This is a genomic window from Glutamicibacter sp. MNS18 (assembly GCF_026107515.2).
Taxonomy (GTDB): Bacteria; Actinomycetota; Actinomycetes; order Actinomycetales; family Micrococcaceae; genus Glutamicibacter.
Genome location: NZ_JAPCHW010000003.1, coordinates 402,180 through 458,496, shown reverse-complemented (window position 1 = coordinate 458,496; position 56,317 = coordinate 402,180). Strand labels below are relative to the sequence as shown.

The window sequence follows — 56,317 nt, the reverse complement described above, 5'->3', positions numbered from 1 at the left end:
GGCCCGGGTCTGGCGGATCCGGTAGAAATCCTCGGACGGGCTGCTGCCGGGCTGCGCGTTCCTCTTCGCCGCGGTCCGCTCCAGCCGTCGGTCCATGGCACCGAGCAGCTGCCTGGCATTGTGGAAGTCGCCCAGCCACAGCATTGCCACACCCTGGGCAGCGTATTTCATTGCCTGGCTTGCGGTCAGCCGGTCATCGACCACCACCAGGTTCTTCGGTGCGGGCCGGTCGTTGGCCGACCACCAGCGCCCGGATTTCGTGCTTCCGGCATGCTCCCAGGAAAGGAAATGGTCTGCGGTATGCGTGTGCGGACGGATAGGACATGACCTCGATCGGTAAACGGCGCTCACCCTGCAAGCAACCGTGCACGAGGAGCAGTCCGGCGCGGCATCTGGATACCCCCAGTCTACCGAACCGGGCAGGCCGTTCCGCCGGAAAAAGGGCCGGTGTACCCTTGGGACTAGGTGCACGGCTCCCGTGCCGTACCACCCAGAGAGAGTAGACCATGGTTGTTTCCAGTCCATTGACGCTCGGCGTCATCGCCACATCCCAGAAGAAGAACGAACGCCGTCTGCCCATCCACCCCGAGCATCTTGAGCGGATCGACGAGCGCTTCAGGAGCCGGATCATCATCGAATCGGGTTACGGTGAATCCTGCGGGCTGGATGATGACCAGCTGGCACCGTATGTCGGGGCCATCGCCTCACGGGATGAGATCATGGAGGCGGCCGACATCATCCTGCTACCCAAGCCGCAGGCCGCGGACCTTCAGCAGATGCGCGAGGGCCAGGTGCTCTGGGGGTGGCCGCACTGCGTGCAGGATGCGACGATCACCCAACTGGCCATCGACAAGAAGCTGACGCTGATCGCGTTCGAGGCCATGAACCACTGGGGCAGCGACGGGAGTTTCGGATTGCACGTCTTCCACAAGAACAACGAACTGGCCGGATACGCCTCGGTGATCCACGCCCTGCAACTGCACGGCTCCACCGGCGACTATGGCAAGCGGTTGAGCGCGGTGGTCATCGGTTTCGGCGCCACCGCCCGTGGTGCGGTCACCGCCCTGCACGGGCACGGCATCCACGAGGTCAAGGTGCTGACCAACCGGTCGGTGGCGGCCGTCGCCTCGCCGATCCACTCGGTGCAGATGGTCCAGTTCGAGCACGAAGGCGGTCCGCACCTGAGCGAGGTCATCACCGATGCCGGCCGGCTTCCCCTGGCGCCGTTCCTGGCCGAGAGCGACATCGTGGTCAACTGCACCCTGCAGGATCCCAACGACCCGCTGATGTACCTGCGTACCGGGGAGCTGGCGGCCTTCACCCCCGGCAGCATCATCGTGGATGTGTCCTGCGACGAGGGCATGGGCTTCGAATGGGCGGTGCCCACCACCTTTGATGAGCCGATGTTCACCGTCGGGCCGAATATCAACTACTACGCGGTGGACCACAGCCCCTCCTACCTGTGGAACTCGGCCAGCTGGGAAATCAGCGAGGCGCTGCTACCGTTCCTGGACGTGGTGCTGGATGGGCCCGAAGCCTGGAAATCCAACACCACCATCAACCGGGCCATCGAGATCCATGAGGGCGTGGTCCGGAACCCGGCGATCCTGCAATTCCAGCAACGTGCGCAACGCTACCCGCATCCGGCCCTCGGATAGTCCCTCCGACAGCCGAAGGTCCAGCCTGGGTGCCATGAGGTTGCCCAGGCGGGCCCTTGCCGGTTCCGCGCTGCTATTGATCTGCGCCTGCTCGGCCGAACCGGCACCCTGCACCGAGATCGGCGTGCCGAGCGGGATTGGTCTGGAAATCCCCGCGGCACAGGCCCGGGAGGTGGCCGGAGCCGGCCTGCGGGTGTGCTGGGACAGTACCTGCCAGGACACGGAACCGGACTTGGTGCCTTCCACCCGGGCCGGGGACGAAACCTGTGCCGGGACCATGCCCGGGGATAGCTGCTCGGTGCGGATGGTGCCCACCGGTGCATTGCACGGTTTCGCCGATCTTCCCGGGCTGCCCGAGGCCCCGGTCCAGGTGCGCGTGAGCCTGCATGATGCCACTGGTGCGACACTGTTCGACCGGGAGATCAGCGTGGTTCCGCAGCGGGTCCACCCCAATGGGCCGCACTGCCCGGGGGACGGATTGCAGACCACGGTGATCGCCGAGGGCAACCAACTGCAGCTGCCCGCCCGGTAGCTGCCCGGGCCGTTCAGCCTGCCGCATCGCTGCGGGCGAGCCCCACCAGACGCCGCGCCCGGATCGGATTCGCGCGGTCGGCCTTGGGCTGGGTGCTCCAACCGGCGGTTTCATCCATGCGGTGGCCGCCGACCAGCCGCGTGGCCAGCTGCGCCCCGGCCAGCAGGGAGGACATCTTAAGGGTGGAGCCATGACGCGAAAGCCTCCCGGGAGATGGCCAGGTTGTGCGCCCCGATGGACGCCTCGTCGGTAGCACCGATATCCAACAGGTCCGCCCAGGGGCCGCAGTTCCCGGCGCAACGGCACTCCGGGCAGCCCGATGGCCCACTGGTGGTGTTTGATGGCCGCTGCCCGATCACCCTCGCATTCATGCAATAGCCCCCGCAAGTTCTCCGGTTCACCGGCCTGGCGGGGACGGAATTGGTCCGCCGCGGCCAAAGGCGTGTCAAATGCCTCCGGCTGTGCCCGGGCGATTTCCGGACCCCGCCCGGGTTTGCCCGTGCCGGCGCTGAGCAGGATCCAGGCGCCCGGATCCGGTTCCACGTAGCGGTTGAGCAGCCAGCCGGATTCTGCCTGATCCCAATCCTGTTGCCGGCGCTGCCGAACCGCCCCGAGAGTCCGGGGCCCACCAATTCGCCGATCCGTTTCAGGACTCGGCTCCACGCCCCGCCGCCAATTAACCCCGGAGAAAAGTGCTCCGCGCTCATGCTCCTTGCCCACGCCCGGCCCGGCAGGACGCAATGGCCTCGACGGTCAATGTCGTGGAACAGTGTGCAACGTTGGTGGATGTTCCTGGCGGCCCGGATAATCTGCCTGTGAGCAGGGCACGGCCGGGCGGCTCGTCGGCACCCCGGTAGCAGCGTTGTGGGGTGTGGCATCCCGCGGGAACCTTCCGGTTCGTGCGGTGGAACCAGGCACAGCCCGGTGGCCCGCAGTCCATTTCCGTCCTGCCGGGTCGAGAGGACACACCGATGAGCAATATCGCCGCAGCCCATGCCGAGTCCGGCCTGATGCGTACCACGGTGCTGTGCAGCGAACGGAGCACCGAGCACATGACACGGGTGACCTTTGCCGGCGAGGACCTGCACAACTTCCGCTTCCGCGGATTTGACCAATGGTTCAGGCTTGCGATCCCGGTGGGTGTCGACGCCCGGTTCGATAACCTTCCGGCCCGTGGGCAGCGAGCGTGGAACCGGGCACCCCGGTGGCGCTGATTGACCAGGGCTGCGGCTGGAATCCCGCGGAAGCCACGCACTCGCTGATCGTTGCCGATGAGTCTGCAATACCCGCAGCCCTGGGCATCCTGCGCGACCTGCCGCGCGATGCGTCAGGGCATGCACTGATCGAGGTCTTCGACGGGCGTGACCGGCAACCCCGATGAGGCGCCCGACGGGGTGCAGGTGCACTGGATGGTGCGTGAACCCGGGCAGCAGCCGGGAGCCGAGGCGCTAGCGGCCCTGAGCCGGCTGCAACTGCCCGGTAGCCTCTACGCCTTTGCGGTGGGGGAGTCGGCCCTGGCCACCGGGGCGCGACGACACCTGGTCGGCGAGCGCGGATTGCCCAAGGCCAACGTCACCTTCTCCGGGTACTGGAAACGGGGCAAGGCCTCGCCAGGCTAGGAGACGGGCTGCGCCTGGGCGGCCACCGTTGCGGCTTGACGTGGGGCGCCGGTGATATGCCCCGGTGCGGGTCTATCCCACGTGCTGCCAGGAATCGCCTTGTTCGCGCCATTCGGAGAGCAGAGTCTGGTGGTGGCATGATTCCTGGCCGCAAGTCACCGGTTGGATGTTTTCCATCGGATGGTGCGTGGCCTCGGAGACCTCGTGCACGCCGCTCACACCGCACTTGGGACACTGGCCGATCAAACTGGAAGTATTTGACATGGCCCGAGCCTAGCGCCTGGCAGTGACCGGATCCATGGATAGGGGTAATTCCCAGCAGGAACTCGGAAACGGCCGGTGCCGGAGCCCGCACCCCGGCGTGCCCTGCTGGTGACCGTGACCGGGGTAGCGAAGAATATGTCCATGTGCAATTTCGTGCTGTGGGCAGTGAACGCCCACGCCTTCGACCAGGAATTCATTGATGCCACCACCGGGCAGCTCGGGGTCGCTCCCGAACCCAGCGACATCAGCCTCAAGTCATCACGGGTCCGTGCTGGCGCCCGCTATTTCACTCTGACACCGAATATGTGCAACTGCGGAACCCTGATGGGGTTGGGGGATAGCGGGCAGCCCAGTGACGGGATCGAGACCCAGGCGCTGCTCGGCTGGATTGCCCGGATGCCCGAATTCGCGCCCAGGATCTCCCGGCTGGCCCTCTACAACGCATGGAGCCCCGAGGATGACCAGATCACCCCGGGTCGGGCCAAGGGCATCCAGGTTGCCCAGCTGGACGAGCTGCTACTGCGCCGGCTGCCGGAGGATATGCTGCTGACCATCGATTATCCCGCCCGGTACTGAAGACCGTGGTGACTCGTGGCTTCTGGGTGCACCGGTTGTCCCTGCTGAACCTGTTGTGGTGAACGCGAACCACAAAATCACCAAGTCACCGGGGGTCTTCGAAGCTTCACAAGGCCCTGGGCATGTGAAAACATGGGCAGGTCAACACACCTTCGAAGCCCGGGAGCCAGAGTGGATGCACTGCCGACGGAAAATACCCTGTCCCAGATCAACGAACTGATCCGGTTGGACACCACCAGTCGGGACAGCAACCTGGGGTTGATCGACCTGGTGGCCACCCGGCTGAAGGCGGTGGGACTGGATTACACGCTGATCCACAATGCCGAGGGAACCAAGGCCAACCTGTTGGCCACCATCCCGGCGCTTGACGGCGGTACCACCGGCGGCATCGTGCTGTCCGGGCATACCGATGTGGTGCCGGTGGACGGGCAGGACTGGACTAGCGACCCCTTCGAACCGCAGATCCGTGACGGCAGACTTTACGGCCGCGGCACCTGCGATATGAAGGCCTTCATCGGTGTCATCCTGGCCAGGCTGCCGGAACTGGTCGCTGCCAAGTTGGACGAACCGATCCACCTGGCGTTCTCCTACGACGAGGAGATCGGCTGCGTGGGTGCGGTCAGCCTGGTGGAGAGGATCACCGAACTCGGCCTGTCGCCGCGCGGTGCCGTGGTGGGCGAACCGTCGAGCATGCGGGCCATCCGCGGGCACAAATCGATGAACGTGTTCAAGGTCGACTTCCACGGGGTGGCCGCCCACTCCTCATTGCCCGGGGATGGGCTGAACGCGATCAGCTACGCCACCGGCTTCGCCCGGTTCGTCGACGAGGTTTCCGCCGAGCTGCGCCAGGGTCCGCGGGACGAGGCGTTTGTCGAGCCGACCACCACCATGAATGTGAACCGTATTGATGGCGGGATCGCGGTGAATACGATCCCTTCGCTGTGCACGGTGTTCTTCGAGTACCGTTCGCTGGCCAGTGTGGACCGCGAGGCGCTGACCGGCCGGTTGCGTGCCGAGGCGCGGCGGCTGGAGGCGCAGATGCAACAGGTCCATCCGGCCGGGCGGGTCGAGTTCACTCCCATGGCCGGTGCCCCGGGGCTGGATACCGCGGCCGATGAGCAGATCGTTGGTCTGAGCGCCTCATGGGGCGCGATCGCGGTGGATGAGAAAGTCACCTACGGCACCGAGGCCGGGCTGTTCGCCGCAGCGGGCATCCCCGCTGTGGTCTGCGGTCCGGGCGATATCGCCCAGGCCCACGCACCGGATGAATTCATCGAACTGTCCCAGATCGCCGCCTGTGAGCGGTTCATTGACCGGATGATCCGTTCGCTGTCCCGGTAATTCCGGGTGCAGTCGCTCCATGCTCCGGCTGGCCGGGGGTTACCCGACTACCAGCAGGACCGCCCACCAATGGCAGAGGTAGGCGATGATGGTGCAGGCGTGGAAGATCTCGTGGAACCCGAAGACCCCGGGTAGCGGGTTGGGTCGTTTGGTGGCGTAGAAGACCGCACCCACTGTGTAGAACAACCCGCCCAGCACGATCAGGATCATCATGGCCGGGCTCGCGGCGTAGAAGGCCGGCAGGTACATGACCGCGCCCCAACCCAGCAGGATATACAGTCCGACCGACAGCCACCGCGGGGCCGCTGGCCACAGGATGCGCAGCAGGGCACCGCACAGCGCACCGGCCCAGATGATCGAGAGCACCAGCACCGCCTGGTTCCGGGGCAGCACCATGGCGGCCGCCGGGGTGTAGGTGCCGGCGATGAGCAGGAAGATGTTCGCATGGTCTGCCCGCCGCAACAAGGTGCCGCGTAGCGGGCCCCAGTGCCCGCGGTGGTAGAGTGCGGAGGTGCCGAAGAGCAGGATGGAGCTCAGCGCAAAAACCGCCGCAGTCCATTCCCCGGTGGTGCCCTCGGCCAGCAGTACCAGCAGGATCCCGAGCACGATCGCCGCCGGGGTCGTCCAGGCGTGCAACAGGCCGCGCCAGCGGGTGCGTTCGGTGCCCGGGGTGACGGCCCGGCGCGGCTTCGGGGTGGAGGGGTCGGCCGGTGAGTTCAAGCCAGTCATCATCAGTCCTTGAGCGTGAATTCCGCCCGTTGTCCGGGCTACCCCCAGTCTAATTGACTGTCCAGTAACAAGCCGATGCCGTGTTGCCGGGAATAACCCCTCGACATCGGGCACCCGGGGTGCTAACTTTAACTTTGTAATGCAAAGTACTTCGCAATATAAACTACTTTGCGCCAGGTTCGAAGTGAACTACCGAGGAGATGGTCCACCATGGACGCCGAAGGAAAGAATCTGGATCCGGCACGGATCCTGGCACGGATCGACGCCGAATCAACCAAGGCGCGTACCGCCATGAGCCCCGATATCCGCCTGCTCTACTCCCTGTGGGGTGCCATGTGGGTCATCGGCTTCCTGTCCTTCTATGCCGCATTCATCCCGGCGGGCAACCCGCTGATCTCCGCCTGGTGGGCGCTGGCCATCACGGTGGCCGCTCTGGCAGCCGCCATCACGATCTCCACCATCCACTCGGTCAAACGCGGTTCGGGAACCCGTGGCCCCTCGTTGGTGCAGGGCGCCATCTTCGGCAACTGCTTCTTCCTGAGTTTCGTGCTGGTGGGCCTGCTGGGCTGGAGGCTCGCGGCCGCGGGGCTGGATGGCCCGGGGCTGCTCTCCTACGCCGTGGCCGCCTGCGCCCTGGTGGTCGGGGCGCTGACCGTGGTCGGTTCGCTACTCTGGAACGACCGCTCGCAGCTCATCTTCGGTGGCTGGATCCTGGTGGTCGGGCTGATCTCGCTGGCCCTCCCGGCGCCGCACAACCTGCTGGCCGGTGCCCTGGGTGGTCTGGGGTTGGTGGTCCTGGGCATGGTGCACGGTCGTCATCCGAAGCTGGTATCCGGAGTGGTGGTGCCTTCCCATGGTTGAGCTCGACCCGGTGATCCATGCCCAGGCCCGGCTGCGCACGGTCACCATCCTCAATACGCTGGGCCCGGGGGATACGCTGGCGTTCCCCAGATTGCAGGAACTGCTGGACATGACCTCGGGCAATCTGGCCACACACCTGAGAAAACTCGAGGACAGCGGATACGTGCAGGTGCGAAAGGTCCTCGAGGGACGCACCCCGGTCACCTATGTCGGACTGACCGAGACCGGACGGTCGGCCTTCAGCAACTACAAGCAGGTGCTCCGGCAACTGCTGGAAACCACCGGATAGGTCCAGGCGGCGGAGCACGGGACCCGGATGCGGGCAGGCGTTCAGCGTCCCGGTTCGCCGCGCCTGGGCAGGATCCTGTCAAGTAGCTCGTAGAAGGCGTCATTGGTGAAGTAGGCCCCGTGGTTGCGGGGGAACGGTGCCCGGTTGTCGATCCGGTGATCGGTGATCCCGGGGCCGAAGAGTCCCCCGGACTTGTAAGCCAGCAGGTCCCTCGGGTCGTAGACGAAATGTGTGGCGGGAAAGTCCTGCGGCAACTGATACCCCTTGGCGAAGCGCTGGGATGGCAGCGCGTCCAGTTCGAACAGCAGACCGCTCTGGGTGGCCACCGCCACCAGCATGCCCACCTTGGGGTGCCGGTTGTCGATCAGCAGGTCCAGGCACGCCACGGCACCGAGACTGTGGGCCACCACGATGACCTCATCATCCTCGATGGCATCCAGATCCTGGCCGATCAGCTGTCGCAGCGCCCTGCCGCGGCTGAGGTACTTGAGCGTATCGCCGATCCCGGTGGCCGCTTCCTGGGTGAGGCGCACCCTGTTGCGGGCCGCCCAATTCGTGACCAAAGACAGCACCCGGTCCAGGATGATTCCCTTCAGCTGCGGCTGGATGGCGCCGGGCGGGACATCGGGGTGGGCCACGGCCTGCGCGGCGGCCAGTTCAACCGCTTCGCGGTGCTGGCCGTCCACGGGGGCCAGGCAGCCGAGTTCGGCATCGCGCAGGCCCAGCGCCAAGGCGGTAAAGGCCCGGGCCAGGCATGCGGCCTTCTGCTCGATGCCCAGCTGCGGGTTTTCAACGATGTCGGTGAACTGGTCACTGGCCACCAGCTGGGTGGCCGCGGCCATGGCCGTGGGGCCCAGACCCGCATTGGCCAGTTTCCCATGGAGGTCGGTGCCCGGTTCCAGTGCCCGGCCCAGCCGGTCGACCACGGTCCGGGCGGTCTGTTCATCGCGGGCCGGGTGCGCCACCCGGGATGCGGATGACAAGGCGTCAAGTTCAACCAGCGGGGCGGTGTCCATGATCTCCCAGAGGGCCAGCTGGGAGTCCTCGGGTCCGGGCTCCACCAGGGTGCGCAGGGCAGCGACCTCGGAACGCTGCCGGAGCAGGTCCGCCGGGATGCTTGCCCCGCCCGCCAGCAGGCTGGCTCCGACGATATCGCCCCAGCGGGTGGCGTGTACCGTGACCTCGCCACGGATGCGCTGCACCCCGCGGCGCAGCTGCTCCAGGTACTCGTTGATTCCGGCATCGCGGACGCCGGTGCCATGGATGAAAAGAATCGTCGTCATGACAGGCCTTCCTTGGCTGTGCTGCGGTGTGCCCAGTGTATGCGCTGGGTTTGCCGCGGCGGTAGCATCCTGCAGGTTCTCAGAAGGGCAGGGTGGGGTGCCTCAAGGGTGCCGGGACAGGCGAAACCCGCCTGCACGCGGTGGCAAGCGCCGGTGCAGACGGGTTCGGTAGGGGAGCGGGACCCGCATCCTGTGCGGATCCCGCTGCCGGGGTTAGGACTTCTTGCGTGTCAGGAACCCCCAGACAACCAGCACAATCAGCGAGCCGCCGATGGCCAGCAACCACGTCTGGATCGACCAGAATTCCGTGATCTCCACGTTGAAGATCAATGATCCGAGCCAGCCGCCGACAACGGCGCCAACGACACCCAGCAACAAGGTGGCCAGCCATCCGCCGCCTTGCTCACCTGGCTTGATTGCCTTCGCGATCGCGCCGGCAACCAAACCCAAAACTATCCATCCTAGAAAACCCATTGGTTCACCTCACTGGTTGCAAAGTTCCTAGTGCCCGGGTTGAGCTACTGATCCCGACGATACCCTCAACTGGTGCTTGAACCTATGGATTGTTGGTAAATATTCAGCTACAGCTGTAGGCCAGTGGCTCGGATGCCAGGGATTCCTGCTGCCGGCCGGGGCCCGACGGTCTCCGTGATGTTCCGTAAAATCAGTGGTCAATCAATGTTTTTCCGGTTTCTTGCGGGTGGCGTGTGGTGCAGGCAGGTGAAGAAGGCGTGATGCCGGGGGTCTTTGCTATTGACTCGGACGGCCCGGAAGTTTAGTCTGAATAAATCAGATTTAAAGTAGCAATCAAAATCATAAGTCTGACAATAAGGTTCGGCACAACGGAGTGAGCAGATGACAGGACAGGTTGTACCCATGGTGGTCATGGGTGTTTCCGGCAGTGGCAAATCCACCATTGGAGAACTCTTGGCCCGGGAACTGGGTGTCGAATTCATCGATGGTGACCATCTGCACCCCAAGGCCAATAAGGACAAGATGGGTCTTGGCATCCCGTTGGACGACGCCGACCGGGAGCCCTGGCTGAAGATCATCGGACAGCGCCTGGCGCAACGTGGCCCGGCAGGCCAACCAGTCATCATCGCCTGTTCGGCACTGAAACGTTCCTACCGTGAACTGATCCGTGCCCACGAGCCCGCCACCCGGTTCATCCACCTGGTCGGCGGCAAGGAACTGATCCAGGATCGCATGGATTCCAGGGATCACGAGTTCATGCCCACCTCCCTGCTCACCAGCCAGCTGGACACCCTGGAAGAACCCGCGGCCGAAGAACGGGCCATCAGCGTGGAGATCAACCAGAGCCCGCAAGCGATCGTCGATGCGGTCCTGGCCCGGCTGGCCATCGATTCACCCGCCCCGGGCAACTAACCCCCTCCCCATTGATCAAGGACGACAATGAATACTGACCTTGCCCTGAACTGGACGCTGGGCACACCGGCGTTGCTGGGCCTGGCCGTTGCGGCCATTGCGCTTTTGCTGGTTCTCATTATCCGTTTCCGAGTCCACGCGTTTATCGCCCTGGTGCTCACCAGCCTACTCACGGCAATCGCCGCCGGCATTCCCGCCGGGGAGATCATCGGCACGCTGACCAGTGGGTTCGGTGGAACCCTGGCCAGCGTGGCCCTGCTGGTGGGTCTGGGTGCGATGCTCGGCCGGATGCTGGAAACCAGTGGTGGCGCCCAGGTGATGACCCAATGGCTGATCGACAAGTTCGGTGAAAAGCGTGCCCCGCTGGCCCTGTCCATGGCCTCGCTGCTCTTCGGCTTCCCGATCTTCTTTGATGCCGGCCTGGTCGTCATGCTGCCGATCATCTTCACCGTGGCCCGCCGTTTGGGCGGCTCCCTGCTCTTCTACGCGATTCCCGCAGCCACCGCGTTCTCGGTGATGCACATCTTCGTCCCACCGCACCCCGGTCCGGTGGCCGCCTCCGGGTTGCTGAACGCCAATGTCGGGCTGGTGCTGGTTCTTGGCCTGATCGTGGCGATCCCCACCTGGTACTTCGCCGGTCATCTCTACGGCAAGTTCGTGGGCAAGCGCTTCGACATCCCGGTGCCGCACATCCTGGACGCCGCGCTGGGCAACGGCAATGGCAACGACAAGGATGCCTTCAAGTCCTCCCCGTCGGTGGCCACCGTCTTCGGCCTGCTGCTGATGCCGCTGCTGCTGATCTTCCTGAACACCGGACTGAACATGCTCGGTACCGCCGGTGTGGTTGATGCCGAGGCGACCTGGGTCCAGTGGTTGCGCCTGCTGGGTGAAACCCCGGTGGCCCTGATGCTCACCGTGCTGCTGGGCATGTACCTGCTGGGCTTCCGGAAGAAGAAGGAAAAGACCCTGATCGAAACCGTCGTCGACTCGGCGCTGGGCCCGGTGTGCTCGATCATCCTCATCACCGGTGCCGGCGGCATGTTCGGTGGGGTGCTGCGTGCCAGCGGTATCGGCAATGCGATCGCCAATTCGCTGGAATCCGTGGGCCTGCCGCTGATCGTGGCCGGGTTCCTGATCGCCGCCGTGGTCCGGGTGGCCCAGGGGTCGGCCACGGTGGCCCTGACCACCGCGGCGGCCATCGTCCAGCCGGCCGTGCTCGACGACCCTTCGCTGTCGGCCCTGCAGGTGGCCACGATGGTGCTCGCCCTGGCTGCCGGCTCGGTCTTCGCCGGTCACGTCAACGATTCGGGGTTCTGGCTGATCTCGCGGTTCTTCCAGATGGACGTGCCCACCACCTTGAAGGTGTGGACCGTGGGCCAGGCCCTGGTCTCGGTGATCGGCTTCACCTTCGTCATGGTGCTCTACTCGCTGGCCACCCTGATCGCCTGATCGCCTGAACCTGGTACGGGATATCTTGCCCGTGCAACGCACCGTGCCCCTGCCCACCGAGCATTCGGTGGACAGGGGCACGGTGCGTTGCATATCAGTGGGTGAAGGTAGCGGTCCGGTAGCCGGGCATTCCGGGAATGACATCCACCACCGCCTGGGTCGCATCGGTCATGATGAAGGCCATCTCGAATCGGATACTGTGGCCGTTGGGCACGGTGGTCAACGGGGCCCGGAACCGGCCGCGTGCTCCGATGTCGAAATGGGATGCCTCCTCTCCACCCGAGGCAGCTGACAGGAACAGGTGCAGGGGGTTGTAGTTGCTGCCGGTATGGTTGCGTACCTCGACGGCTACCGCCACCGGTATGCCGGCGTTCTCATCCGGAAGCGGTTCGGTGGGTTCGTACGGTTCCGGGGCGCCGACCACGACTTCCAGCCCGTTCTCCCACCTCGCGCTGTGGCCGAATGTGGTGGTCTGGCCCGGGATGTCCAACTGGATCAGTTCGACGCCTGTGCCATACCGGTCCGTGGGCTCCTGGCGAGCCGGCGCCAGGACGTGGCAACCGGATACGCTCAGGGAAATCATCAGACATAAGACGCAGGCCCGGTTTGGCATTGCCCTCATGGCGCACTCCTTGTTGGCAGGTAGGACTCGGCCATCCTAGGCCTGCGGTGCGTTGTCGATGGCGTGGAGCGACGAAATGTGGAAAAGGTGTCTAGGGTGCTGCCGGGGGATCGACGAACAGGCGATCCTGGTCCTGCCAGATCCCGCAGATTTCGCTGTGCGTGCGGCGCATGATGTTCTCCATATTCGCCCGGGCCGCCAGCGGGTCGCGGTTGGAGACCGCATCGGCCACGGCCTGGTGCCAGGTGAGGGCCTCCTCATGGGGGCGCTCGGGCATCAGACCCAATTCGGTGCGACCGCGCAGCGTCTCGCCGATCGGGATCGACAGGTTCGCGAACATCTCATTGCCCGAGGCGGCCAGCAGGACCGCATGGAAGCGGATGTCCAGATCCAGGAAGCGGTGCAGGTCCCCGGTTCGTCCGTAGTGGTTCATCTGCGCCGAGAGCGTCATCAACTCCTCGCGAAAGTGATCCGGCGCGTACTGCGCCGCCAGCTCGGCGGCCATCGGTTCCACGGAGATGCGCAGCTCGGTCAATGAGCGCAATTGCTTGCCCTGATGTCCGCTGGCCAGACGCCAGCGGATGACAAGCGAGTCGAAGGGGTTCCACTTCTCCACACCCTGGACCCTGATGCCCACCCGCTTGGTGCTGGTAACCAGGCCGCATTGGGCCAGGACCCGCACGGCCTCGCGCACCACCGAGCGTGAGACCTTCAGCTCGTCCTCGAGTTCGGAAGCCAGCAGGACACTTCCGGCGGCGATGCTTCCGTTCACGATGCGAGAACCGAGGACCTCGACCACATGCGAGTGCAGACTTGTTGCCATTGCATCATCCTATCCAATCCGGGTACTGCAATACCCCAACTCACCGTGAGTGGAAGCAAATAAATCTGCTTTGTTTTTGGTGTGGATCTGGGTATCGGCACGGTCGGGCGGTAGGATGGAAGACGTCACGAAGCCGTGCGGGTGCGGGGAACGTGCCCGGTTTTCACGGCATAGCTTTCCGGTCAAAAAATGGAGTAATGAATTTATGCCTGCACAGATTGGCGTCACAGGTCTTGCCGTGATGGGCGCGAACCTCGCCCGCAACTTCGCCCGCAACGGGTACACCGTTGCCCTGCACAACCGCTCGGTGGGCAAGACCGACGCATTGCTCGATGCCCACGGGACTGAAGGCGATTTCATCCGCACCGAGACCCTTGAAGAGCTGGTTGCCAATCTGGAAACCCCGCGCCGGGTGCTGATCATGGTCAAGGCCGGTGCTCCGGTCGATTCGGTCATCGAACAGCTGGTTCCGCTGCTGGAAAAAGACGACATCATCATCGATGCAGGCAACTCCCACTACACCGACACCCGCCGCCGTGAGGCGGCGCTGGCCGAAAAGGGCCTGCACTTCGTTGGTGTGGGGGTCTCCGGCGGCGAGGAAGGTGCCCTGCTCGGCCCCTCGATCATGCCCGGCGGCTCGGCCCAGTCCTACCAGGCACTTGGCCCGATGCTGGAGAAGATCTCCGCCAAGGCCGAGGACGGCACCCCGTGCTGCGCCTGGGTCTCCACCGACGGTGCCGGCCACTTCGTGAAGATGGTGCACAACGGTATCGAGTACGCCGACATGCAGGTCATCGGGGAAGCCTACGACCTGCTGCGCCACGCCGCGGGCATCGGGCCCGCCGAACAGGCCGGGATCTTCGCCAACTGGAACCAGGGCGAACTCTCCAGCTTCCTGATCGAGATCACCGCCGAAGTGCTGGGCCACACCGATGCCGCCACCGGCCAGCCGCTGGTCGATGTCATCCTCGACTCCGCAGGACAGAAGGGCACCGGCCGTTGGACCGTGCAGTCCGGGCTGGACATGGGCTCACCGGTCTCGGCCATCGCCGAATCGGTCTTCGCCCGCTCGCTGTCCTCGCAGCGCGAGATCCGTGCGGTGGGCCAGCAGGTGCTGGCCGCGAACACCTCCGAGGTGCAGGTGCCGGAGAACTTCGTCGAGGATGTGCGCCAGGCGCTGTTCGCCTCCAAGCTGGTCTCCTACGCCCAGGGCCTGGACATGCTCACCTCCGCTGCCGGGGAATACAACTGGGAGCTGAAGCTGGACGAGATCGCCGGGCTGTGGCGCGAGGGCTGCATCATCCGCGCCGCCCTGCTCAAGGACATCACCGCGGCCTATGCCGCCGATCAGAAGCCGGCGAACCTGCTGTTCGCCCCGGCCTTCGCCGAGGCCATCGCCCAGGCCGTGCCGGCCTGGCGCCGCGTGGTGTCGATCGCCGTGCAGCTGGGCATCCCGGCACCGGTCTTCTCCTCCTCGTTGGCCTACTACGACGGACTGCGCCGTGACCGCCTGCCGGCCGCGCTGACCCAGGGACTGCGCGACTACTTCGGTGCGCACACCTACCGCCGCACCGACAAGGAAGGCACCTACCACACCCTGTGGAGCGGTGACCGTTCCGAGGTGGCGGCGGAAGACACCCACTAGCCACGAAGCCAGAACCGGCCAGGTACCGATCTCCTCGGGACCTGGCCGGTTTTTTCTTTGGCAGGATCGGTGGCAAACGCACCACCGGAGGGCACGGATTACCGGATGCGTGGAGCAGGGGGTCACCCGCAGCCGGACGCACGTCACACCGGTTTCCGGGAATTCACAAGGTGGGCAATTACCGGATACAGGCTGGACACAGTGGAGAACCAAAGAATGGGTACAACCCCTCCCGGACGACCCGACTGCCGCCTTTGCCGCGGCGGACCCAACACAAGGACCCGACCCATGAAGCTTCCCGTCCCCACCAAGATCGTGACATCGATGGCCGCACTGTCCCTGGCGCTGACCCTGGCCGGATGCGCCGCGGGAGGCCAGGGCACGGTCGCCGAGGCCGGTAACACCTCAGCTGCCGAGGCCACCCCCGGCGCTCACGCCGCGGCGTCCGGCAGCGGAACCACCTCCGTCGACGCCGACCAGGTCACCGAGGACACCCATTTCGACGCCGACGACCTGCAATGGGATGACACACAGGAGACCAGCATTGCCCTGTCCGATGGCGGCTCCACGGTCCAGGGACAGGACGCGTCGGGCGTCTCGGTGGATGGCGGCACTGTGACCCTATCCGCGGCCGGCACCTACCGGCTCTCCGGCGGGTTGAGCGACGGGCGGATCGTGGTCAGCGCGACCAAGGAGGAGGTGGTGCGGATCATCCTCGACGGGGTGAGCATCTCGAACTCCAGCGGCCCGGCCGTGCAGGTCGACGAGGCCAACGAGGTGCTGCTGTACCTGCAGGATGGCACCACCAATACCCTGAACGACGCGACCAGCTACGCGGACACGGCGGATGAAGCAGCGAATGCCGCCGTGTACTCGAAGGCAGATCTGACCATTGCCGGCGAGGGGTCGCTGGCGGTGCAGGGCAATTACCGGGACGGCATAGTCAGCAAGGACGGGCTGGTCCTGGTTTCAGGTTCGGTCACGGTGACCGCCGCCGATGACGGCATCAAGGGCAAGGACTATCTCGCCATCCTCGGCGGCACATACACGGTCAACGCGGCGGGCGACGGCATCAAGTCCACCAACGACCAGGACGAGGGGCGCGGCTGGCTGCACCAGTACGCCGGAGCGCTCGCCGTCGCCGCCGGGGATGATGGCATCAAGGCGGAAAACGAGCTGACACTCAGCGGCGGGACCGCGACCGTGACCGAGTCCACCGAGGGAATCGAGGCCGCCGCCATCAACCTGTCCGGGGCCACCGTGAACGTGACCGCGGCGGATGACGGCATCAATGCCTCGGCCGACTCCTCCCGGGAGGTCCTGCTGAACATTTCCGCCGGCTCCGTCACCGTCACCGCGGATGGGGACGGCCTGGACTCGAACGGCGAGATCACCATCAGTGGCGGCACCACCGTGGTCAACGGGCCTACCGGCGGCGGCAATGGTGCACTGGACGCCGATGGCGGGATCACCGTGACCGGCGGCCTCCTGCTGGCCACCGGCAGCGACGGGATGGCCCAGGGGCTGGGATCGGGTTCCGAACAGTCCGGCGTGCAGGCCGCGCTGGGCACCACGGTTCCCGCCGGTACCCCGATCCACGTGGTGGATTCGGATGGCAGCATCGTGGTCAGTTTCGTACCCACCCGGGATACGGCCAATGTGCTGTATTCCGCCGGGGAGATCACCGACGGTCAGGGCTACGGCTTCTGGGTGGGCGGCAGCGCCGACGTGGAATCAGGTCTTGGTACCGGTAGCCTCGACGGGGCAACGGAACAGGCCACCGCCACCGCCGGCCAGTTCACCTCCGGCATGGGTGCGGGGATGGGGCGCGGCCAGGGTGGTCCCGGCTCCGGATCGGCCCCGGGCAACTAGCTCCATGCCAACCACCGGCGTCGGCGGTACCCGAACTTCGCGGACGGTACCGCCGGTGCCCGCGGATTACCGGTCAACCAGCTCCGCGGCGCACCGCACCAGCCGAACGGCTTCGGTCCGGCTCACGCGCACCAGGGCGAAAGCCGCGATGACCAGCCCGGTGACGGTATCGGTGAGCAGCGCGTGTCGCGCGGCATCCAGATCGGGCCGTGCTGCCCCAAGACCGCGGCCCAGGGCATCGTGCATTTCCTGGCGGTAGGCCCCGACCACCGCGGACACGGCCTCATCCGCGGAGATGGGGGAGTTGGCACTGTTCACCAGCAGGCAGCCGTTGGCCGCAGGCAGGGAACCCGGGTGCCCAAGGGCCACCGCCAGCGAGTCAAGGTACCGGCCCAGGGCTGAGGGCTCCACGTCCGCGGCCAGCAGCGGACGCAAGCGCGGGCGGACGATCTCCTCCAGGTAGCTGTGAACCGCGGCGTCGAACAGGCCGCGTTTGGAACCGAAGGAATTGTAGATGCTGGAGCGGCTCAGCCCGGTCGCCTCTTCCAGTTCGGGAATCGAGGAGGCCTCGAACCCCTTGGACCAGAACACGGTTCGGGCGCCTTGGACTGCCACCTTGCGGTCAAAGGCCAATGTCCGGGCCATCACAGGACCTCCCTCTTTTCGAAACGTCCATTCCAGTATATATTGAAATGGTCGTTACAGAATTGGTTCCCGGCGGCCGCGCCCGCCGCCCTCCGAAAGGCGCCCCATGCTTATCGCATCGCAGATCCTGGCACTGCTGGCCGCACTGCTCCATGTGTACATCTTCCTGCTCGAATCCCTCTGGTGGACCAGGCCGGGCACCCGCAAGGTCTTCGGCACCACCGCCGAGGAAGCGCAGATGACCAGGACCCTGGCCTTCAACCAGGGGTTCTACAACCTGTTCCTGGCCATCGCCGTGTTCAGCGGGCTGGGGTTCCAACTCGCCGGACAGCCGGTCATCGGTTCAACGCTGCTGATCACCGGACTGGCCTCCATGGCCTTGGCCGCGACGGTGCTCATCATTTCCAGTCCGGACAAGGCGCCGGCCGCCGTGAAACAGGGCGCGCTACCGCTGCTGGGGTTGGCGGCCCTGGTGCTACACCTGGCCGCCTAGCAGCCGGACCCGACGACAACAAGAGCCCCGCACCGCCCCGGGGCCGGACCACCACAGATAAGGAACACCCACCCATGAGCGATAACCTCAGCACCCGGATCCTGCTCGCCTCCCGCCCCAGCGGCTGGCCCGTCCCCGGGAACTTCGAGGTGCGCACCGAGACGCTGCCCGAACTGGAGCCGGGGCAGGTGCGGGTACGCAACGAATTCCTCTCCGTCGACCCGTACATGCGCGGGCGGATGAATGACACCCGCTCCTACGTCGCGCCCTACCCGATCGGCGGGCAGATCACCGGCGGTGCCATCGGCCAGGTCATCGCCTCGGCCGACGAATCGATGCCTGCCGGCACCCTGGTACTGCACCAGCACGGCTGGTCCGACACCGTGCAGGCGCCCGCCGACAGCTTCCGTGCGGTCCCGCAGCTCGACGGGGTGCCCAATTCGCTGCGCCTGCACATGATGGGCATGACCGGCCTGACCGCCTACGTCGGCCTGACGGTAATCGCCCAGCTGGCCGAGGGGGACACGGTCTTCATCTCCGGGGCTGCCGGGGCCGTGGGAACCGCCGCCGGGCAGATCGCCAGGCTGCTGGGCGCCAGGCGCGTCATCGGATCGGCCGGCAGCGCGGAAAAGGTCGCGTTGCTGACCGACAAGTACGGCTACGACGCCGCCTTGAACTACCGCGACGGGGATGTGGCCGGTCAACTGGCGGCGCTGGCCCCGGAAGGCATCGACGTGTTCTTCGACAACGTGGGTGGGGAACACCTGGAAGCGGCACTGGAGAATTTCAACGACGGCGGCCGCGCCGCCCTGTGCGGGGCGATCTCCGGATACAACACCACCCAGGCGCAGGCAGGGCCGGGGAACATGGCGAATCTGATCACCCGCTCACTGAAACTGCAGGGATTCACCGTGGGCGGCTACCTGCGGTACTCCGCCGAGTTCTCCGAGCGCATGGCCGGCTGGTTCGCCGCCGGGCAGATCGCCTACGACGAAACCATCGTGGAGGGGATCGGCAACACCGTCGGGGCCTTCATCCGGATGATGCAGGGGGCGAACACCGGAAAGATGCTGGTACGGATCTGAGTCCGGCCGTGCCCCGTGATCAGCGGCGCACCATCAGGGCGTCGGTGATCTCCGGGGCCAGGGGGTCGATTCTGGTCAGCCCGTCGAACCCGAATCCGTTACGCCGGTAGAACGCCACCGCCCGGGCATTGGACTGTTCGACCCAGAGGAAGGCCGGATCGGCCTGCAGCACCCTGTCCAGCAGGCCCTGCCCGATGCCGGTGCCGTGGTCGCTGGCCAGCACATAGAGGTTGTACAGCTGCAGTTCCGGCAGATCCGCGGGCCGTGCCCCGTCCACCGGTGGCGCGGCCAGCGCGAACCCGCGAAGCCGCCCGTCCGCCTCGGCCACGGCCAGCCGGTGGGCCGGGTTCTGCTCGGCCAGCAGGCGCTGCCATTGCCCGGTGCGCTGTTCACGGTGCGCGTTATCGAAGAATCCCTCGGGCAACAGGTGCGCATAGGTTTGTTCCCAGCAGCGGATATGCAGGGCAACAAGTTCCGCCTCGTCCTCGCGGTCCGGTTCGTGCAGGATAATCCCCATATTTCACCTACTGACGTGTTCATCGACGGAAATTTTCAAATCAGCCTAGCAGGCCGGTGAACCCTATGGTGAACAGGGGTGCCGAAGCAACGAATTTCGGTCAGCGGCCCGTGAGGTTTACCATTGTGACTCGTGCGTTACGCCACACCTGCCACAACGCACGCACACTCATCCAAACCCCGTTGAGAAAAGGTCCCGTGTGAAGACGCTTCAAAGAATCCCCCTGCTGGGGTGGATCATCATTGCCATTGTCCTTGGTATCGTCCTGGGCCCGGTCATGCCGATCTGGCTCGGGGGTGTATTCCTGACCTACAACTCGATCTTCTCCGGGTTCCTCGGGTTCGTGGTGCCGCTGATCATTTTCGGCCTGGTGGCCCCGGCCATCGCCGAACTGGGCAAGGGAGCCGGCAAATGGCTGGGCATCACCGCCGCGCTGGCCTACGGCTCAACCATCTTCGCAGGCCTGCTGGCCTACTTCGTCAGCCGCTGGCTCTTCACCGCCTCGCTCTCCGGCGGCGGGCTGGCTGAACTGGGGGATGAGGGAGGTTCCGGATTCGAACCGTACTTCTCCGTGGTGAACAGCTCCTCGGGCGGAGCCACCGAGGTCGTGCTGGCGCCGTTGCTGGGCGTGATGACCGCACTGGTGCTGGCCTTCATCATCGGGATCGGCATTACCGCCTTCAAGAGCACGGTCATCTTCCGCGGGACCGTGGAGTTCCGCACCATCATCGAGGCGGTCATCCGCCGGCTCGTGGTTCCCGCGCTGCCGCTGTTCATCTTCGGCATCTTCCTTGACCTCTCGGCCAGCGGAGCGGCGGTGACCGTGATCTCCAAGTTCCTGCTGGTGGCCGTGGTTTCCTTTGCGCTGTGCCTGGTGGTGCTGTTGATCCAGTACACCGTGGCCGGTGCCATGAACAAGGAAAACCCGCTCAAGTCGCTGTGGAATATGCGCGACGCCTACTTCACCGCCCTGGGTACCTCCTCCTCGGCGGCCACCATCCCGGTCACCCTGGCCTCGGCGAAGAAGAACAAGGTCACCGACGCGATCGCCGGGTTCGTGGTTCCGCTGTGCGCGACCATCCACCTGTCCGGTTCGATGGTCAAGATCATCTGCTTCTCCATCGCCGTGGTGCTGCTGTCCGGTGGGGATGTCTCCCTGGCAGCCTACCTGCCGTTCATCCTGATGCTCGGGGTGATGATGGTCGCCGCACCGGGTGTCCCCGGTGGCGCCATCGCCGCGGCCGCCGGCCTGCTGGTGCAGATGCTCGGTTTCGGCGAGGTCGAGATCGGCCTGATGTTCGCCGCCTACATCGCGCTGGACAGCTTCGGTACCGCCACCAACGTCACCGGTGACGGCGCGCTGGCCATGATCATGAACAAGCTCACCCGCGGCAACCTGGGAACCCAGGTGCAGGATCCCTCCGATGAGCGGATCATCACCGCCGAGGGCAGCAAGATCGAGCCCCACACCCTGGGCGACTAGCACCGCCAGGGCGCACACACCAAAGGTGCCGCAGACCGGGAAACCGGTGTGCGGCACCTTTGGTGTTCCGGGGGATGCTAGGCGTTGGGGTCCACATAGGCGGCCAGGTGCCGCCCGGTGAGCGTGTCGGTGCGGGAGAGCTGCTGCGCGGTCCCCTCGAAGATGACCCGGCCGCCATCGTGCCCGGCTCCCGGTCCCAGGTCGATGACCCAGTCGGCGTGCGCGATCACCGCCAGGTGGTGCTCGATGACGATCACCGTATTGCCCTCGTCGACCATCTGGTCCAGCAGCGCCAGCAGCTTATCCACATCGGCCATGTGCAGGCCGGTGGTCGGTTCGTCCAGCACATAGGTGCCGGCCCCCTTGCCCAGGTTGATGGCCAGCTTCAGGCGCTGGCGTTCGCCGCCGGAGAGCGTGTTCAGCGGCTGGCCCAGTTTCAGGTAGTCCAGGCCCACCTGGTTCAGCCGGGTCAGGATGGTCTTGGCCCGCGGGATCTTCAGCTGTGCCAACGCCTCCTCGATGCTCAGGTCCAGCACTTCGGCGATATTCAACCCGTCCAACCGGTAGTCCAGCACCTCGGCGGTATAGCGTTTGCCCTCGCACAGTTCGCACAACAGCGCCACCCCGGCCATCGACACCAGGTCGGTGTAGGTGAACCCCACCCCGTTGCAGTTCGGGCAGGCCCCGGCGGAATTCGCGCTGAACAGGGCCGGCTTGACCCCGTTGGCCTTGGCGAAGGCGGTACGGATGGGATCCAGCAACCCGGTGTAGGTGGCCGGGTTGCTGCGCCGCGAACCGCGGATCGCCGACTGGTCCACCACCGCCACATCCTCGCGTTTGGAAATGGTGGTATGGATCAGCGTGGACTTGCCCGACCCGGCCACCCCGGTGATCGCACACAGCACCCCGCGCGGGATATCCACCTCCACGTCCTTCAGGTTGTGCGTGTTCGCCCCGCGGATCTGCAACGGGTCGTGGCCCGGGCGCGGATCGGTCTTCAGCGGGACGGTGGCGGAGAAGTGCCGGCCGGTCAGGGTATCGCTGGCCAGCAGCCCTGGCACATCCCCGGCGTAGGTCACCTGCCCGCCATGGATGCCGGCGCCCGGCCCCAGATCGATCACGTGGTCCGCGATCCGGATGACCTCGGGTTTGTGCTCCACCACCAGCACCGTATTGCCCTTGTCCCGCAACTCGCCCAGCAGCGTGTTCATCCGCTGGATGTCGTGCGGGTGCAGGCCCACGGTGGGTTCGTCGAAGACATAGGTGACATCCGAGAGCGCACTGCCCAGGTGGCGCACCATCTTCACACGCTGCGCCTCCCCGCCCGAGAGCGTCCCGGCCGGGCGGTCCAGGGAAATGTAGCCCAACCCGATCTGCACCATCGCCTCGAGCACCGCCCGCAGGTTGCCCAGTAGCGGGGCAGCGTCCGGGATATCCAGCGTATCCAGCACCGCGATCAGGTCGCTGACCTGCAGGGCGCTGAGTTGCGCGATACCGTGCCCGGCGATCCGCGAGGCGCGTGCCTTCTCGGCCAGCCGGGTGCCCTCGCAGACACTGCACGGGGCGGTGGTGGAAATCCGTTCGATCCAGTCCCGGATATGCGCCTGCTTGATCTCCCGGCCGGAGTGGATGTAGTTGGACTTGATCCGGGTGACCAACCCGGAATAGCTCATATTCGCTCCGTTGAGCTTGACCTTCCCGGCCTCGGCGTACAGCAGCCGGTGCAGCATCTCCGCCGGCATCTCACGCAGGGCCACATCCAGATCCGGTGCGGTGCCGGCGGTCAGCGTCTGCCAGAGCCAGGAGTCCGGGGCGAAATTCGGGGCCTTGATCGCCCCCTCGTTCAACGTCTTGTCCCAGTCCAGCAGTTCGTCCAGGTCGATGCTCGCCTCGGTACCGAAGCCTTCGCAGGCGCTGCAAGCCCCCTCGCCCAAGTTAAAGGAGTAGGCCCCGGCCCCGCCGGCGCTGGGGGTGGAATACCGCGAGTAGAGCACCCGCAGCAGCGAGTACGCATCGGTCGCGGTGCCCACGGTGGAACGCGAGTTCGCCCCCATGCGTTCCTGGTCCACCACGATCGCGGCCGACAGGTTTTCCAGCACCTCGACATCCGGGCGCGGCATCGAGGGCATGAAGGACTGGATGAAGGAGGTGTAGGTTTCGTTGATCAGCCGCTGCGACTCGGCGGCAATCGTGCCGAACACCAGCGAGGACTTGCCCGACCCGGAGACCCCGGTGAAGGCGGTGATCCGGCGCTTGGGAATATCGGCATCGATACCGGTCAGGTTGTTCTCCCGCGCCTGGCGCACGCGGATCATGTCATGGGTGTCTGCAGGATGCTGGCTCATGGGTTCAAGACTACTTAATGCCCGACGGCCCCCGCACCCGGCACCGCTATCCGGCGCCACCGGGACAATCCGGGCCGTGCTCTTGCCGCCGGGCACCGGAGGTGAAAACATACAGCATGAACCCGATGCAACGATCCAGCCGGCTCAGCGAGGTCCGCTACGACCTGCGCGGCCCGGTACAGCAGGTGGCCAAGCAGTTGGAGGCCGAAGGCCACAGCATCCTGCGCATGAACCTCGGGGACCCGGCACCCTTCGGGTTGGAGGCCCCCGAATCGATTGTGGTGGACATGGTCCACCACCTGCGTGAGGCCCAGGCCTACAGCGATTCCAAGGGGATCTTCTCGGCCCGTACGGCCATCGTGCAGTTCTACCAGACCCGGGGGCTGATGCAATTCGGGGTGGAAGACATCTTCATCGGCAACGGGGTGAGCGAACTGATCTCGATGACGCTGCAGGCCTTCCTGGAGCCCGGGGACCAGGTGCTGATCCCCTCCCCGGACTACCCGCTGTGGACCGCCTCGGTGCTGCTCAGCGGCGGGGAAGCGGTGCACTACGCGTGCAACGACCAGGAGAACTGGTGGCCGGACATGGCCGATGTCGAGGCGAAGATCAGCGCACGCACCCGCGCCATCGTGATCATCAACCCGAACAACCCGACCGGCGCCGTCTACCCCAGGCACATCCTGGAACAATTTGCCGAGCTGGCCCGGAAACACGAGCTGGTGCTCTTCTCCGATGAGATCTACGAGAAGATCCTCTACGAGGACGCCGTGCACATCCACACCGCCGCGGTGGCACCCGACCTGCCGGTGCTCACCTTCTCGGGGTTGTCCAAGGCCTACCGGATGCCGGGCTACCGTGCCGGCTGGGTTGCCGTCTCGGGGAACCGTACCGCGACAGCCGGGTACCGTGAGGCGCTGGAGCTGCTGGCCTCACTGAGATTGTGCCCCAATGTCCCGGCCCAGCACGCGATCCAGACCGCGCTGGGCGGCTACCAGAGCATCGAGGACCTGGTGAAACCCGGCGGCAGGCTACGGGTGCAACGTGACCTGGCCTGCCGGTTGCTCAACGACATTCCCGGGGTCAGCTGTATTCCCGCCGCCGGGGCCATGTACCTGTTCCCCCGGCTTGACCCGGCGATCTACCCGATCACCGACGACGAGCAACTGGTCATCGACCTGCTGCGCAGCCAGAAGATCATGATCTCGCACGGCACCGCCTTCCACTGGCCCGCGCCCGACCACTTCAGGTTCGTCATCCTTCCGCGCGAAGCGGAAATCCGCGACGCCGTGGACCGGATCGCGACCTTCCTCGGGCAACTGCGCGCCCAGGCACCCGCCTAACCGCGGCCCGGGCCAAGCCCCTGCGGACAATGGACCTCCGGCCCGGAACCCTGTGACAGGGTTCCGGGCCGGAGGTCAACGCGTCTCTGGGCAGCTGCCGGGACTCAGATCCACATGGCCGGGTCGATGTACTCGGCCGGATCCACCGCGGGCTTGCGTTCCTCCGGGGAGCGCGGACGGTTACGGGCCGGGATCCCGGTCACGATCGAACCGGCCGGGGCGTCCTTGACCACCACCGCGTTGGCGCCAACCGCCGAATCGTCGCCGATCAGGATCGGGCCCAGGATCTTCGCCCCGGCACCGACCACCACACGGTTTCCCAGGGTCGGGTGGCGCTTGACCTTGGCCAGCGAACGCCCGCCGAGGGTCACCCCGTGGTACAGCATCACGTCGTCACCCACCTCGGCGGTTTCCCCGATCACCACCCCCATCCCGTGGTCGATGAAGAACCGGCGCCCGATGCGGGCCCCGGGATGGATCTCGATCCCGGTCAGCGCACGGTTGAGCTGGGAGAGCAAACGGGCCGGAAAACGCAGGTTGGGGTTCTGCCACATCCTGTGGGCCACCCGGTGCATCCAGATCGCATGCAATCCCGAGGCCGCGAAAAAGTTCTCCATGTCATTTCGCGTGGCCGGGTCGTGGGTGCGGGCAGTGGCCAGGTCTTCACGAAGCCGGGAGAAAAAGCTCATATATCCACCTTATGGGTCATACGCGGGTGCAACGGCATTCGTGAACGCCGCGGCACAAGAAACGGTGCGCCGGATGATTGGATCTCTTTACCCCAACCCACCGACGCACCGTTTTATTCACTCAAGTGCGAACAAGTTGTCAGTTAGCCGCGAATATCGTCGAACAGCAGGGTCGAGATGTAGCGCTCGCCGAAGTCCGGCACCACGGCCACGATCAGCTTGCCGGCGTTCTCCTCGCGGGCAGCGACCTGCAGTGCGCCCCAGACGGCGGCGCCGGCGGAGATACCGCCCAGGATGCCTTCCTGGACACCCAGGGCACGCGCGACCGACACCGAGTCGTCAACCGGCGCATCGAGCACCTCATCGTACAGCTCGGTATCCAGCACCTCGGGAATGAAGTTGGCGCCCAGGCCCTGGATCTTGTGCGGGCCGGGCTTGCCGCCGTTGAGGATCGGGGAGTCCTTGGGCTCCACGGCCACGATCTTCACGTTCGGGTTCTTGGACTTCAGGTAGCGTCCGGCGCCGGTGATGGTGCCGCCGGTGCCGATACCCGAGACCAGCACGTCGATCTTTCCGTCGGTGTCTTCCCAGATCTCCGGGCCGGTGGTGGTCTCGTGGATCAGCGGGTTGGCCTCGTTGGCGAACTGCTGGGCCCAGATGGCGTTTTCGGTGGTGGCCACGATCTCCTTGGCCTTCTCCACCGCACCGCGCATGCCGTCGGCACCCGGGGTCAGCACGATCTCCGCGCCGAAGGCACGCAGCATCACTCGGCGCTCGGTGCTCATGGTCTCGGGCATGGTCAGCACCACCTTGTAGCCGCGGGCCGCGCCGACCATGGCCAGGGCGATACCGGTGTTGCCGCTGGTGCCCTCGACGATGGTGCCTCCCGGCTGCAACGCGCCGGACTTCTCCGCGGCATCAACAATCGCCACACCGATACGGTCCTTGACCGAATTGGCAGGGTTGTAGAACTCGAGCTTGACCGCGACGTTGCCCGGCAGGCCCTCGTCCAGGCGGTTCAGCTTGACCAGTGGGGTGCCGCCGATGACCTCGGTGACGTTGTTGTAGATTTTGCCCATGGTGTCTCTTTCCTTTGCGCTCTAGGTAGATGTGAGCCCTGCGGCTACGAGTTGGTCACTGGCCTGTGAACGCCAGTGAAGAGGTCCACTGTCTAGGTTAGTGTTCTGGCTATTTACTAGGATTCTTTAAGCCATAAGCCGTAATATTTCTTTACCTTGGCCAGTTTCGGGTCGATGATGACCCGGCAATAGCCGGATGTTGCGTAATTGTTGTAATAATCCTGGTGGACATCCTCGGCCAACCAGAAGTCGGTGACCGGTTCAAAGGTGGTCACGATCGGGTCGTCGTAGACTTGCGCGTACTTCTCCACGGCGGCCTGGAATTCACGACGCTGGGTCTCATCCAGCGGGAACATCGCGCTACGGTACTGGGTTCCCACGTCGTAGCCCTGCCGGTTCAGGGTGGTTGGATCGTGCAGGGTGAAGAACATGTCCAGGATGATCTCGGCCGGGACCTCGGTTTCATCGAAGATGACGGCCACCGCCTCGGCATGGCCGGTCAAACCCGAACACACCTGTTCATAGGTCGGCGCGGGGTTCCGTCCACCGAGATAACCGGAGATCACCGCATGCACCCCGCGGGTGCGCTGGTAGACCGCGTCCAGGCACCAGAAGCAGCCACCGGCCAGCACGAAGGTGCGCAGCTGGCGGCCTTGGTGTTCAAATGACGCGTTGAATGTCAGGGCCTGGGTACTGGTTTGAGAGCTCACACCCATCCTCAACGCCACGGCGTTGCATTCTGTTCCCTCCCCGCCCCGGACGCGTAGGCTAGGGGTATGCACAGCAAGGCGAATGACCCGGCCGGCAAAGCCCAGCCGGATGAAGCAGCACAGCAGAACCAGGGCGCCGAGGGCGCGGGCCCACAGGACACGCAGTCCCGGACCCCCGGGCGGCCCGCTGCACCCACCACGCCGACGCTGGGCGATGTACTGGAGGCCGTGGAGGAGCTGTGGCCGCAGTCGCTGGCCGAGGACTGGGATGCGGTGGGTTTGGTGGCCGGACGCACCACCGCGAAGGTCTCCAAGGTGGTGCTCGCGGTGGATCCCACCCTGGAGGTCATCGAGGACGCCATCGAGCGTGGCGCCGACCTGTTGATCACCCACCACCCGTTGCTGCTCAAACCGGTGAACCAGGTCGCCGGCACTTCGTTCAAGGGCGAGGCCATCCACCGCCTGATCGAATCCGGCTGCGCCCTGCTGACCGCGCACACCAATGCCGACAGCGCCATCGGCGGCGTGAATGACGCCCTGGCCGATGCCTTCGGCCTGACCGAGTGCGTCCCTCTGGTGGGCACCAAGGACGGGCTGCCCGAGGAAGGGCTGGGACGCGTCGGTGTGCTGGAGAAGCCGATGAAGCTGCAGGATTTCGCCGAACGCGTGTACTCGGTGTTGCCGGCCGTGGCCGGCGGGGTACGGGTGGCCGGTGAACGTCACGCGATCGTACGCAAGATCGCGGTGTGCGGCGGGGCGGGGGATTCGCTGTTCGACGCGGTCCGCGCCCATGACGCCGATGTCTACGTCACCGCCGATCTGCGGCACCATCCGGCCAGCGAGGCCCGCGAGGCCGCGGGGGAGTCCCACCCCTACCTGATCGACGTGTCCCACTTCGCCTCGGAATGGGTGTGGCTCTCGGCCGCGGCCCGGGCGCTGCAGAACGTGGTCCGGGACCTCGGTTTCGAACTCGAGGTCGAGGTTTCGCAGATTAATACCGATCCGTGGGACTTCATCCTCACGCCCTAGCCGGCCCGGTGCCCGACCCAGGCCGGGAACCTGCAACGCCCTCGGGCGCGGAACCAGCTGGTTCCGCGCCCGAGGCGATGACTGGCAGCATGTCGCGCTGCGCCATGCCCGCTGCTCCCCGCGGGGCCGGCACCCATGCGGCCATCCGGCAGACCAACCCCGCTGTCTGCCAGGCCCTAATGCCGCTCACGTCGGTGCCGGGAATACCTGGACACGACGGTCCCGAGGGCAAGCACTGCCAAGGCCGCCAGCAACATCCATGGCTCGGAACCGGTGTCGGCCAATCCCTCGGGCCACCGGTCGGGGTTCGGTTCGATGGTCCCCGGCCCGGGTAGCTCGCTGATCTCGACATGCAGGTCGATACCGCTACCCGGGTCGGTAGCCGTGCTCATCGGCCGGCCCCCTGGGACTGCAACCGCACCTGGGCGGCACCATCCTGCCTGGCCTGGTCCAGCAGCTGTGCCAACCGGGCATCCTGTCTGCTCTTGCGCCGCCGCAGACCGGTAAGGCATAGGAACACCCCGGCGGCCACCAACAGTTGCGGAAGTGGCAGCGCCCAGACCCAGATGCGCTCGGTGAGCAGTACCTGCCGGCTTCCGGCGGTGTCCGTGCCCGTTACCTCGATGGTCGCCGGAACCAGGAACAGCGGCCACACATTGGGCAGAGCTGCGGAGACCTGCGCACTGTCGCCGGGCAGCAGCGAGCCCGTTTCCAGGGTGTCCGAGCCCGCAGCCAGGGGAGCGGCAAGGCTGGTGGCCGGATCCAATTGCAGGTTCCCGTCATTGCCTACCGACAGGTCCGCGGTGATGTGACCGGGTGCGAAGGGATTCCATGACTGGTTGTATGCGGCTTCGATCGACCCCACGGCCAAGGAGGGTTGCAACGGTCCCTCCACACGGGTCATCACCCGGAACCCGATCCTGGATTCGAGCCCGATACTGGCTCCGTCCCCGGATTGCCCGAGACTGCTGACCACCGAGGCGACCCCGGCCGCATGGTCGCCCGGGGTGGCGTTGGACGGCACCGTGACGGTAAAGGGGACCGTTTCGGCGGACTTCGCGTCCACGCTGACCTCGTCCTGGATACTGATCCAGGTGCCGGCGGCATGTGAGGGCTGGTCGGAGGAGAGCATGTTGAAGCGGCCGCTGTCGGTGAAGTAGCCATCGGCAGCCTGCAGGCCAAAGGTCGCGGGCTGCTCACTGTGGTTCTTGAGCACCAGCTGTTCGGTCCGGGTTTCGCCCGGGCTGAGCTCCATCTCGATCCAGTGTCCGTGACCGCTGTCCGCGGCCGGGTTCATGGACCAGGTGATCGACGGTTCGCGGTCCGCTGGGGCAGCCGCGGCCAGTGCGGGAGCCGATGCCAGGCTGGCCGTGAGAAGCGCCGCGGCTGCGACGCGGGAGATGAGATTCTGGGGTTTGTGCGGCATGTCCATCCAATGGTGGGAATGATTCGGGCGGCCAGCGGCCGCCCGAATCACGTATGTCCTTGCTGGTTACTCGAACAGTGACAGGGTCAGTTTCGAGCTGTACGATCCAGGCTCGACAGACACCGGGGTGCGCAGGAACAGCTCGGCGTTGGCCGTCCAGGTACCCTCGTCAAGTACTTCCGCCGAGTCCCAGGCCATCGCCAGCAGTTCCTGGTCCACCAGTCCGACATTGTCCGGGCCCGGGTCGACGGCTGTGTCCACTTGTTCGCCCTCGGTGACCGCGCCGGATTCGCCCCCGTCCACCAGATTCGGTGTCCAACCCAGGTGCTCGGCTCCGATGGTGTCTCCACCGGTGCTGGTAAAGGAACTGGCACTGCCCAGCACATGCCAGTAGGCGCCGTCGGCGATGTCCTGGGCAGAGCGCGTGTCGGTGACGGTCACAGTGGGCAGGGTGCCGGTGAACTGGCGGATCATCTCGTCGGAGCCGTTTTCCTCCAGCGTCATCGATCCCGCGCCGGCGACGGTCATGGCCAGCACACCCGGCTCATCCAGTTCGACGATATCGACGTTGACCTCGATCTCGTTGGTGCCGTGTTCCACGGTATCGGCTATTGCCGCCGCACCGACGCCCAGGAGCACCGAGCAGCCCGCCGTGAGGGCCAGAGCGCGGGGAAGGAAGTTCTTCTTGATCATGATGTGCACGTTGTCTTTCTGTGTGGAATTCTCGGAAGGAGTTAGCACGAGGCTGCCGCGAAGTCGACCTGCTGGCTGCTGGTGCTCTCGCCGCTGACGGCTTCAACCGTGACGGTGCCGCCGGCCACGTCGGCCTGCCGGGTTGCGAAGGCCGCGGTGCCCTTCTTGCCGCTGTGGACCTCCGGGAACTGCTTGCTGCCGTATTCGCTGATGATCTCCAGTGAGATGGGTCCGGATTCCCCGTTGGTTGCGGCGACGGTCAGGGTGGCCTTGCCGGCCAGGCAGCGTACCGAGGTGGCCACGTCCACTGCCAGTTCGGGGTCGGAGATCCCGGGCACGTCGATGCCGGCTTCGGTGACCCACTTGGTGCCCGCATCGTCCTTGGTGATGGTGAATTCATCCCACACCTGGCCGACCTCCAGGTCGGTGGTGGCGGTGTCGGTCTTCTCGGCCAGGTAGGACTTGTAGGTCAGGGCATTATCGGTGACATCGATGATCTGGTAGGTGCTGAAGCCACGGCCTCGCTGCACCTGGGTGGCATTGTTCTGGGTCCAGACATTGTTATCCACCGGGGCCAGCTGGTAGTGCTTGGCTCCGGAGTTCGACACGATGTACACCGGACCGTCGGTGACACCCTCGTGTTCGGTGGTGTTCTCGTTGTTGTATCCGCGGGCGTAGACGTGGTCGTGGCCCATCTGCACCAGATCGATGTTGTGCTTCTGGAATACCGGAACCCAGTGCTCACGAAGCACCGGTTCATTACGGCCGGAGGACGCCGAGTAGACCGGCTGGTGGAAGGTCACCACGTTCCACTTGGAATCGCTGTTCTCCAGGATGTGATCCAACCAGGCGGCCTGGAACTGGATCCACAGGGCGGACTTGTTCCCGTTCGGGCAGCTCGCACCCTGACAGGCCGGCATGTTCTCCGGGGTCAGGAAGCCGTTGTCGCGGGTGGCGTTGATGGTGATGAACCGTACACCCTGGTAGTCGGTGTAGTACACGGTCTCCTGGGCGAATTCGGTCCAATGATCGAACAGCGCCCGGTACTGGGCCGCTTCCGGTGTATCGCCGATGGCCAGTACGGCCAGTTCGCCAGCGGTCTCGACGCTCGGGTTATTGGCCGGGTACTCGAAATTGGCCTTCCAGGCCTTGAGCTTGTTGTCCCCGGAGTACTCGTGGTTGCCCGGGGCCGCCATCACATTGGTGGTGGCCGCAGCAGTGCGCATGCCCTTGAACCAGTTGACCCACTGGGTCTCGTTGCTGGCGGTATCGATCAGGTCGCCGGCGTGGACCGAGCCCACGATATTCGGGGCGGCGGCCATGGCCTGTTCAACAACCTTGGGCCAGGTGGTGTCCAAACCGATCTGTGCATCACCGAAGTAGATGTACTGGAAATTCTCCGCATCCGGGTCGGCCGTTGTGAAGCTGTGCCACTCGCTGTGCGACGGGCCGTTGACCACGCGGTAGGTGTAGCCGGTGGCCGGTTCCAGGCCGGTGATTTCGGCGGAGAAGTGCGGCAGCGGGTTGTTGTTGACCCGGTCCACGAATTCCGCTTCGATGCTGCGGATCTCGGTGCCGTCGGTCTCGCGGATTTCCACCCGCCCGGTTTCCATATCGGCGATGCCGCCCAACCAGGAGACGTACTGCGAGGTTTCGGGGGTCTCGGTGGGGGTCAGGATCACCCGGGTCGGTGGTTCATGGTGCTCGGTGGCATGCAGGGTCAGTTGCGGCATGTCCAGGTAGATGTCCGAGCTGCTGGCCCGATCCTGGTGCAGGCTCACTGCCACGGTGTTCTGCCCGTCCACCAGGACATCGGCCGGTACCTGGAAGGTGCTGGCGATCGGATCGCCATTCGAACTGCCCGCGTACTCCTGGTTACTCCCACCGGTCAGGCGGTCGTCCAGGAATCCGGCGACCTTGGTGCCGTTGATCCAGAGAACCACGGCGTCGTCGAAGATGACGTCGCCGCTGACCTGCACGTACTGGTCCGCCTCGCCTTCATCCAGCTCGAAACTGGTGCGGAAGAAGTAGGTGGGCACCGCGGTGGTGCCCTGCTCGGGCAGGTAGTGGTTCAGCAGGGTGTTCGGGGTGTGCGGACCCACGGTGCCCAGCGCTCCGTTCTTCGCTCCGAAGCTTCCCCTGGCGCTCTTCCACGAACTGTCGTCGAACTCCGTCGCGGTCCAGGCATCCAACGACGCCAGGCCTTCGGCCGGATCGCTGCCGTCGTCCAGGTACTTCCAGTCGGTATCCGCAGTGCTGATCACGGTGGTGTCTTCTGCTTCGTCGTTCGGTGCAGCCAGTGCGGACTGGCCGGCCACGACCGAAGTGCCCAATAATGCCAACGCAATGGCGCTGACACCAGTGCGTTTCAGCCACAGTGCGGCTTTGGAGTTTAGTTGCATCTCAACCTTCATTGCGAGTTGTGTCGATGATGCCCAGCCACATGGAGGGCAGGGCCAGAAATCATCTAATCCCAGCCGCAAAGATCACCGGACAACGTCAAGTGAACGTTGGATTTCACTAATGGAAGTTGATATGTCGCAAGGGTACCGCCGGACGGGATGCGGCCAATTCCCGGGACGGACTCCCTGCCGCAAGGACGAAGACCGCATTACCAGAGATCAGCCACGCAGGGTTCGCGGGAAACTTCCACCCCTGCGCACACCCACATCCTGCCGTTATGCCGCACCACGTTCTTCAGGCTCCCAAAGATGAAGTGGAAACCGTGGTCATCGTCCTCGGCGCGAACCCCGGTATGCGGGAAGCTTTGACCGATGGATTCCGCCCTCTGGTCCGAAAGGACCGAGAACCCCTGGAGCGCACAAGGGTCGTTCAGGAGGGATCGGTGGAGGCCGAATCCGGGGTGATGCTGTGCATGAGATCGGCTCCAGGCCCGCCCGTGGAGTTCGATCCGGGATGGCCATGTGACAGCGGATTGAAGGCTACGTGCCATCCACCTGGCAGTCACGACATCTCCCGGGTCCAGTCAATCCATGGGGGTAACGCACGCTGCTTTATGTGCTATTTTGCGGTCGTGAACTGGTGGTCCTCGGCCAGGGTGATATTCAGTGCCAGGCCCTTCCTGTCCTCCGACAGGCTGGCCTCCCAGCGGCTGCCGGCCAACTCCAGCAGTTCCTTCGCAGTGGCCGGCGCCTGGTCCTGTTCGACCAGGAAGCGGGCGACCTCACCGCGGGTGTGTTTGGCAAAGTGTGAGACCACCTTGGGTACGCCGTTGCGGATCTGGAAGACGTTGACCGCCACCGTATTGCCATTGCCGGGTTTGTAGGCCGCCGCATAAGTGCTCGATCGGGCATCCACCACCAGTTGGTCGCCAGCGACCGCGTCCAGTACAGGTGTCAGCCGTTTCTTCCACCAGCTGGCCAGCTTGCCCAGGTGATCCAGCTTCGCGGACATCGACAAACGGTAGGGAGGGATCCTGTCGCCGAATCGCACCGCACCCCAGAGCGCGGAGACCACCAGGATCGACTCATCGGCCCGGCGTTGCGCGGCGCCATCCAACGTGGCGTAGCCCAGCGCCTCAAAGAGGACGCCCGAGTAGATATCGTGGGCCCGGGCAGCCGGCTCGGTGTGAAGGCAGATGTTCCGTGCCACTTCGGCGGCCAGCGATGCACCAACGCCCAGGATGTCCATGGCATCCTCGCGGGCCGAGACCTCGGCCAGGGCATCAAGCACCTCGGAACGCGGTCCGGACAGTTCCGGGAAGGACAACTCACCGAGCTCGAACGGATCGCCGGTGGCGTGGGCGGTCTTGCCTTCGGAAGGCGGCAACAGAATAAGCACGCCTTTCAGCTTATAGGATCGCCTACATTCTGGCTCCGAAGTCCTGGGCCTAAACGCCCATGGTTACGGTGGACATGTCAAGTGCATGATGAAACTGGACTAGACTTGAGGCCGAATGGGATGACCAGGCGATCGCGTGCCACTTCGGTGGCCCGAGGAACGTCCGGGCTCCACAGGACAGGGTGGTGGGTAACGCCCACTCGGGGTAACCCGCAGGCCAGTGCCACAGAAAACAGACCGCCCGGGGCAACCCGGGTAAGGGTGAAACGGTGGTGTAAGAGACCACCAGCACCCCAAGTGATTGGGGTGGCTAGGTAAACCCCACCCGGAGCAAGGTCAGACAGACTGCGTTACGAGGGCTGTTCGCCCCATGCAGTCGGGTGGACCGCTGGAGGTTGTCGGCAACGGCAACCGTAGATAGATGATCGTCACCGCTGAGGCGGGACAGAACCCGGCGTATCGGTCATCCCATTCACCACCTCCCGCACCATCCGGAGCGCTCCTGCCGCAGGCCCCCATTGACCGATTCCGCGGTTATCACCGACGGGTTCGTGCTTCGTCCAACAGGATTCTGGTGACTCGGGTGACCGGTTTCACATGGTCACATTCTGCGCTCAATGGCTCAGCGTTTATGATGGATATGTATTCAACGGGGAATGATCCTGACACCCCGTTCCACCGTAATGCAATGGTGCTTCTCACGGTGCCAACCGACTTTAAGGATCCGGAAGTCGGCTGATTTGGAAGGGATTTTCTGTGACCCAGCAGTCTGTCGTTGCCCAGGAAGAATGGAGCGGGCGCGAAGAGCTCGCCGAGGCCATGATTCCACTGATCGGACGTCTTTACCGCAAGAACAATGTGGTGACCTCCATCTACGGCCGCAAGTTGATCAACCAGTCGGCTATCGACATCATCAAGGCCCACCGCGTGGTGCGTCGCATCGATGGTGAGGAGTTGGCGCTGACCGCCACCATGCCGATCCTTGAAGCCATCGCCGAGCTGAACATCGGCGCCGTTTCGGTTGATCTGGGACGCCTGAACAAGAAGTTCGTTGAATCCGGTTCCACCGACCTGAAGTCCTTCCTGACCGGGGAACTGGGCGAGAAGGTCGGCCAGGCCGGGGCAACCGACGCCGAACCGCAGGACGTGGTGCTCTACGGATTCGGCCGTATCGGACGCCTGCTGGCCCGCATCCTCATCGAACGTGGCGGCTACGGTCTGCGCCTGCGCGCCATCGTGGTCCGCAAGGGCAGCGACAACGACCTGGAGAAGCGCGCCAGCCTGCTGCGCCGCGACTCGGTCCACGGCAAGTTCGATGGCTCGATCACCATCGACGAGGAAAACAACACCATCCTTGCCAACGGCACCCTGATCCAGGTCATCTACTCGAACGACCCGGCCAGCGTCGACTACACCGCCTACGGCATCAACAACGCCATCGTGGTGGACAACACCGGCCGTTGGCGCGATGAAGAGGGCCTGGGCCAGCATCTGAAGGCCAAGGGCGCCGCCCGCGTGCTGCTCACCGCTCCGGGCAAGGGTGATGTGAAGAACATCGTCCACGGTATCAACGACTCGGTGATTACCGCCCAGGACAGCATCGTCTCGGCCGCATCCTGCACCACCAATGCCATCACCCCGGTCCTGAAGGCGCTGAACGACAAGTTCGGTGTCTCCCACGGTCACGTCGAAACCGTTCACTCGTTCACCAACGACCAGAACCTGATCGACAACTTCCACAAGGGCGAGCGCCGTGGCCGTTCGGCCGCGTTGAACATGGTGATCACCGAAACCGGTGCCGCCAAGGCCGTGGCCAAGGCGTTGCCCGAGTTCGCCGGCAAGCTGACCGGTAACGCCATCCGCGTTCCCACCCCGAACGTGTCGATGGCGATCCTGAACCTGAACCTGGAGAACGAAACCAGCAAGGACGAGCTGAACGCCTACCTGCGTGAAGTGTCGCTGACTTCGGACCTGCACAAGCAGATCGACTACATCGATTCGCCAGAGGTCGTCTCCACCGACTTCGTCGGTTCACGCCGCGCCGGAATCGTCGATGGCCTGGCCACCATCGTCAGCGGCAAGAACGCCGTGGTCTACGTCTGGTACGACAACGAGTTCGGCTACTCCTGCCAGGTGGTCCGTGTCATTGAAACCATCGCCGGAACCCATCCGGTGGCTGTGCCTTCCCTGAAGGCAGAGGCAGTCACCGCCTAGGCAAGAACCCCAGGCACAGCAAACGCCGCTTCGACCAGCTGACGGTCGGGGCGGCGTTTGCCGTGTCGGCCCGGTGGCCCGGTGATCCGGAGGCCGCGACACCGCTAGCATTCACCACCGTTTCGCCCGGCAGACATCCGCGGTTCACCAGGAGTCGGCATCATCGACTACGGGGACAACCCTGCCCGGGCCGACCGCGGCCGGGTGCCGGCGGTTCCCCGTGTATCGGCAGTCCGACACCGGAGGGTGGGAGCCACAATCCCATGCAGTACCCGCAGCGCACCGGCAGCTGGCCGCCGGGGATGGCCATCACCGTCGATACCCATGCGCAGCCATTGCTGGTGCTGTTGTATGTGCGCCAGGCGTGGTCCCTGGCCGAGACGCTGCAACTGCCGGCCCTCTGCCCGATCCCGGACACCGGTTGCTGCCAACGTCCCGCATCGGTGGCGAAGCCCGTCTGGGAGCGGCGCTGGCTGAGCCTTTGGGGCAGGGCATGGGGATGGTACGGGCCGGGGAGCATCCGCATCCCGGGCAGCCTGCACGACCGGCAATTCGTGACCGGTTTGGCCATGGCGCAGGCCGAACGCGGGGTCGCGTTCTGGTCCACGCGCTTCGGGGCCGAGGGGATCGACGCGGCCGGGTTTGACGCCTGGGAGATGGACTACCTCGCCCGGGAAGGCGAACTGGACTTCGAGCGGGTCGAACCGGTGCTGGTGGCCGCCTGGGAACGCGGGCTGCGCGGCATCGTGGAATTGCCGTTGTCCGGCCCGTACCTGCACCGGCTCAGCGATAGGCACCTGGTGGCCTCGTCGCACACCCTGCGCAATGAGGGCGAGCTGGCCGCGGGGTTGGCCGGCTGGATCCGCGGAAGCTGAGGTCCTGATCGGCCGCCGGAGCGGTGGCTGCCGCCACGCTGTGCCCGGCAGCAGCTCGGGTACACTCGTTGCATGGAAACGGTCGTGAACCGTCGTGGCATGCTCTGCGCCCGCATGACCAGCCACTTGCTCCTGGACCCCGCGGGATCGATCCCGGCGGCCGCCCGGCACATGCTGGCGCTGCAATCCCAGGACCTGGCGGCCGGACGCTATGCGGTGGCCCAACGGGCCGGCCAAGCCGTCACCGCGACCGATATCAACGGTTGTTTCAACCGCCGTGAGCTGGTGCGTTCCTGGACCATGCGTGGCACCTTGCACATCTGTGCCGCCGAGGATGTGCGGTGGCTGGTCAGGGCCAGCAGGGAACGCACCCTGCGCTCCATGCAGTCCCGACTGCGGGAACTGCAGATCACCGGTGCGGATATCGACCGGGCCGGCATCCTGGTCGCCGGGCTGCTGGCCGAGCGGCAATCGGCCAACCGGGCACGGCTCTTCGCGATGCTCAACGCGCACGGGATCGCCACCAACGCCCAACGCGGCGTCCACCTGCTGGTGGCCCTGGTCATGGAATCGCTGATCTGCCTGGGGCCGGTTCCCGCCGGCTCGGGGGTGGCCGCCCAGGACTTCGTGTTGCTCGATGACTGGGTGGATGCCCATCACACCCCGGAGGAACCGTTGCGGGAACTGCTCACCCGGTACCTTCGCGGGCATGGGCCGACCAGTCTGCGTGATGCGGCCTGGTACACCGGGCAAACCCTCACCACGCTCAAAGCGGTGGTGCAGGAGCCGGGATCCGACATCGCCGGGGTGGGACACGATCGGCACGGCGAGGCGCTCTATACCACCGCCGGATCGGCGGCCCAGATGCTACTCGAGGAGCGGGCCACGAGGCATCTTCCGCTGCGCCTGCTCGGGCATTTTGACGAATACTACCTGTCCTACGCGGATCGAAGCACCGTGGCCGGATCTCGGATGCAGCAGGCGATCGCGCCGGGCGGGAACGGGATGTTCCTGCCCTTCTGGCTGCGCGGCGGCCGGGCCGATGAAATATGGCATGCCGATGCGGTGCCCGCTGCGCCCAAGGCCGCGGCCCTGCATCACCGCTACCTGGGATTCAGGGCCTGAGAGTGTGCCTGCGCCCGCCAACAGGATTTTGCTAGGCTCGAGACCATGAAGCCGTTCACCCGCCACCCGATTCTGTTCCCGGCCCTGGTCACCCTGGCCGCCGGGGGTTTGCTGCTGACCGGTTGTTCCGGCACCGGTGAACCGGCCGAGCAGGCAACGGGCTCGCCAACCGAGACACAGCGGCTGGTCCTGGGGGTGAGCGAAGAGCGCCCGCATGCGGTCCGCGGCAATTACTCGTTGGGTGGACCCGCCATGGATGCGCTGGCCCAGGGCGATTTGGTGATCTCCGCCGGCGGCTGCCTGCATGTGGCCACCGCCGACGGGGCCCCGACACTGCTGGTCTTCCCGCAGGATGCCGAACCGATCACCGAGGGGCGCCCGGGTATCCGGTTGGATTCCCACGAGTACCTGGTCGGTGAGCGGGTCGAGTTCGGCGGAGGCGGCCTGGAACTGGATGCCGGGCAGGCCGGGGCCATATCCCGATGTGCCCCCGAGGGAAACGTGTTCCTCATCCAGTCGACCAACCACTAGCCATTCGGCTTTTAGCAACTTGCCGTTAACCTGCCTACGATGGTTAAGGCCGTTGGCCATCCACCAGGTTCTCGATGCAGGAGTCATTCCATGACAGGTGCGCTCGCACAGCCCCGTCCATCCCGTCCCGCCACCCGTTGGGCCCTGGGCCTGCCGGCATTGGCGCTGTCAACCGTACTGCTGGCCGGGTGCGGCAATGACTACCCGCTGGGCGATGCGCAACGCGAGGCCGCGCAGAACAACACCTCCACCCTTGAAGGGACCATCACCGGTGGCGGTTCCACCGCACAGAACGCGGCGATGAATGCCTGGAGCAGCAGCTTCGCAACCGTCCACCCCAAGCTGCAGGTCCAGTACGCCTCGGTCGGTTCCGGTGCCGGCCGCGCGGGACTATTGGCCGGAGGCACCGACTTCGCCGGATCGGACGCATTCCTGAAGGACGAGGAAGTGGCCGACTCGATTACCACCTGCGGGCCCGACGGGGCGATCAACATCCCCGCCTACATATCCCCGATCACCGTGGCGTTCAACCTGCCCGGGATCCAGAGCCTGAACCTGGATGCGCCGACCATGGCACGGATCTTCAACGGAGAGATCTCCAGCTGGCAGGATCCGGCGATTGCCGAACTGAATCCGGAGCTTTCGTTGCCGGATACCCCGATGACCGTGGTGGTGCGCTCGGATGATTCGGGCACCACCGAGAATTTCACCGAGTACCTGCACGACACGGCCCCGGAGCAATGGCCGCATGACCCCAGCGGCTCGTGGCCGGCAGGGGCGCGGGTTGAGCAGGCGCAGGGCAATTCCGGGGTGGTGACCACCGTGGTGCGCACCGAGGGTGCGGTGACCTATGCGGACGATTCGCTGGTGGATGCCTCGTTGGGCAAGGCCGCGGTGAAGGTGGGTGATGGTTTTGTCGAGGTCAGTGGCGAGGCTGCGGCCCGGGCGGTTGAGGATGCGGACCGGATTGACGGGCGTGGGCCCCATGATATCTCCCTGCACCTGAACCGCACTACGCAAGCCGCGGACGCCTACCCGCTGGTCATGGTTTCCTACTTCATCCTCTGCAGCAGCTATGAGGATGCCCACGCGGTTCAGCTCCTCAAGGAATTCGCGCACTACGTGGTCAGCGACGAGGGGCAGCAGACGGCGGCCGACTCGGCCAAGAGCGCCCCGATGCCGGCCAGCCTGGCCGAGGAAGCCGCTGCCGCGGTGGATTCCATCAGCGTGCGCTGACGGGCGGAGGATCACACCGCTCCACGGGCAGGGTGCAGGGCAAAGGCGGCAGTCCGGAACCAAGTGTTCCGGGCTGCCGCCGTGGCGTTGTCCTACTCTCCGTGGCCGAACGGGTCCTCATCGGTTCCCGGGAGCCAGGTATTGCCCGGCACCCCCCACCCCAGGGATTTCTTGGCTTTCAGCCAGCGCTTATCCCATTTGGGGACCAGTTTGTCCACGTACAGGAAACCATCCAGGTGGTCGTATTCGTGCTGCATGATGCGGGCGAACCACCCGTTCGCCTCGAAGCTGACCGGTTTGCCGAACTCGTCCACACCCTCGATCTTGGCGTAGTCGGCGCGTTTGAGCGGGAAGGAGAGTCCGGGCACCGACAGGCAGCCCTCGGATTCCTCATCGGCGTCCGGTGAAGCCTGCGACACCTTGGACAGCGTCAACCTCGGGTTGATCACCACCCCGCGCTCGGGCGCGGTGTCCTGGTCGGCGTAGATGTACGTGAAGATGCGCAAGCCCACACCGATTTGCGGGGCTGCCAGTCCCACGCCATGGGCGGCATCCATGGTGGCATGCATATCTGCCACCAGGGCGCGCAACTCGTCGTTGAATTCGGTGACCTCTGCGGCCCGTTTGTGGAGTACTGGTTCACCATAGACGGTGATCTGCCGGATTGGCACTGGTTCAGGTCCTTTCCAAGATCCCAGCCGTTGACTCATCCATAATTCCACGCCGGACCGTCCCGTGCCAGTTGGCACCCGCCGGGAAACACCGAATGTGACCACCGGATCACCTGCCCGCCCGGCTAGATCACTTCCAACGGGATCTTGGTTTGCGGGGCGGGGAAGGCCGCATCGATGCGTTCGGTGTGTTCCGGGCCCAGCTGCAGTTCCAGCGCCCGGGCGTTATCCCGCACATGGGATACCTGCGAGGCCTTGGGCAGCGCGATGACCCCGGGGTTGCGGATGGACCAGGCGATGAGTAGCTGCGCGACGGAGGCACCCAGCTGCCGGGCAATGTCCCGCAGTACCGGATGGTCCAGCAGCTCACCCTGCCCAATGGGGGAGTAGGCCATCACCGGAATGGGCTGCTGCGCTTCGCGTTGCGCCGGCAGCAGGTCGTATTCGATCCCGCGGCTGGCCGGGTTGTACAGCACCTGGTTCGCCGCCGGCGGTACCGGCAGCATCCGCAGGTCCTCGGTGTCGAAATTACTCACTCCCCAGTCGCCGATCAGCCCGCGGGACTTCAGCGACTCGAAGCCCCGGATGGTGTCTTCCAGCGGGTACGGGCCGGGCCAGTGCAACAGGTACAGGTCGATCCAGTCGGTTCCCAGACGCCCCAACGATTCCTCGCAGGCCTTGACGGTGCCCTGCTCGGAGGCGTTGGACGGCAATACCTTGCTCACCAGGTACACCTGATCGCGGATCGGGGCGATGGCCTCGCCGACCAGTTCCTCACTGCGTCCGGCCCCGTACATCTCGGCGGTATCCACCAGCGCCAATCCCAGTTCGACCCCGGTGCGCAGGGTCGCGATTTCCTCGTCACGGCGTGCCGGGTCATCCCCCAGGAACCAGGTTCCCTGTCCAACGGGAAGGACCGGTGCCCCGTCGCCCAAGTGCAGTTGCGGTAGTGCGTCCATGAATGCAGTCTATGCCCGCGCGGCGGCGTTATGACAGGGATACGGCCACCCCCAGCCGTATTCGAAGATACATTCTCATCAGGTGCGTTGGGCCGGCTGCAAACTCTCCCGCCGGTGGGTGCGGGGCATCGGCAACGAGAAAAGCCAGCACTTGTGGGTGCTGGCTTTTCCCGGTATCGGCCGCCGTCACTCGAAATGCACCTGCAGATGCACTCCGTATAGACCTGGCATACTTGCAATCGACCGTGTGGCACGCCCCCCAAAGCGTTCGAGTACCTTGTGGCCAATTGACACTAGCTTATTGGCCAGCCCGGGGAATTGCAGTAGTACCGAGTAGCCCGGTAGCCATATTTAGGTAGTGCCTCACCGGTACGGATCAAGCGCCTGGGGTGCCCTCCGACTCATCAATCAGTTGTCGACGGTCGCGGATCCCGAGTTTTGCGTAGGATCGCTGCAGATGCCCCTCGACGGTCCGGGGGGAGAGGAACAGTGCCGCGGCGATCGCCGTGTTGCTTTCACCCCGTGCCGCACGGGTGCAGGCGGCGAACTCACGATCGCTCAGCAGCCCCGGATCGATCCGGGCCCGGCCCAGGCGGGGGGTGTTCACACTGGCCAGGGGGCGGCAGATATCGGCGCACAAGCCCAGCAGTTGCGAGGACCGTGCACGCATTCCACGGGCCAGGGCCACCTCCGAACCATGGTTGGCCAGTTCCGCGGCGTACAACAGGCGGCCCTGGTCCACATGCCTTTGCACCAGCTGCTCAAGTTCGGGCCCCAGGGTATCCACGGCCGCGGCATACCCGGACAAGGTCTTGGCCAATTCCCCTTCCAGCTGCCCGGCCAGGGAACTGAAGGGCACGGGATCCTCGCTCAAGCCCAGACGCCAGGCATCGTGCTGGATCCGTAGCGTCAGCATCGGCAGGCCGAGCTCTTCCGCCTGACCGAGCAACGCACCGGCATGGGCCCGGGCTTCCTGCGAACCGCGCAGCTGCAGGATCACCGGGAGCAGGGCACGCTCGGCTTCCAGCCGGGACCACTTACCCTCTGCCCAGTTGCCGGACTCGGCGATGTCCAGGCAGCGGCGCATCTGCTCCCGGTCACCCAGCATGCCAGCGGCCCGGGCCCGCAAGGCGGCCATGACACCCAGCATCAGCTCCGGGTCACACAGCTGCGCCAGCGACATGGCCTGGGCCAGCGAATGTACCGCAGCCCCGGCATGCCCCTGGTCCAGCTCGATCGATCCACGCGCCAGCAGGTAGCGGGAGCAATTGACCAAGGGCACCTTTTCCTCCATGCCCACCAGCTTGGAATGCAGCTCATGGTGGGTGCTGCCTTCCATGAGCAGTACCGGATGCAGGGCCGCAAACAACCGGCCTTGCCCGCTGGGACTGATCTCCGGCCAACCGACCGACATCAAACGCTCAACAAGCAGGTCCACAGTGCGCGAGGGGCGTCCCCGATAGGCCAGCCAGACACAGTACTGGGTCAGCGCCTGGACCTGCAGATCCGTCGACAGCCGTGGATCCGTTGAGTACCGAAGCAACAGGTGGGCGGTATCCGGTGACCCCTTCGCGTTCAGCACGATCTGGCGCAACGCCTCCACCTTGGGAGGATCCTGCGCCCGGGCTTCCAAGAGGCCCAGCGCCTGATCCAGTTGGCCACGAGAGAGGTGGATTTGGGCCGCCGCCAGACGCACGATCGGGTTCGAGGTTCCCTGCACCTGGCCCAGGGTGGCCAGCCCGGCCGCCGAGTCGCCGGACTCATGTTGGGCCATGGCCCGGGCGGCAAGCAGTCGAAGGTACTCTTCTTCGCCCAGTACCTCGCTCTCCAAATGTTCGGTCAACGACAACACGCTGGAATACCGCTGGGCGGCCAGGGTCGTCGACACGGTTTTCAGCAGATCCGCCGCAGGAGGTTCGATCCCCACCTCACGACACAACACCGCGATATTCGTCCGCGTTTTCTCGCCCAGGACCACCCCGTCCACGGCGGTGATCAGCGATTCCAGATGGGAGCGCAACTCGCCACGGCCCAGGGACGCCACAACGGTGGACGCCGGAAGGTCAGGCACCAGCCCCACACTGCGCGATCCATTCGACTGCGACCCGTGGTGCCGGATCCGGGCCAGCCCGGCATCCACCACCGCATCAAGTTCCGCGGCACCAAGCAGGGTACGGGCCAAGGGCAGGGGAAGGGTGCCGGTGATCGCGATCCTCACTACGGTCGCGCGCAAGGGTTCGGCCTGTTGGGACAACCGGGTATGTACCAGATCGGTGATGCGCTCGCCGGTGGGCTCCCACAGCGGATGCAAGGTCCAGTAGCCGCCGGCCAGGCACAAGGCGTTAACCGCCCGCGCATCGGCCATCAGTTCGCGTAAATGCAAGGGGCTGCCACCGGAGCTCTGCAGCAACCGCCGGGTCGTCGTGGAATTCACCGGCCCACCCAGATGCTCGCTGGCCATGAACTGTGCATCGTTCATATCCAGCGGCTTGATCTGCACCCGGTGTGAATGGTGCATGGCCGCCAGTTGCCCCAGACACTGGGGCAACTGGCGCAAACCGCAGGTGGCGACCACCAAATGCAGGTGTTGGGCCGTGGCCAACTGCGCCAGCACGGCCGCGCTTTGCTCATCAACCTCCTCGGCCCGGTCCAGGAGAATCCAGGTTTCGGTATGCGTCACCAAGCCGGTCAGTGCCGCAATCATCGACCCCGGGGTTCCGGCGGATTGTTGCGTATCAGGGATTTGCGAGCACAAGCCGGTCAGTACGGCAAAGGGAACCTCACGCAGCGCCGCGGCTCCGGTCACCCAGTAGAAATGATGCCCGAGCTGTCGAAACAACGACAAGGCAAAGGTGGTGCGCCCGCTTCCCAGAGCTCCGGCAACAAAGACCGTCTCGCCGCCACGTGCCGCCTGCATGGCGTCCTGCAATGGCTTGCGGCGGGATGGGAGCAATGCCGGGAGGTTAGCAATCGGGCCAGTCATGGGTGCGGAAGCTTTCGCGGGAGGGATGAGTCGCCAAAAGTAGAACCGGAAGAAATGTTCGAGCGAAGCTAACTGGGCGACGCCTGCCAGGACGCGCCAACAAGTCGTCGGACGTCAGGGCCCACGCGGGCCACACCTGTACCTGAGACAAAGCCCCGCGAACGATAAGGTATGGCACTCATTTATACAGTTTGGCACTGCGAGGAGGAATTCTGAAGACCCCCGCGTTCCCGCGCCTCAACGACGGGAACCTTACGGGCGTGCCAAGATCAACGCCAACGGCGCCCAAGAACCCCCAAAGCTCTACTCAGCATCCGAAAAGACCCGGAGCCCTTCGGTGCCATGCGCTCGCCGAAGAGGCGGGCAATGTATATCGGTGGAAGTCCAGCTGTTGGTGGTTTTCTGGGCAACTTTCCCAATACTAAACAGTAAAGGAGTATGCAGCTCGCCTTCTGTGGTCACAAGTTTTGAGCAAAGGATTCTCCGCTATCACAAATGAATATGTTGTTCAGTACTACCTGCAGAGGGGGCACGCGCGCTGAGAAACCGTATCGCTCACCATGAGCCTCTTTTGAGCACCCACGTGAAATCATGTTCCATTCTCTTAATTAGGAACTCTTAAATAGGAACTCTTAAATAGGAACGGCATGAAACCCGGGACGATTCATTCCCCACCACCACGGCTGGTATCAACCGGGCCATCAAATGGGTGGCCCGGCGCACCGACGCCGACGCCGACACCCTCTGGGTCATCGAAGGAGCCGCGTCTTACGGGGCGATCCTAGCCGGCACCGTGGCCACCCACGGATTCCCCGTCACAGAGGCCCCGCGCATGGACGCCAGGAAGAACCGCGGCGTCGGCAAGTCCGACGTGTTGGATGCCCACCGGATGGCCATGGCCGTGCTTCCGCTGCCGGTGGAGAAACTGCGCCGTCCCCGCCTGAATGAAGGGATCCGCCAGGGCCTGCGGATCCTAGTGACCGCCCGGGAATCCATGTCCAAGGACCGTACTCGTTCGATCAATGCCCTTAATGCCTTGGTGCGAAGCAACGACCTCGGGATTGATGCGCGTAAGAAGCTCACCCCGGTCCAGATCGAGGAGATCTCCCGGTGGCGTGAGCGCGAGGAAGATCTGGCCTTGGGTATCGCCCGTGCCGAGGCTGTCCGATTGGCCAAGCACGTTCTGGGCCTGGAGGAGCAGTTGAAGTCCAACGAGCAGAAGTTGGACGAGCTGGTCAAGGTCAGTGAGGCGGCACCCCTGCTCGAGGAGAAGGGCTTCCGGGCGGTGACCGCGGCGAAATGCTTGGTGGCGTGGTCACACGAGGGATGGGTCCCGTAGCCAGGCTGCCTTCGCCTTCCTGGCGGGAGTCAATCCTATCCCTGCATCGTCGGGGAACAAAGTTCGGCATCTGCAGAACCGGGGTGGCGATCGAAGACTCAACAGCGCCTTGCATATGGCTGCGATCACCAGGATGACCTACGACACCGAGACCTGCGACTATGTCGAAAAGCGTCGCTCCGAAGGCAAGACCGACAAGGAAGTCCGACGTTGCATCAAGCGCTATCTGGCCCATCGTATATTCAGGATCCTGAGTGCCGCGGCCCAAGCGAAAAAAGTCCAAGAAACGGCTTGACAGACATAGAAGAGCCAAGCAGAAGCGCGATGCGGAAACCCTTGCAGTGCTCGGGCGCGTGCGAGAGTAGCAGTAGCCGTCGTAGCCCCAGACTCGGCATGCTGGGTAATTCCTGTCGCGTGAGATGTTGCCGGAAAGCCCAACTACGGTGCATTCTCCCTTTCGCAGGCCTCGGCCGCGCTCATCGAGCGGCACCGCCCCTCCGCGTGGGCGGAGGCGGCCTGATGAGTTTCAGTGGACTCTTCACGATCAGCCGCCTGATCCTCCAAGTGTGTCACGTTGGATTCCCCATCATCTGTGACCGGTTCCTGAACGGCGGCTTCCTGATTCAGCCGTGCACTGGCCCGGTAATTGGGCTCTGCAGGATTGGGAGTGTAGACCCGTAAAGCACCGCACCCGATCTGACGAGCTTCACCCGCCTGGACCAGCTGGGACTGACCGCAACCGGCCAGCACCTCACAGCAGTGAAAGCAGAGATCCTCTGCGAGGTCACGACACCTGATCCGTGGTGCCGTACCTGCGGTGCGGTCGGGGTTCCCCGCGATACCGTGACCTGCAGGCTCGCCCATGAGCCCTTCGGTTGGCGGCCGACCGTTCTGGTGATCAGGCACCGCCGCTACCGGTGCCAGCACTGCCACCGTGTGTGGCGTGACGACCTGGGCACGGCGGTGGCACCACGACAGGCAATCTCCCGCACCGGGTTGCGGTGGGCACTGAACGGGCTGGTTTGCCAGCACCTCTCGGTCGCCAGGATCGCCGGGGGTCTCGGGGACACCTGGAACACTGCCAACGACGCGATTCTGGCCGAAGGTCACCGCGTGCTGATCAACGATTGAACCCGGTTTGACGGGGTGAAGGTACTGGGTGTGGATGAGCATGTCTGGCGGCATACCAAGAGCGGGGACAAGTACGTGACGGTCATCGTGGACCTCACCGGTGTGCGTGATGGCACCGGCCCCTCTCGCTTACTGGACATGGTCTCTGGCCGCTCCAAGGCGGTGTTCAAAACCTGGCTGGCTGAACGTGACACCCAGTGGGAGGATGGGATCGAAGTGGTTGCCATGGATGGGTTCACCGGCTTCAAGACCGCTGCCGCCGAGGAACTGGAGAACGCGGTGGAAGTACTGGATCCTTTCCAGATCGTGAAGCTGGCCTCCGAAGCGTTGGATACCACCCGGCAGCGGGTTCAGTGTGAACAGCATGGGCGGCGGGGCCGGAAACAGGACCCGCTATACAAGTGCCGGCGGACCTTGACCATGGGATTATCGCTGGCCACTGAGAAGCAAAAGAAACGGATCGCCCAGCTATTCACGAACAAGGCCTACGAACAGGTGGAGCTGACCTGGAGCGTGTCCCAACGAATGGTGGACGCCTACCGGCAACCGAAAGCCGAAGTCGGCCGGTGAGCCATGGAACAGCTGATCAACAGCATCGGGACCAAGACCCCCAAGGGACTGCCCGAGCTGAAAAAGCTTGGCGGAGCCCTCAAGCGCCGAAAAACCGATATCCTCGCGCACTTCGAGCACCGTGGAAGCTCGAATGGGCCCACCGAAGCGATCAACGGCAGGCTGGAACACCTACGCTGTATCGCGTTCGGATTCGAAAACCTGACGCACCATATCGCACGCTCGTGGTTGGAAGCCGGGGCTTCAGACCTCGTTTACACCCTGAATCTTGAAGAGCCTCGAAAGCTTAGTAGAAGGCGCAGATCATAAACTTCCTAATCCTGAACGGACCGCAATACCCCATATCTCGGAGTAATTTGCTTAAGGGGAGTCATGACCAGGACTACAGATTGCACATAAGCGTGTGCTTTCAGGGTTAGGGGCAAAGACAGGTCGTAAATACCAAAACGTTAGTGCTTTCTGGTATAGGTGTGAATAACGTGGATGCAGTGGAGAGAAAAAGGTAAATCGATGGATGCAGTACTTGGGGTGACCATCGTTGCTGCGATTCTCACTGCCTTAGGCCTTGTCATACCTCTGTTGTCGTACTTGAAGCCATACCCTAAGAAGATTCTGGAGTACCGAGTAGAGGTAATTCCTCTTATGCGAAGCGCAGGCATTTTCTCTCAACGTCTGAAGGTATTTGTCGATGGATCGGAAGTGCAAGAACCGTATGCTTTAGAAATTGGGGTTCGTAGCGTGGGCCGAGTTGACATTAAAAAGCGTGATTTTGACGGTAAGGAACCTCTGGTGTTCCATCTAGGTGATCAAACAAAGCCCATAGACGATATCTTGAACAGTGAATCATGGTGTTTGGAAGGGAACCGCCTGGAGTTGAGGCCGCGTCTTATAGCACGGCAAAATGGTGAAAATGCGGTGAGATTTCTTTGCTCGGGAGAACCAGACGTCAGGCTACAGAAGCCACTTCCTCTTGCGGACACCACTGTTAAGGCAATGAAAACTAGTAACGAAAGATCCTTACAGAAGTCAAAGCTCGCTGGTTGGGCAGGCTTAGCTGTCGTTCTAGTGACATGGATAAGCTATGTGACTTGGGTACTAACTCTCTTGCAGAGATGAGCCATTATGCCAAAGGACCTTTGTTTCGAAAGAACCTTTAGCTGAATGTTGATGGCACTAGACTTCAGCTATTTAACCTTGTGGTGGGCCAAGCCGACGGGTTGGATGCATGCTTTGTGCCGGTTTCGGCTGCCTTTGGGCCGTCCCGGGCCTGGCCTGGTAGCTAACGGCGGGTTCGCCGGATACACCAGATTCTGGCACACACGCCGATAGGTCTGACGCACCGGCCCGGACTGAATGCCAGCGGGTCCGCAACCTTTGCCTGCCACGGTAACTGGCGCCCTAACGCCACAGTCCGGGTTAAACACAGCATAGTGTACGCAGCGACCACCACCCAGGTCCAGGTATCCGCCGCTAACCCAACGGTTTCATCGGAGCATTGAGGCCGCTGATTTCCGATTTTTCTGGGAGTCAGCGGCTTTCTCCTGTTTCGGGGTCGCGGATGGCACCAGCATCACTGGTGTGGGTGCCGGGCTCCACTGTTCCGGTCGTGGTCTTTCATCTCGTTGACGGGCAAGGTAGGGGCCGGTTCAGGCGGGCAGGTGGCCCTGGCGGCACTGCCGGTACCCTGCGTGGGTTCGTTCCTACAGGTCGATGAGTAGCGCTGATTCCGGTGCCGTTGTGGGGATAAGTAGCCGGGTTTGCCTTCCGGTGCTGATCAGTTTGCCCGCGATCGCGTACAGCCGGTAGCGCCACCGCTTCACATCCCAGCAGCCGGCAGGATGCCCCACCGGGAGCACCGCGAGTTGAATCCAGCAGGTGAGGTTCATGGCCAGTACGGCCAGGTTCGCCCAGGCCTGGTTCGCTGTGAAGGACCAGTAGGGCAACTTGCCCAGCCCGCAGGCCTTCAAGGTTTTGATCCTGTTTTCACACCGTCCCCGGGCCCGGTGCCGTGCGTCAAGAAACGCCGGGTTGTAGCGTGGCGCGTTCGTGAGGAACGCGGTGATGCGGTTGCCGTCGGTGTCGAACAGTGAGGCTTTCGCCCCGGGATGTAGCGGCTCGGCGCGCAGATAGATGCGGGTGCCGGGCGGGTAGTCCTTCAGTACCAGCACTTTGCTCGCATCGATCACCCACGCGTCATCGCGCAGGTTGCCGTGTTGATCGGTGGCCGATTCCCAGTACTTCTTCTCATTGATCCACCGGATGAACCGTTCATTGACCACCGGCAGGGCGTAGGAAGTGGAGAACTGGATTCCCAGTGCGTGAAGGTGGTGCAGGAACTCGCGTGAGGCACCAGCGCTGTCGGTGCGCACCAAGATCTTCTCACCAATCAACGCCCCGTCCTTGGTATAGAAGTCCTCGGGCAGCTGCGCTAAAGCCTGGCCCAAGACGGTGATGTGATCCTTCGCTGAGTTCGCGCCCTTGTTGCCGGGGCGTAGGAGCACGGCCAGGGTTTCGCCGGTGCCGTTCTCTTTGCCGTAATCCACCGAAGCGGTCATCGGAGCGAACCCGAAGCCGCGCTTATAGGTGCCCGTAGCGTGTTCCTTATCGGAGTGCACGTGCACCAACGTGGCATCGAGGTCGATGATTAATGGGTTCTTGACGCTGGCCCGGGCGGCGGGGCTGCGGGTCCCGGCTGCGGCCCACACCCGGGAGCGCAAGGTGCGGTGCATAGTGGCGAACGCGTAGTCGAACGCTTCGGGCTGGTCCTTGATCCGGGCCATCATGCGGCTGATCGTGGCTTCGAAAGGCGACCGGTCCGAAGAGCCCCGGTGAGGCGCTGAGCTGGTCGATATCGGTGACTTGCTCGCCCCCAGCAGCGAGCATGATGGCCAGGCCAGCGATCATCTTCCCCGGGCGATGAATGGCCGTGGCAGGAACGAACTGGGAGAACCTGTCCTCGCAGAGCTGGCGGAAATCCAGGGCGTTGAGGAAGCTGGTCAGTACCCCGAGTCCTGCTTGGGATACCAGTGCTTGGCTGGTGAGTTGGGCCGGGACATGCGGGAAAACGCGGGTAGAATGGTGCATCGAAAAGGTGATCCTTTGAACTGGGTGGATGAAGCTTAGACACCTCTATTTTCCCAGTTCAGGTCACCTTTTCCTCGTTAAAGAAGGTTAATGACGCCTCAAACGATGAAACCCCCGGGCTAACGGGTCCTGCAGCTTTGGCTTGGCCCAACCCAGGCTTTGCTTCAGGAATCGGAACGTGTGCTCCAGATCGAAACGGCGCAAGTACATGGACCACCAATGATTAACCTCGGCCAAGTTCCCGGCTATAGGCTTGGAGGCCCACAACCACATCGGTTTCGGGGCTTGCCCGCCGGCCAGGTGATGGATCTGCACCCCGATCACGGTGCCTTCCAGGACCACCGGGCGACCCTGCTCATCGGGCAGCCTGGATGCGCACTCAGTCGGCATCTTCGCAAAAGAGTCGGCCTGAAGAGTGGCATCCGGGCCAATATTCAAGCATTGCGCGGCACAGCCTCTATGCCAATGAACCTAGGAAACGGGAAAACTTCTGGTGTCTCAGGCCCACGAAGTTCCTCAAAACAAGAAATTTCTAATCCACTATTTTGAAGTCCTTGAATATATCGACCGAGCGGTCGATGTACGTGAGTGGTAGTCAGCGAATATTCAAACGAAGCCGTCTTGAATGGTGCTTCGACGAAAATCTCATCTGAGTAGTTGAAATTCGGATGACTTGCGTACCCCCAGTAATCAGGCCAGAAAGCTGGATGTGTAAACGTAACAAGTAATCGTCCACGTTGGCTTAGGTGCGCAAGCGCTGCAAACATTTCATCGATGTGCAGGGCATCCATCAAGACCATATTTGCAACGACCAAATCGAATCTGGCATGAGGATTTTCCGCAGTCCACTCCTCGACAGTGGCAACTACATAGTCACTTCGAACATCGTGTGATCGCGCGATCTCGATACTCGAAGCACTTGGATCAAGCCCTATTACTTGTCTGTTTGACCGCTGAAGCTTAGAGGTAAGGCGTCCCGTTCCGCAGCCTACGTCCAGGATGGATCTTGATTCTCCTAGACGACTGAGGAACCATGGTTCGAGAACTCGGCTGAAAGATGCATCGTGATCGGATGCAATTTGCGCATCTCTTTCGGGTGCAATTATGTCCCACTCGCGCGTAACGGCGGCTTGACTTTTCTCTGTCAGGAATCGAATCTCTTCATTCATGACGACGACGCAATCTTGGCGTTCCGCTTCATCAAACGATATAGATCGTCCGCAAGATGAATGGCCGGGTCATCTTTAGAGCTAATCTTCCTGATCGTGTGAACTTGTTCTGCGCCATGACCGATTGCGACCCACGCATCCGATCGTAAAGGGTTGACCAAAGTGAATCGGCTTGCAAACTTGAATTCATCGTCGCCGTAATAGTGAGCAACAGCGCCTTGGCCAACTAGGTATTTGCTGATCTCATTCTCAAGTGGCATCACCAGTGTTAGTGATTTCTTGGCTGCCTTATCAGCAAGCACCTCCTTGGCAACATCATCCACCCAACTAAGATCATTAGAAGAGATCACGCATTGCGCTTGGGACTTGAGCAACTTGATCATGTATTTTAAAATCTTCGCATCACGTTTAGGGCCTTTAAAGCGAAGTGGTTGTGATTTGTAAGTACCGAAAATTTCCCATATGGCTACAATAATTGCAGCCAACACGGCGACGCTTCCCAATATTACTTTCCATGGTGTTGTGAACACATTATTTAAATCATTAGCGAGCATAATGCTCGCAATCAACGCGACTATTGCCGCAATCTGAGTTACCAATGTCCTAGTCATAGCCCAACAATATCGACTCAGCTACAAATACTCGATATTGGGCCCTAGGCTCAGGGCTCTGTATATCGTTGGCTCGCGACCGGGTGAAGTTCCCTGGAAAATCGAATGACGACCCATTCAGCGAGTCGGGGTTCCGCACCATGAAGTATCGTCCGGGGTACCCGAAGGTCTTCGCCACGCTCGCGGATGCGCAGGCCTACCTGGAGGAGTACGTGCCGTGGTACAACCGGCAGCATAAGCATTCGGGGATTGCGTTGTTCTCCCCGGCCCAGGTCCATGACGGGTCGTGGGAACAGGGTTGGGTCGGGCGGGAACAAGCGTTGCAGGAGTACTACCGGAAGCACCCGGCACGATTTCGTGCCCGTCCGGTAACGCCGTCACCTGCAGGAATTGTCGGGATCAACCTACCTTCTGTAAAGGCAGGGGATCTGTTGCAGACTGCTTAGTGACTCCACGCAGCTTGACATTTTTCGTCTCGACGGATTCTCTGGTGCCGAAATACCGAAGGTCCACGACGAGCGGAATTCGCCCCGGCCCATCAAGGATGACCGTAGCCTCCCGGCGAACCAGGATGCGACAAGGCCTGACGGCACACCGGGTCTGGAGCCCTGAGCGCCGTCAAGGGCCTTGGGGGATTGGCATCGTCGGCGCGATGCGCTGAACGGTTCACGCGGCTGCTCAAGGATGGAAGCGAATTGTCCGGACAGTGAATCCGAGCCGGGAGCCTGGTCAGCGGGAAGGCGGAAGGTGATTTCCTCATCCAAGAAGCCGATGCCTTCAGGGGCGTCAGGTGTGAGCCGCCCTTGGGGACAAGCGGCCATCAGCTCCGGCCGGGGCGGTTGGTGTCCTTCCTGCGGTATCTACGGCTGCCGGTGCCGTCTGCGGCGTCGGCAACCAGGGTCCGCAACCAAAAAAAGATCTGGTCAAGAGAATCTTCTCTTGACCAGATCTTTTATCCGGGTGAGTAACGGGGCTTGAACCCGCGACCTTCTGGACCACAACCAGACGCTCTACCGACTGAGCTATACCCACCATATTCGTGTCCGTACTTGTCAGAACGCTTTCCGCTTCCTGATTTCGTACCGGGCAACGAGAATCATCATACACACAATTGGCTGGTGAATGCCAACTCGGAATCCGCCTGATTCGCTGTGTTGTCAATCACCAGCCGCCAGTCGGCGTTGCTACTTGCGCAGTGCCGCCGCCTCGGTGATCTCCTGCGCGACCTTTGCCGCTTCGGCCGAGGTCGGCCCGGGGGAGGGCACCATGATCGTGGCGCGGTAGTACTTCAACTCGTCGATGGAATCCTGGATGTCGCCCAACGCCCGGTGGTTGCCGGTCTTGGCCGGGGCGTTGTAGTGGGCCTTGGTGTGCCAGCGACGGGCCAGTTCCTTGAGCGTGGAGACATCGATGACCCGGTAGTGCAGGTGCTCGATGACCGAGGGCATGTCGCGGGCCAGGAAGTTCTTGTCCATGCCCACCGAGTTCCCGCCCAGCAAGGCCTTCTTCGGTTCGGGTACCCGGGTGGTGATGTATTCCAGCACCAGGCGCTCGGCCTCGGCCATCTCGATGCCGTCGGCCAGCTCGGGCAGCAGCCCGCTGGTGATGTGCATATCGCGCACGAACTCGTCCATTTGCGCCAGGGCGGCGTCACTGGGCTTGATCACCACGCTGATTCCCTCGTCCAGCACATTCAAGTCCGCATCGGTGATCAGCACCGCCACCTCGATCAGCGCATCATGAACCAGATCCAGTCCGGTCATCTCGCAGTCGATCCATACAATCATTTCTGAATTACTAGCCACGGGAACCAATCTACCGCGCGGTGGTGGACATTACTCACTTGCCGCCGTGTGCACCGGTGTCACGACCGGATCCGTGCAGCGCCGAATGCTAAAATCGTGTGAGCTTTTCCCGTGCCGCCCGCCCGCAGCCAAGGAGGGCAGAACCCTTGGAACACGGTGGCGTCACGGTCTCGCGGTCCCCGCGGGCCGCGTCCCCTGACCTAATCCCACGAGGTGTATCGGTGTCCATTAACCAGCCAGAGGTCTTGGCCAAGAAACCCCATACCGGTGTTTCGCGTACCCTCTTCAGCGGGTTGATCGGTTCGGCACTGATCCTCTTCGGATCCTTCGGGGTGGGCTGGCTGGCCAGCGTCTCCCCGTTGAACCAGGACCGCTTCTTCATCATGATGCGTACCGAAGCCGCAGGGGTGCTCACCAGCGTGGTGCTGTTGACCCTGGGCTGCTGGGTGCTGGTGCGCTCCTGGTGGCGCCTGGGGCAGAAGCTTGCCGGCTGGCCCCAGGGGTCGTTGAAGACCATCCGCCGCGCGGTGTACCTGTGGAGCGCGCCGCTACTGATCAGCATCCCGATCATGTCCCGCGACGTCTTCGCCTACATCGGGCAGGGGCGGCTGGTCATGGCCGGGCAGGACCCGTACAGCGACGGCATTTCCTCGGTGAGCAACTGGTTCCAGCTGGGCACCGATACCATGTGGGCCGAGGACGGCACCCCCTATGGGCCGTTGTTCCTGGTCATCGAGTACCTGGTGGTGGCAGCGGTGGGGTTCTCCACCGACCTGTCGATCCTGGCCTTCCGGCTGATCGCCTTCAGCGGTGTGCTGCTGTGCCTGTACTACGTGCCGAAACTGGCCCGGCTGCATTCGGTGGACCCGGCCAAGGCCACCTGGGTGACCGTGGCCAATCCGCTGTTCCTGCTGAACTTCGTGGCCAGCGCGCACAACGACTCGCTGATGGTGGGCCTGTCGGTCATGGCGGTCTACCTGGCCTGCCAGCGCAAGGGGGTGCTGGCGGTTATCGTGCTGACCGCCTCCATCGGGATCAAGCCGATCACGCTGGTGCTGTTGCCCTTCATCGGTCTGCTCTGGGCCGGCAAGGACGCCAGCTGGCCGCGCCGGATCCTCTACTGGTTCTACTCGGGCATGATCCTGCTGCTGCTGATGACGCTCTTCGGCTACCTCAACGGCTACTGGTTCGGCTGGCTGAAGGTCATGCTCTTCACCGGCACCGGGTACTCGATCTTCTCCCCGCTGGGTATCGCGGTCATGTTGCTGACCGGGGCGGTCTCCGCCTTCGGGCTGTCCACCGACTGGATCCTGCCGGCGCTGAAGCTCTTCGGCCGGCTGGCCGGGGTGGCACTGGCGATGATCGTAATCTTCCGCGGCAAGTACTCGCACCTGGTCCAACGCCTGGCCATCGGCTTCTCCGCCATCGTGGTGCTCTCCCCGGTGATCCACCCGTGGTATCTGCTCTGGCTGCTGCCCTTCTTCGCGGTGACCGGGATCCGTGATGACTGGCAAATGCTCTGGGTACATGTCACGGTGCTCTTCTTTGTCGCCTACCAGGCCGCCGACCAGCTGTTCATCTGGCAGTTCCTGCAAGAGGACCTGGTGCCGCTGGCCTCCATGCTCTCCTGGGCGATTTCCCTGGCCGCCATCGCCTACCTGGTCTTCCTCGACCGGCACACCCGTAGCGTGTTGCCGCAACTGCTGAAGAAGACCCCGTGGCCGGGC

The 56,317-nt window shown here is 63.8% G+C and carries 51 protein-coding genes, 1 tRNA gene, 1 other RNA gene and 3 pseudogenes (2 of these 56 only partly in view); 29 read left to right on the top strand and 27 right to left on the bottom strand.

The window, feature by feature from the left end:
- Positions 1 to 351, bottom strand: partial view of a class I SAM-dependent methyltransferase gene (locus OK351_RS05730; protein WP_265156693.1) — the beginning only. It extends 873 nt beyond the left edge of the window; the window shows 351 of its 1,224 coding nt (coding positions 1-351); its start codon is at positions 349 to 351; the stop codon falls past the left edge of the window.
- Between the two features lie 155 nt (positions 352 to 506).
- On the opposite strand from OK351_RS05730, the gene OK351_RS05725 reads away from it, so the two are divergent.
- Positions 507 to 1,658, top strand: a complete 1,152-nt coding sequence (locus OK351_RS05725) for a N(5)-(carboxyethyl)ornithine synthase (RefSeq protein ID WP_265156691.1) — start codon at positions 507 to 509, stop codon at positions 1,656 to 1,658.
- A gap of 34 nt (positions 1,659 to 1,692) precedes the next feature.
- Complete coding sequence (locus OK351_RS05720) at positions 1,693 to 2,190, top strand: hypothetical protein (protein WP_265156689.1); 498 nt, start codon at positions 1,693 to 1,695, stop codon at positions 2,188 to 2,190.
- 13 nt (positions 2,191 to 2,203) lie between these two features.
- Here the strand turns inward: OK351_RS05720 and OK351_RS05715 are convergent, their stop codons facing one another.
- Entirely contained in the window at positions 2,204 to 2,365 is a 162-nt protein-coding gene (locus OK351_RS05715; RefSeq protein WP_265156687.1) for a hypothetical protein, read from the bottom strand.
- Between the two features lie 796 nt (positions 2,366 to 3,161).
- Here OK351_RS05715 and OK351_RS05710 point away from each other — a divergent pair.
- Genes OK351_RS05710 through OK351_RS05700 form a run of 3 tightly spaced genes read left to right on the top strand, consistent with a single transcriptional unit; the run spans position 3,162 to position 3,809 of the window.
- Positions 3,162 to 3,404 (top strand): siderophore-interacting protein, encoded by a 243-nt coding sequence (locus OK351_RS05710; RefSeq protein ID WP_265156685.1) that lies wholly within the window; start codon positions 3,162 to 3,164, stop codon positions 3,402 to 3,404.
- Complete coding sequence (locus OK351_RS05705) at positions 3,395 to 3,571, top strand: SIP domain-containing protein (protein ID WP_265156683.1); 177 nt, start codon at positions 3,395 to 3,397, stop codon at positions 3,569 to 3,571. The genes OK351_RS05710 and OK351_RS05705 overlap by 10 nt, the downstream gene beginning before the upstream one ends.
- Positions 3,552 to 3,809: a siderophore-interacting protein gene (locus OK351_RS05700; RefSeq protein WP_265156681.1), complete on the top strand. Its 258-nt coding sequence runs from the start codon at positions 3,552 to 3,554 to the stop codon at positions 3,807 to 3,809. The genes OK351_RS05705 and OK351_RS05700 overlap by 20 nt, the downstream gene beginning before the upstream one ends.
- Before the next feature lie 72 nt (positions 3,810 to 3,881).
- Here the strand turns inward: OK351_RS05700 and OK351_RS05695 are convergent, their stop codons facing one another.
- Positions 3,882 to 4,073 (bottom strand): hypothetical protein, encoded by a 192-nt coding sequence (locus OK351_RS05695; RefSeq protein ID WP_265156678.1) that lies wholly within the window; start codon positions 4,071 to 4,073, stop codon positions 3,882 to 3,884.
- 75 nt (positions 4,074 to 4,148) lie between these two features.
- Between OK351_RS05695 and OK351_RS05690 the strand changes: the two genes are divergently transcribed.
- Both OK351_RS05690 and argE read left to right on the top strand, forming a co-directional pair.
- Entirely contained in the window at positions 4,149 to 4,649 is a 501-nt protein-coding gene (locus OK351_RS05690) for a hypothetical protein (protein ID WP_265156676.1), read from the top strand.
- Positions 4,650 to 4,820: 171 nt separating this feature from the next.
- A complete protein-coding gene (argE, locus tag OK351_RS05685; protein WP_265156674.1) occupies positions 4,821 to 5,990 on the top strand; it encodes an acetylornithine deacetylase in 1,170 nt (389 codons plus the stop codon).
- Between the two features lie 39 nt (positions 5,991 to 6,029).
- Here the strand turns inward: argE and OK351_RS05680 are convergent, their stop codons facing one another.
- The gene (locus tag OK351_RS05680; RefSeq protein ID WP_265156672.1) at positions 6,030 to 6,722 is read right to left on the bottom strand and encodes a PAQR family membrane homeostasis protein TrhA; all 693 of its coding nucleotides are present in this window, start codon (positions 6,720 to 6,722) and stop codon (positions 6,030 to 6,032) included.
- A 207-nt stretch (positions 6,723 to 6,929) separates the two neighbouring features.
- On the opposite strand from OK351_RS05680, the gene OK351_RS05675 reads away from it, so the two are divergent.
- Positions 6,930 to 7,580 carry a hypothetical protein gene (locus tag OK351_RS05675; RefSeq protein WP_265156670.1) on the top strand — a complete coding sequence of 217 codons (651 nt, stop codon included), beginning with the start codon at positions 6,930 to 6,932 and terminating at the stop codon, positions 7,578 to 7,580.
- Positions 7,573 to 7,869: a transcriptional regulator gene (locus OK351_RS05670; RefSeq protein WP_265156668.1), complete on the top strand. Its 297-nt coding sequence runs from the start codon at positions 7,573 to 7,575 to the stop codon at positions 7,867 to 7,869. Before OK351_RS05675 ends, OK351_RS05670 begins: the two co-directional genes overlap by 8 nt.
- Positions 7,870 to 7,910: 41 nt before the next feature.
- Here OK351_RS05670 and OK351_RS05665 read toward each other — a convergent pair whose 3' ends face one another.
- Complete coding sequence (locus OK351_RS05665) at positions 7,911 to 9,152, bottom strand: RBBP9/YdeN family alpha/beta hydrolase (protein ID WP_265156666.1); 1,242 nt, start codon at positions 9,150 to 9,152, stop codon at positions 7,911 to 7,913.
- 213 nt (positions 9,153 to 9,365) lie between these two features.
- Positions 9,366 to 9,626 (bottom strand): GlsB/YeaQ/YmgE family stress response membrane protein, encoded by a 261-nt coding sequence (locus tag OK351_RS05660; RefSeq protein WP_265156663.1) that lies wholly within the window; start codon positions 9,624 to 9,626, stop codon positions 9,366 to 9,368.
- A gap of 381 nt (positions 9,627 to 10,007) precedes the next feature.
- Between OK351_RS05660 and OK351_RS05655 the strand changes: the two genes are divergently transcribed.
- Entirely contained in the window at positions 10,008 to 10,538 is a 531-nt protein-coding gene (locus tag OK351_RS05655; RefSeq protein ID WP_265156660.1) for a gluconokinase, read from the top strand.
- 27 nt (positions 10,539 to 10,565) lie between these two features.
- Positions 10,566 to 11,987 carry a GntP family permease gene (locus OK351_RS05650; RefSeq protein WP_265156657.1) on the top strand — a complete coding sequence of 474 codons (1,422 nt, stop codon included), beginning with the start codon at positions 10,566 to 10,568 and terminating at the stop codon, positions 11,985 to 11,987.
- 94 nt (positions 11,988 to 12,081) lie between these two features.
- Here the strand turns inward: OK351_RS05650 and OK351_RS05645 are convergent, their stop codons facing one another.
- Together OK351_RS05645 and OK351_RS05640 are read right to left on the bottom strand one after the other, a co-directional pair.
- Positions 12,082 to 12,609, bottom strand: coding sequence for a hypothetical protein (locus OK351_RS05645; protein ID WP_265156653.1), 528 nt, complete (start codon positions 12,607 to 12,609; stop codon positions 12,082 to 12,084).
- 91 nt (positions 12,610 to 12,700) lie between these two features.
- The gene (locus OK351_RS05640; protein WP_265156649.1) at positions 12,701 to 13,432 is read right to left on the bottom strand and encodes a FadR/GntR family transcriptional regulator; all 732 of its coding nucleotides are present in this window, start codon (positions 13,430 to 13,432) and stop codon (positions 12,701 to 12,703) included.
- 205 nt (positions 13,433 to 13,637) lie between these two features.
- On the opposite strand from OK351_RS05640, the gene gndA reads away from it, so the two are divergent.
- Complete coding sequence (gndA, locus tag OK351_RS05635) at positions 13,638 to 15,077, top strand: NADP-dependent phosphogluconate dehydrogenase (RefSeq protein ID WP_265156647.1); 1,440 nt, start codon at positions 13,638 to 13,640, stop codon at positions 15,075 to 15,077.
- A gap of 288 nt (positions 15,078 to 15,365) precedes the next feature.
- Positions 15,366 to 16,949, top strand: coding sequence for a carbohydrate-binding domain-containing protein (locus tag OK351_RS05630; RefSeq protein WP_265156644.1), 1,584 nt, complete (start codon positions 15,366 to 15,368; stop codon positions 16,947 to 16,949).
- Between the two features lie 66 nt (positions 16,950 to 17,015).
- Here OK351_RS05630 and OK351_RS05625 read toward each other — a convergent pair whose 3' ends face one another.
- Positions 17,016 to 17,594, bottom strand: a complete 579-nt coding sequence (locus OK351_RS05625; protein ID WP_265156641.1) for a TetR/AcrR family transcriptional regulator — start codon at positions 17,592 to 17,594, stop codon at positions 17,016 to 17,018.
- Between the two features lie 106 nt (positions 17,595 to 17,700).
- Here OK351_RS05625 and OK351_RS05620 point away from each other — a divergent pair, with 106 nt between their 5' ends.
- Complete coding sequence (locus tag OK351_RS05620; RefSeq protein WP_265156638.1) at positions 17,701 to 18,087, top strand: DUF1304 domain-containing protein; 387 nt, start codon at positions 17,701 to 17,703, stop codon at positions 18,085 to 18,087.
- Positions 18,088 to 18,161: 74 nt separating this feature from the next.
- Positions 18,162 to 19,172 carry an NADP-dependent oxidoreductase gene (locus OK351_RS05615; RefSeq protein ID WP_265156635.1) on the top strand — a complete coding sequence of 337 codons (1,011 nt, stop codon included), beginning with the start codon at positions 18,162 to 18,164 and terminating at the stop codon, positions 19,170 to 19,172.
- A 19-nt stretch (positions 19,173 to 19,191) separates the two neighbouring features.
- Here the strand turns inward: OK351_RS05615 and OK351_RS05610 are convergent, their stop codons facing one another.
- The gene (locus tag OK351_RS05610; RefSeq protein ID WP_265156632.1) at positions 19,192 to 19,689 is read right to left on the bottom strand and encodes a GNAT family N-acetyltransferase; all 498 of its coding nucleotides are present in this window, start codon (positions 19,687 to 19,689) and stop codon (positions 19,192 to 19,194) included.
- Positions 19,690 to 19,888: 199 nt separating this feature from the next.
- Here OK351_RS05610 and OK351_RS05605 point away from each other — a divergent pair, with 199 nt between their 5' ends.
- A complete protein-coding gene (locus OK351_RS05605) occupies positions 19,889 to 21,172 on the top strand; it encodes a dicarboxylate/amino acid:cation symporter (RefSeq protein ID WP_265156629.1) in 1,284 nt (427 codons plus the stop codon).
- Positions 21,173 to 21,249: 77 nt separating this feature from the next.
- On the opposite strand, the gene OK351_RS05600 is transcribed toward OK351_RS05605, so the two are convergent.
- Positions 21,250 to 23,517 carry an excinuclease ABC subunit UvrA gene (locus tag OK351_RS05600; protein ID WP_265156626.1) on the bottom strand — a complete coding sequence of 756 codons (2,268 nt, stop codon included), beginning with the start codon at positions 23,515 to 23,517 and terminating at the stop codon, positions 21,250 to 21,252.
- Between the two features lie 116 nt (positions 23,518 to 23,633).
- On the opposite strand from OK351_RS05600, the gene OK351_RS05595 reads away from it, so the two are divergent.
- Complete coding sequence (locus OK351_RS05595) at positions 23,634 to 24,860, top strand: pyridoxal phosphate-dependent aminotransferase (protein WP_265156623.1); 1,227 nt, start codon at positions 23,634 to 23,636, stop codon at positions 24,858 to 24,860.
- A 104-nt stretch (positions 24,861 to 24,964) separates the two neighbouring features.
- Here the strand turns inward: OK351_RS05595 and epsC are convergent, their stop codons facing one another.
- The 3 genes from epsC to msrA form a co-directional block, all read right to left on the bottom strand.
- Positions 24,965 to 25,549, bottom strand: coding sequence for a serine O-acetyltransferase EpsC (gene epsC, locus OK351_RS05590; protein ID WP_265156620.1), 585 nt, complete (start codon positions 25,547 to 25,549; stop codon positions 24,965 to 24,967).
- A 143-nt stretch (positions 25,550 to 25,692) separates the two neighbouring features.
- On the bottom strand, positions 25,693 to 26,628 hold the full coding sequence (gene cysK / locus OK351_RS05585; protein WP_265156617.1) for a cysteine synthase A: 936 nt from the start codon (positions 26,626 to 26,628) through the stop codon (positions 25,693 to 25,695).
- Between the two features lie 116 nt (positions 26,629 to 26,744).
- Complete coding sequence (gene msrA, locus OK351_RS05580) at positions 26,745 to 27,272, bottom strand: peptide-methionine (S)-S-oxide reductase MsrA (RefSeq protein ID WP_265156733.1); 528 nt, start codon at positions 27,270 to 27,272, stop codon at positions 26,745 to 26,747.
- Between the two features lie 132 nt (positions 27,273 to 27,404).
- Here msrA and OK351_RS05575 point away from each other — a divergent pair, with 132 nt between their 5' ends.
- On the top strand, positions 27,405 to 28,367 hold the full coding sequence (locus OK351_RS05575; RefSeq protein WP_265156614.1) for a Nif3-like dinuclear metal center hexameric protein: 963 nt from the start codon (positions 27,405 to 27,407) through the stop codon (positions 28,365 to 28,367).
- Between the two features lie 176 nt (positions 28,368 to 28,543).
- On the opposite strand, the gene OK351_RS05570 is transcribed toward OK351_RS05575, so the two are convergent.
- From OK351_RS05570 to OK351_RS05550, 5 genes are all read right to left on the bottom strand, one after another.
- Positions 28,544 to 28,759 (bottom strand): hypothetical protein, encoded by a 216-nt coding sequence (locus tag OK351_RS05570; protein WP_265156611.1) that lies wholly within the window; start codon positions 28,757 to 28,759, stop codon positions 28,544 to 28,546.
- A complete protein-coding gene (locus OK351_RS05565; protein ID WP_265156608.1) occupies positions 28,756 to 29,793 on the bottom strand; it encodes a DUF916 domain-containing protein in 1,038 nt (345 codons plus the stop codon). The genes OK351_RS05570 and OK351_RS05565 overlap by 4 nt, the downstream gene beginning before the upstream one ends.
- 66 nt (positions 29,794 to 29,859) lie before the next feature.
- The gene (locus tag OK351_RS05560) at positions 29,860 to 30,486 is read right to left on the bottom strand and encodes a hypothetical protein (protein ID WP_265156731.1); all 627 of its coding nucleotides are present in this window, start codon (positions 30,484 to 30,486) and stop codon (positions 29,860 to 29,862) included.
- 41 nt (positions 30,487 to 30,527) lie between these two features.
- On the bottom strand, positions 30,528 to 32,888 hold the full coding sequence (locus OK351_RS05555; protein WP_265156606.1) for a purple acid phosphatase family protein: 2,361 nt from the start codon (positions 32,886 to 32,888) through the stop codon (positions 30,528 to 30,530).
- Positions 32,889 to 33,507: 619 nt separating this feature from the next.
- A complete protein-coding gene (locus tag OK351_RS05550; RefSeq protein WP_265156604.1) occupies positions 33,508 to 34,287 on the bottom strand; it encodes a YaaA family protein in 780 nt (259 codons plus the stop codon).
- A 116-nt stretch (positions 34,288 to 34,403) separates the two neighbouring features.
- Between OK351_RS05550 and rnpB the strand changes: the two genes are divergently transcribed.
- From rnpB to pstS, 6 genes are all read left to right on the top strand, one after another.
- Positions 34,404 to 34,762: RNase P RNA component class A (gene rnpB / locus OK351_RS05545), an RNA gene on the top strand.
- Between the two features lie 281 nt (positions 34,763 to 35,043).
- Complete coding sequence (locus tag OK351_RS05540) at positions 35,044 to 36,501, top strand: glyceraldehyde-3-phosphate dehydrogenase (protein ID WP_265156602.1); 1,458 nt, start codon at positions 35,044 to 35,046, stop codon at positions 36,499 to 36,501.
- 263 nt (positions 36,502 to 36,764) lie between these two features.
- Positions 36,765 to 37,376 (top strand): hypothetical protein, encoded by a 612-nt coding sequence (locus OK351_RS05535; protein WP_265156600.1) that lies wholly within the window; start codon positions 36,765 to 36,767, stop codon positions 37,374 to 37,376.
- 72 nt (positions 37,377 to 37,448) lie between these two features.
- Positions 37,449 to 38,501, top strand: coding sequence for a winged helix DNA-binding domain-containing protein (locus OK351_RS05530; protein WP_265156598.1), 1,053 nt, complete (start codon positions 37,449 to 37,451; stop codon positions 38,499 to 38,501).
- 45 nt (positions 38,502 to 38,546) lie between these two features.
- Positions 38,547 to 39,032: a hypothetical protein gene (locus OK351_RS05525; RefSeq protein WP_265156595.1), complete on the top strand. Its 486-nt coding sequence runs from the start codon at positions 38,547 to 38,549 to the stop codon at positions 39,030 to 39,032.
- Between the two features lie 90 nt (positions 39,033 to 39,122).
- Positions 39,123 to 40,268: a phosphate ABC transporter substrate-binding protein PstS gene (gene pstS, locus OK351_RS05520; protein ID WP_265156592.1), complete on the top strand. Its 1,146-nt coding sequence runs from the start codon at positions 39,123 to 39,125 to the stop codon at positions 40,266 to 40,268.
- A gap of 92 nt (positions 40,269 to 40,360) precedes the next feature.
- Here the strand turns inward: pstS and def are convergent, their stop codons facing one another.
- From def to OK351_RS05505, 3 genes are all read right to left on the bottom strand, one after another.
- A complete protein-coding gene (def, locus tag OK351_RS05515; RefSeq protein WP_265156589.1) occupies positions 40,361 to 40,939 on the bottom strand; it encodes a peptide deformylase in 579 nt (192 codons plus the stop codon).
- Positions 40,940 to 41,064: 125 nt separating this feature from the next.
- Positions 41,065 to 41,898, bottom strand: coding sequence for an aldo/keto reductase (locus OK351_RS05510; protein WP_265156587.1), 834 nt, complete (start codon positions 41,896 to 41,898; stop codon positions 41,065 to 41,067).
- A 376-nt stretch (positions 41,899 to 42,274) separates the two neighbouring features.
- Entirely contained in the window at positions 42,275 to 44,851 is a 2,577-nt protein-coding gene (locus tag OK351_RS05505; RefSeq protein WP_265156585.1) for a LuxR C-terminal-related transcriptional regulator, read from the bottom strand.
- A gap of 718 nt (positions 44,852 to 45,569) precedes the next feature.
- Here OK351_RS05505 and OK351_RS05500 point away from each other — a divergent pair.
- From OK351_RS05500 to OK351_RS05490, 3 genes and pseudogenes are all read left to right on the top strand, one after another.
- Positions 45,570 to 46,515, top strand: a pseudogene (locus OK351_RS05500) (transposase).
- Positions 46,516 to 46,916: 401 nt separating this feature from the next.
- Positions 46,917 to 48,193 (top strand): annotated as a pseudogene (locus OK351_RS05495) (ISL3 family transposase).
- A gap of 238 nt (positions 48,194 to 48,431) precedes the next feature.
- Positions 48,432 to 49,037: a hypothetical protein gene (locus OK351_RS05490; protein ID WP_265156582.1), complete on the top strand. Its 606-nt coding sequence runs from the start codon at positions 48,432 to 48,434 to the stop codon at positions 49,035 to 49,037.
- A 584-nt stretch (positions 49,038 to 49,621) separates the two neighbouring features.
- On the opposite strand, the pseudogene OK351_RS05485 reads toward OK351_RS05490, so the two are convergent.
- From OK351_RS05485 to OK351_RS05475, 3 genes and pseudogenes are all read right to left on the bottom strand, one after another.
- Positions 49,622 to 51,005: pseudogene (locus OK351_RS05485) on the bottom strand (IS1380 family transposase).
- Between the two features lie 434 nt (positions 51,006 to 51,439).
- Positions 51,440 to 52,174, bottom strand: a complete 735-nt coding sequence (locus tag OK351_RS05480; RefSeq protein ID WP_265156580.1) for a class I SAM-dependent methyltransferase — start codon at positions 52,172 to 52,174, stop codon at positions 51,440 to 51,442.
- Entirely contained in the window at positions 52,171 to 52,785 is a 615-nt protein-coding gene (locus OK351_RS05475; protein ID WP_265156578.1) for a hypothetical protein, read from the bottom strand. Before OK351_RS05475 ends, OK351_RS05480 begins: the two co-directional genes overlap by 4 nt.
- A gap of 83 nt (positions 52,786 to 52,868) precedes the next feature.
- On the opposite strand from OK351_RS05475, the gene OK351_RS05470 reads away from it, so the two are divergent.
- A complete protein-coding gene (locus tag OK351_RS05470) occupies positions 52,869 to 53,231 on the top strand; it encodes an integrase core domain-containing protein (RefSeq protein WP_371931381.1) in 363 nt (120 codons plus the stop codon).
- A gap of 513 nt (positions 53,232 to 53,744) precedes the next feature.
- Here the strand turns inward: OK351_RS05470 and OK351_RS05465 are convergent.
- Both OK351_RS05465 and orn read right to left on the bottom strand, forming a co-directional pair.
- Positions 53,745 to 53,817: transfer RNA gene (locus OK351_RS05465), tRNA-His, on the bottom strand.
- Between the two features lie 152 nt (positions 53,818 to 53,969).
- Positions 53,970 to 54,572: an oligoribonuclease gene (gene orn, locus OK351_RS05460; protein ID WP_265156728.1), complete on the bottom strand. Its 603-nt coding sequence runs from the start codon at positions 54,570 to 54,572 to the stop codon at positions 53,970 to 53,972.
- Between the two features lie 239 nt (positions 54,573 to 54,811).
- Here orn and mptB point away from each other — a divergent pair, with 239 nt between their 5' ends.
- Positions 54,812 to 56,317 carry the 5' portion of a polyprenol phosphomannose-dependent alpha 1,6 mannosyltransferase MptB gene (gene mptB, locus OK351_RS05455; RefSeq protein ID WP_265156576.1) on the top strand. It continues 12 nt past the right edge of the window, so 1,506 of the gene's 1,518 nt are visible here — the first part of the coding sequence; its start codon is at positions 54,812 to 54,814; the stop codon falls past the right edge of the window.

What these genes read in the sequence shown, in the direction of transcription:
- OK351_RS05725 (WP_265156691.1), top strand. Translation starts at nt 507, where the DNA reads ATGGTTGTTTCCAGTCCATTGACGCTCGGCGTCATCGCCACATCCCAG.
- OK351_RS05720 (WP_265156689.1), top strand. Translation starts at nt 1,693, where the DNA reads ATGAGGTTGCCCAGGCGGGCCCTTGCCGGTTCCGCGCTGCTATTGATC.
- OK351_RS05715 (WP_265156687.1), bottom strand. Translation starts at nt 2,365, where the DNA reads ATGTCCTCCCTGCTGGCCGGGGCGCAGCTGGCCACGCGGCTGGTCGGC.
- OK351_RS05710 (WP_265156685.1), top strand. Translation starts at nt 3,162, where the DNA reads ATGAGCAATATCGCCGCAGCCCATGCCGAGTCCGGCCTGATGCGTACC.
- OK351_RS05695 (WP_265156678.1), bottom strand. Translation starts at nt 4,073, where the DNA reads ATGTCAAATACTTCCAGTTTGATCGGCCAGTGTCCCAAGTGCGGTGTG.
- OK351_RS05680 (WP_265156672.1), bottom strand. Translation starts at nt 6,722, where the DNA reads ATGATGACTGGCTTGAACTCACCGGCCGACCCCTCCACCCCGAAGCCG.
- OK351_RS05675 (WP_265156670.1), top strand. Translation starts at nt 6,930, where the DNA reads ATGGACGCCGAAGGAAAGAATCTGGATCCGGCACGGATCCTGGCACGG.
- OK351_RS05670 (WP_265156668.1), top strand. Translation starts at nt 7,573, where the DNA reads ATGGTTGAGCTCGACCCGGTGATCCATGCCCAGGCCCGGCTGCGCACG.
- OK351_RS05665 (WP_265156666.1), bottom strand. Translation starts at nt 9,152, where the DNA reads ATGACGACGATTCTTTTCATCCATGGCACCGGCGTCCGCGATGCCGGA.
- OK351_RS05660 (WP_265156663.1), bottom strand. Translation starts at nt 9,626, where the DNA reads ATGGGTTTTCTAGGATGGATAGTTTTGGGTTTGGTTGCCGGCGCGATC.
- OK351_RS05655 (WP_265156660.1), top strand. Translation starts at nt 10,008, where the DNA reads ATGACAGGACAGGTTGTACCCATGGTGGTCATGGGTGTTTCCGGCAGT.
- OK351_RS05650 (WP_265156657.1), top strand. Translation starts at nt 10,566, where the DNA reads ATGAATACTGACCTTGCCCTGAACTGGACGCTGGGCACACCGGCGTTG.
- OK351_RS05645 (WP_265156653.1), bottom strand. Translation starts at nt 12,609, where the DNA reads ATGAGGGCAATGCCAAACCGGGCCTGCGTCTTATGTCTGATGATTTCC.
- OK351_RS05640 (WP_265156649.1), bottom strand. Translation starts at nt 13,432, where the DNA reads ATGGCAACAAGTCTGCACTCGCATGTGGTCGAGGTCCTCGGTTCTCGC.
- gndA (WP_265156647.1), top strand. Translation starts at nt 13,638, where the DNA reads ATGCCTGCACAGATTGGCGTCACAGGTCTTGCCGTGATGGGCGCGAAC.
- OK351_RS05630 (WP_265156644.1), top strand. Translation starts at nt 15,366, where the DNA reads ATGAAGCTTCCCGTCCCCACCAAGATCGTGACATCGATGGCCGCACTG.
- OK351_RS05625 (WP_265156641.1), bottom strand. Translation starts at nt 17,594, where the DNA reads ATGGCCCGGACATTGGCCTTTGACCGCAAGGTGGCAGTCCAAGGCGCC.
- OK351_RS05620 (WP_265156638.1), top strand. Translation starts at nt 17,701, where the DNA reads ATGCTTATCGCATCGCAGATCCTGGCACTGCTGGCCGCACTGCTCCAT.
- OK351_RS05615 (WP_265156635.1), top strand. Translation starts at nt 18,162, where the DNA reads ATGAGCGATAACCTCAGCACCCGGATCCTGCTCGCCTCCCGCCCCAGC.
- OK351_RS05610 (WP_265156632.1), bottom strand. Translation starts at nt 19,689, where the DNA reads ATGGGGATTATCCTGCACGAACCGGACCGCGAGGACGAGGCGGAACTT.
- OK351_RS05600 (WP_265156626.1), bottom strand. Translation starts at nt 23,517, where the DNA reads ATGAGCCAGCATCCTGCAGACACCCATGACATGATCCGCGTGCGCCAG.
- OK351_RS05595 (WP_265156623.1), top strand. Translation starts at nt 23,634, where the DNA reads ATGAACCCGATGCAACGATCCAGCCGGCTCAGCGAGGTCCGCTACGAC.
- epsC (WP_265156620.1), bottom strand. Translation starts at nt 25,549, where the DNA reads ATGAGCTTTTTCTCCCGGCTTCGTGAAGACCTGGCCACTGCCCGCACC.
- cysK (WP_265156617.1), bottom strand. Translation starts at nt 26,628, where the DNA reads ATGGGCAAAATCTACAACAACGTCACCGAGGTCATCGGCGGCACCCCA.
- OK351_RS05575 (WP_265156614.1), top strand. Translation starts at nt 27,405, where the DNA reads ATGCACAGCAAGGCGAATGACCCGGCCGGCAAAGCCCAGCCGGATGAA.
- OK351_RS05570 (WP_265156611.1), bottom strand. Translation starts at nt 28,759, where the DNA reads ATGAGCACGGCTACCGACCCGGGTAGCGGTATCGACCTGCATGTCGAG.
- OK351_RS05565 (WP_265156608.1), bottom strand. Translation starts at nt 29,793, where the DNA reads ATGCCGCACAAACCCCAGAATCTCATCTCCCGCGTCGCAGCCGCGGCG.
- OK351_RS05560 (WP_265156731.1), bottom strand. Translation starts at nt 30,486, where the DNA reads ATGATCAAGAAGAACTTCCTTCCCCGCGCTCTGGCCCTCACGGCGGGC.
- OK351_RS05555 (WP_265156606.1), bottom strand. Translation starts at nt 32,888, where the DNA reads ATGCAACTAAACTCCAAAGCCGCACTGTGGCTGAAACGCACTGGTGTC.
- OK351_RS05535 (WP_265156600.1), top strand. Translation starts at nt 36,765, where the DNA reads ATGCAGTACCCGCAGCGCACCGGCAGCTGGCCGCCGGGGATGGCCATC.
- OK351_RS05530 (WP_265156598.1), top strand. Translation starts at nt 37,449, where the DNA reads ATGGAAACGGTCGTGAACCGTCGTGGCATGCTCTGCGCCCGCATGACC.
- OK351_RS05525 (WP_265156595.1), top strand. Translation starts at nt 38,547, where the DNA reads ATGAAGCCGTTCACCCGCCACCCGATTCTGTTCCCGGCCCTGGTCACC.
- pstS (WP_265156592.1), top strand. Translation starts at nt 39,123, where the DNA reads ATGACAGGTGCGCTCGCACAGCCCCGTCCATCCCGTCCCGCCACCCGT.
- OK351_RS05510 (WP_265156587.1), bottom strand. Translation starts at nt 41,898, where the DNA reads ATGGACGCACTACCGCAACTGCACTTGGGCGACGGGGCACCGGTCCTT.
- OK351_RS05490 (WP_265156582.1), top strand. Translation starts at nt 48,432, where the DNA reads ATGGATGCAGTACTTGGGGTGACCATCGTTGCTGCGATTCTCACTGCC.
- OK351_RS05480 (WP_265156580.1), bottom strand. Translation starts at nt 52,174, where the DNA reads ATGAATGAAGAGATTCGATTCCTGACAGAGAAAAGTCAAGCCGCCGTT.
- OK351_RS05475 (WP_265156578.1), bottom strand. Translation starts at nt 52,785, where the DNA reads ATGACTAGGACATTGGTAACTCAGATTGCGGCAATAGTCGCGTTGATT.
- orn (WP_265156728.1), bottom strand. Translation starts at nt 54,572, where the DNA reads ATGATTGTATGGATCGACTGCGAGATGACCGGACTGGATCTGGTTCAT.